The 57,671-nt window shown below is 52.2% G+C and carries 55 protein-coding genes and 2 tRNA genes (2 of these 57 cut by a window edge); 11 read left to right on the forward strand and 46 right to left on the reverse strand.

What is annotated here, in order from left to right; genetic code table 11:
• The 17 genes from ACI48K_RS10985 to ACI48K_RS11065 all read right to left on the reverse strand — a co-directional run.
• Nucleotides 1-225: the beginning of an efflux RND transporter permease subunit gene (locus tag ACI48K_RS10985; RefSeq protein ID WP_475027643.1), read on the reverse strand. It extends 2,241 nt beyond the left edge of the window; 225 of the gene's 2,466 nt are visible here — the first part of the coding sequence; it begins with the start codon at nt 223-225; the stop codon falls past the left edge of the window.
• A 71-nt stretch (nt 226-296) separates the two neighbouring features.
• Nucleotides 297-1,337, reverse strand: a complete 1,041-nt coding sequence (locus tag ACI48K_RS10990; RefSeq protein WP_475027644.1) for a putative ABC transporter permease — start codon at nt 1,335-1,337, stop codon at nt 297-299.
• A gap of 88 nt (nt 1,338-1,425) precedes the next feature.
• On the reverse strand, nt 1,426-1,968 hold the full coding sequence (locus ACI48K_RS10995; RefSeq protein WP_475027645.1) for a hypothetical protein: 543 nt from the start codon (nt 1,966-1,968) through the stop codon (nt 1,426-1,428).
• Between the two features lie 20 nt (nt 1,969-1,988).
• Nucleotides 1,989-3,050, reverse strand: a complete 1,062-nt coding sequence (locus tag ACI48K_RS11000; protein ID WP_475027646.1) for an ABC1 kinase family protein — start codon at nt 3,048-3,050, stop codon at nt 1,989-1,991.
• A gap of 16 nt (nt 3,051-3,066) precedes the next feature.
• On the reverse strand, nt 3,067-3,369 hold the full coding sequence (locus ACI48K_RS11005) for a phasin family protein (RefSeq protein WP_475027647.1): 303 nt from the start codon (nt 3,367-3,369) through the stop codon (nt 3,067-3,069).
• 124 nt (nt 3,370-3,493) lie between these two features.
• Nucleotides 3,494-4,171, reverse strand: coding sequence for an Lrp/AsnC family transcriptional regulator (locus tag ACI48K_RS11010; RefSeq protein WP_475027648.1), 678 nt, complete (start codon nt 4,169-4,171; stop codon nt 3,494-3,496).
• 495 nt (nt 4,172-4,666) lie between these two features.
• Nucleotides 4,667-5,563: a nickel transporter permease gene (gene nikC / locus ACI48K_RS11015; protein ID WP_475027649.1), complete on the reverse strand. Its 897-nt coding sequence runs from the start codon at nt 5,561-5,563 to the stop codon at nt 4,667-4,669.
• Between the two features lie 11 nt (nt 5,564-5,574).
• A complete protein-coding gene (locus ACI48K_RS11020) occupies nt 5,575-6,579 on the reverse strand; it encodes an ABC transporter permease (RefSeq protein WP_475027650.1) in 1,005 nt (334 codons plus the stop codon).
• Between the two features lie 40 nt (nt 6,580-6,619).
• The gene (locus ACI48K_RS11025; RefSeq protein WP_475027651.1) at nt 6,620-8,275 is read right to left on the reverse strand and encodes an ABC transporter substrate-binding protein; all 1,656 of its coding nucleotides are present in this window, start codon (nt 8,273-8,275) and stop codon (nt 6,620-6,622) included.
• Between the two features lie 90 nt (nt 8,276-8,365).
• The gene (locus tag ACI48K_RS11030; RefSeq protein WP_475027652.1) at nt 8,366-9,361 is read right to left on the reverse strand and encodes an ABC transporter ATP-binding protein; all 996 of its coding nucleotides are present in this window, start codon (nt 9,359-9,361) and stop codon (nt 8,366-8,368) included.
• Nucleotides 9,358-10,347 carry an ABC transporter ATP-binding protein gene (locus tag ACI48K_RS11035; RefSeq protein ID WP_475027653.1) on the reverse strand — a complete coding sequence of 330 codons (990 nt, stop codon included), beginning with the start codon at nt 10,345-10,347 and terminating at the stop codon, nt 9,358-9,360. The genes ACI48K_RS11030 and ACI48K_RS11035 overlap by 4 nt, the downstream gene beginning before the upstream one ends.
• A gap of 491 nt (nt 10,348-10,838) precedes the next feature.
• The gene (gene pstA / locus ACI48K_RS11040) at nt 10,839-11,720 is read right to left on the reverse strand and encodes a phosphate ABC transporter permease PstA (RefSeq protein ID WP_475027654.1); all 882 of its coding nucleotides are present in this window, start codon (nt 11,718-11,720) and stop codon (nt 10,839-10,841) included.
• Complete coding sequence (pstC, locus tag ACI48K_RS11045) at nt 11,717-12,601, reverse strand: phosphate ABC transporter permease subunit PstC (RefSeq protein ID WP_475027776.1); 885 nt, start codon at nt 12,599-12,601, stop codon at nt 11,717-11,719. Before pstC ends, pstA begins: the two co-directional genes overlap by 4 nt.
• A 143-nt stretch (nt 12,602-12,744) precedes the next feature.
• Complete coding sequence (locus ACI48K_RS11050) at nt 12,745-13,605, reverse strand: phosphate ABC transporter substrate-binding protein (protein ID WP_475027655.1); 861 nt, start codon at nt 13,603-13,605, stop codon at nt 12,745-12,747.
• A gap of 29 nt (nt 13,606-13,634) precedes the next feature.
• Entirely contained in the window at nt 13,635-15,059 is a 1,425-nt protein-coding gene (locus ACI48K_RS11055) for a stalk domain-containing protein (protein WP_475027656.1), read from the reverse strand.
• Between the two features lie 149 nt (nt 15,060-15,208).
• Nucleotides 15,209-15,874 carry a hypothetical protein gene (locus ACI48K_RS11060; protein WP_475027657.1) on the reverse strand — a complete coding sequence of 222 codons (666 nt, stop codon included), beginning with the start codon at nt 15,872-15,874 and terminating at the stop codon, nt 15,209-15,211.
• Nucleotides 15,871-16,215, reverse strand: a complete 345-nt coding sequence (locus tag ACI48K_RS11065; RefSeq protein WP_475027658.1) for a PadR family transcriptional regulator — start codon at nt 16,213-16,215, stop codon at nt 15,871-15,873. Before ACI48K_RS11065 ends, ACI48K_RS11060 begins: the two co-directional genes overlap by 4 nt.
• 213 nt (nt 16,216-16,428) lie before the next feature.
• Here ACI48K_RS11065 and ACI48K_RS11070 point away from each other — a divergent pair, with 213 nt between their 5' ends.
• Complete coding sequence (locus ACI48K_RS11070) at nt 16,429-16,809, forward strand: PilZ domain-containing protein (RefSeq protein ID WP_475027659.1); 381 nt, start codon at nt 16,429-16,431, stop codon at nt 16,807-16,809.
• A gap of 148 nt (nt 16,810-16,957) precedes the next feature.
• Nucleotides 16,958-17,031: transfer RNA gene (locus ACI48K_RS11075), tRNA-Gly, on the forward strand.
• A 95-nt stretch (nt 17,032-17,126) separates the two neighbouring features.
• Here the strand turns inward: ACI48K_RS11075 and ACI48K_RS11080 are convergent.
• From ACI48K_RS11080 to ACI48K_RS11120, 9 genes are all read right to left on the reverse strand, one after another.
• Nucleotides 17,127-17,570, reverse strand: coding sequence for a hypothetical protein (locus ACI48K_RS11080; RefSeq protein ID WP_475027660.1), 444 nt, complete (start codon nt 17,568-17,570; stop codon nt 17,127-17,129).
• Between the two features lie 20 nt (nt 17,571-17,590).
• Entirely contained in the window at nt 17,591-18,565 is a 975-nt protein-coding gene (locus ACI48K_RS11085; RefSeq protein ID WP_475027661.1) for an ABC transporter ATP-binding protein, read from the reverse strand.
• The gene (locus ACI48K_RS11090) at nt 18,537-19,571 is read right to left on the reverse strand and encodes an ABC transporter ATP-binding protein (RefSeq protein WP_475027662.1); all 1,035 of its coding nucleotides are present in this window, start codon (nt 19,569-19,571) and stop codon (nt 18,537-18,539) included. Before ACI48K_RS11090 ends, ACI48K_RS11085 begins: the two co-directional genes overlap by 29 nt.
• Nucleotides 19,572-19,624: 53 nt before the next feature.
• Entirely contained in the window at nt 19,625-20,470 is an 846-nt protein-coding gene (locus tag ACI48K_RS11095) for an ABC transporter permease (RefSeq protein WP_475027663.1), read from the reverse strand.
• A gap of 6 nt (nt 20,471-20,476) precedes the next feature.
• Nucleotides 20,477-21,427, reverse strand: coding sequence for an ABC transporter permease (locus ACI48K_RS11100; RefSeq protein WP_475027664.1), 951 nt, complete (start codon nt 21,425-21,427; stop codon nt 20,477-20,479).
• Nucleotides 21,428-21,493: 66 nt separating this feature from the next.
• A complete protein-coding gene (locus tag ACI48K_RS11105; protein ID WP_475027665.1) occupies nt 21,494-23,125 on the reverse strand; it encodes an ABC transporter substrate-binding protein in 1,632 nt (543 codons plus the stop codon).
• 195 nt (nt 23,126-23,320) lie between these two features.
• Nucleotides 23,321-23,394 (reverse strand) — tRNA-Arg (locus tag ACI48K_RS11110).
• 97 nt (nt 23,395-23,491) lie between these two features.
• A complete protein-coding gene (locus ACI48K_RS11115) occupies nt 23,492-23,842 on the reverse strand; it encodes a hypothetical protein (RefSeq protein ID WP_475027666.1) in 351 nt (116 codons plus the stop codon).
• Nucleotides 23,843-23,870: 28 nt separating this feature from the next.
• Complete coding sequence (locus ACI48K_RS11120; protein WP_475027667.1) at nt 23,871-24,179, reverse strand: hypothetical protein; 309 nt, start codon at nt 24,177-24,179, stop codon at nt 23,871-23,873.
• 148 nt (nt 24,180-24,327) lie between these two features.
• On the opposite strand from ACI48K_RS11120, the gene asnB reads away from it, so the two are divergent.
• Nucleotides 24,328-26,172 carry an asparagine synthase (glutamine-hydrolyzing) gene (asnB, locus tag ACI48K_RS11125; protein WP_475027668.1) on the forward strand — a complete coding sequence of 615 codons (1,845 nt, stop codon included), beginning with the start codon at nt 24,328-24,330 and terminating at the stop codon, nt 26,170-26,172.
• Nucleotides 26,173-26,275: 103 nt separating this feature from the next.
• On the opposite strand, the gene ACI48K_RS11130 is transcribed toward asnB, so the two are convergent.
• The 3 genes from ACI48K_RS11130 to ACI48K_RS11140 form a co-directional block, all read right to left on the reverse strand.
• Nucleotides 26,276-26,914: an XTP/dITP diphosphatase gene (locus ACI48K_RS11130; protein ID WP_475027669.1), complete on the reverse strand. Its 639-nt coding sequence runs from the start codon at nt 26,912-26,914 to the stop codon at nt 26,276-26,278.
• On the reverse strand, nt 26,911-27,666 hold the full coding sequence (rph, locus tag ACI48K_RS11135; RefSeq protein WP_475027670.1) for a ribonuclease PH: 756 nt from the start codon (nt 27,664-27,666) through the stop codon (nt 26,911-26,913). The genes ACI48K_RS11130 and rph overlap by 4 nt, the downstream gene beginning before the upstream one ends.
• A gap of 201 nt (nt 27,667-27,867) precedes the next feature.
• Entirely contained in the window at nt 27,868-28,929 is a 1,062-nt protein-coding gene (locus ACI48K_RS11140) for a GerMN domain-containing protein (RefSeq protein ID WP_475027671.1), read from the reverse strand.
• A gap of 150 nt (nt 28,930-29,079) precedes the next feature.
• On the opposite strand from ACI48K_RS11140, the gene ACI48K_RS11145 reads away from it, so the two are divergent.
• Nucleotides 29,080-29,646, forward strand: a complete 567-nt coding sequence (locus ACI48K_RS11145; RefSeq protein WP_475027672.1) for a phosphatidylglycerophosphatase A family protein — start codon at nt 29,080-29,082, stop codon at nt 29,644-29,646.
• Between the two features lie 306 nt (nt 29,647-29,952).
• On the opposite strand, the gene ACI48K_RS11150 is transcribed toward ACI48K_RS11145, so the two are convergent.
• From ACI48K_RS11150 to ACI48K_RS11160, 3 genes are all read right to left on the reverse strand, one after another.
• Nucleotides 29,953-30,936 carry an MBL fold metallo-hydrolase gene (locus ACI48K_RS11150; RefSeq protein ID WP_475027673.1) on the reverse strand — a complete coding sequence of 328 codons (984 nt, stop codon included), beginning with the start codon at nt 30,934-30,936 and terminating at the stop codon, nt 29,953-29,955.
• A complete protein-coding gene (locus ACI48K_RS11155; RefSeq protein WP_475027674.1) occupies nt 30,933-31,685 on the reverse strand; it encodes a class I SAM-dependent methyltransferase in 753 nt (250 codons plus the stop codon). Before ACI48K_RS11155 ends, ACI48K_RS11150 begins: the two co-directional genes overlap by 4 nt.
• A 196-nt stretch (nt 31,686-31,881) precedes the next feature.
• Nucleotides 31,882-33,060 (reverse strand): peptidyl-prolyl cis-trans isomerase, encoded by a 1,179-nt coding sequence (locus ACI48K_RS11160; protein ID WP_475027675.1) that lies wholly within the window; start codon nt 33,058-33,060, stop codon nt 31,882-31,884.
• A 220-nt stretch (nt 33,061-33,280) separates the two neighbouring features.
• On the opposite strand from ACI48K_RS11160, the gene ACI48K_RS11165 reads away from it, so the two are divergent.
• The gene (locus ACI48K_RS11165; RefSeq protein ID WP_475027676.1) at nt 33,281-34,636 is read left to right on the forward strand and encodes a dipeptidase; all 1,356 of its coding nucleotides are present in this window, start codon (nt 33,281-33,283) and stop codon (nt 34,634-34,636) included.
• Nucleotides 34,637-34,724: 88 nt separating this feature from the next.
• Here the strand turns inward: ACI48K_RS11165 and ACI48K_RS11170 are convergent, their stop codons facing one another.
• From ACI48K_RS11170 to glpK, 5 genes are all read right to left on the reverse strand, one after another.
• On the reverse strand, nt 34,725-35,120 hold the full coding sequence (locus ACI48K_RS11170; RefSeq protein ID WP_475027677.1) for a hypothetical protein: 396 nt from the start codon (nt 35,118-35,120) through the stop codon (nt 34,725-34,727).
• 148 nt (nt 35,121-35,268) lie between these two features.
• Nucleotides 35,269-35,970, reverse strand: coding sequence for a response regulator (locus ACI48K_RS11175; protein ID WP_475027678.1), 702 nt, complete (start codon nt 35,968-35,970; stop codon nt 35,269-35,271).
• Nucleotides 35,971-35,975: 5 nt separating this feature from the next.
• Entirely contained in the window at nt 35,976-37,547 is a 1,572-nt protein-coding gene (locus tag ACI48K_RS11180; protein ID WP_475027679.1) for an ATP-binding protein, read from the reverse strand.
• A gap of 186 nt (nt 37,548-37,733) precedes the next feature.
• Complete coding sequence (locus ACI48K_RS11185; protein WP_068620025.1) at nt 37,734-37,958, reverse strand: helix-turn-helix domain-containing protein; 225 nt, start codon at nt 37,956-37,958, stop codon at nt 37,734-37,736.
• 119 nt (nt 37,959-38,077) lie between these two features.
• A complete protein-coding gene (glpK, locus tag ACI48K_RS11190; protein WP_475027680.1) occupies nt 38,078-39,568 on the reverse strand; it encodes a glycerol kinase GlpK in 1,491 nt (496 codons plus the stop codon).
• A 427-nt stretch (nt 39,569-39,995) separates the two neighbouring features.
• Between glpK and efeO the strand changes: the two genes are divergently transcribed.
• The 3 genes from efeO to ACI48K_RS11205 are packed head-to-tail and all read left to right on the forward strand — an operon-like array spanning nt 39,996 to nt 44,085.
• Nucleotides 39,996-40,904, forward strand: coding sequence for an iron uptake system protein EfeO (gene efeO / locus ACI48K_RS11195; RefSeq protein WP_475027681.1), 909 nt, complete (start codon nt 39,996-39,998; stop codon nt 40,902-40,904).
• Nucleotides 40,905-40,908: 4 nt separating this feature from the next.
• Nucleotides 40,909-42,258, forward strand: coding sequence for an iron uptake transporter deferrochelatase/peroxidase subunit (gene efeB / locus ACI48K_RS11200; protein ID WP_475027682.1), 1,350 nt, complete (start codon nt 40,909-40,911; stop codon nt 42,256-42,258).
• A gap of 21 nt (nt 42,259-42,279) precedes the next feature.
• Nucleotides 42,280-44,085, forward strand: coding sequence for an FTR1 family iron permease (locus ACI48K_RS11205; RefSeq protein ID WP_475027683.1), 1,806 nt, complete (start codon nt 42,280-42,282; stop codon nt 44,083-44,085).
• A gap of 534 nt (nt 44,086-44,619) precedes the next feature.
• On the opposite strand, the gene ACI48K_RS11210 is transcribed toward ACI48K_RS11205, so the two are convergent.
• A complete protein-coding gene (locus ACI48K_RS11210; protein WP_475027684.1) occupies nt 44,620-45,054 on the reverse strand; it encodes a MarR family winged helix-turn-helix transcriptional regulator in 435 nt (144 codons plus the stop codon).
• A gap of 227 nt (nt 45,055-45,281) precedes the next feature.
• Between ACI48K_RS11210 and ACI48K_RS11215 the strand changes: the two genes are divergently transcribed.
• From ACI48K_RS11215 to nagA, 3 genes are read left to right on the forward strand one after another with little or no spacing between them, the layout of a single operon-like run.
• On the forward strand, nt 45,282-46,157 hold the full coding sequence (locus ACI48K_RS11215; protein ID WP_475027685.1) for a MurR/RpiR family transcriptional regulator: 876 nt from the start codon (nt 45,282-45,284) through the stop codon (nt 46,155-46,157).
• Entirely contained in the window at nt 46,157-46,885 is a 729-nt protein-coding gene (gene nagB / locus ACI48K_RS11220; protein WP_475027686.1) for a glucosamine-6-phosphate deaminase, read from the forward strand. Before ACI48K_RS11215 ends, nagB begins: the two co-directional genes overlap by 1 nt.
• A complete protein-coding gene (gene nagA / locus ACI48K_RS11225) occupies nt 46,885-48,063 on the forward strand; it encodes an N-acetylglucosamine-6-phosphate deacetylase (protein ID WP_475027687.1) in 1,179 nt (392 codons plus the stop codon). Before nagB ends, nagA begins: the two co-directional genes overlap by 1 nt.
• 80 nt (nt 48,064-48,143) lie before the next feature.
• On the opposite strand, the gene ACI48K_RS11230 is transcribed toward nagA, so the two are convergent.
• From ACI48K_RS11230 to ACI48K_RS11265, 8 genes are all read right to left on the reverse strand, one after another.
• Nucleotides 48,144-49,190, reverse strand: a complete 1,047-nt coding sequence (locus ACI48K_RS11230; protein ID WP_475027688.1) for a YhcN/YlaJ family sporulation lipoprotein — start codon at nt 49,188-49,190, stop codon at nt 48,144-48,146.
• 154 nt (nt 49,191-49,344) lie between these two features.
• The gene (locus tag ACI48K_RS11235) at nt 49,345-50,409 is read right to left on the reverse strand and encodes a glycosyltransferase family 4 protein (protein ID WP_475027689.1); all 1,065 of its coding nucleotides are present in this window, start codon (nt 50,407-50,409) and stop codon (nt 49,345-49,347) included.
• A 36-nt stretch (nt 50,410-50,445) separates the two neighbouring features.
• Nucleotides 50,446-50,721, reverse strand: a complete 276-nt coding sequence (locus ACI48K_RS11240; protein WP_475027690.1) for a hypothetical protein — start codon at nt 50,719-50,721, stop codon at nt 50,446-50,448.
• Nucleotides 50,718-53,222 (reverse strand): glycosyltransferase, encoded by a 2,505-nt coding sequence (locus tag ACI48K_RS11245; RefSeq protein WP_475027691.1) that lies wholly within the window; start codon nt 53,220-53,222, stop codon nt 50,718-50,720. Before ACI48K_RS11245 ends, ACI48K_RS11240 begins: the two co-directional genes overlap by 4 nt.
• Before the next feature lie 14 nt (nt 53,223-53,236).
• Nucleotides 53,237-54,796: a glycosyltransferase gene (locus ACI48K_RS11250; RefSeq protein WP_475027692.1), complete on the reverse strand. Its 1,560-nt coding sequence runs from the start codon at nt 54,794-54,796 to the stop codon at nt 53,237-53,239.
• A 105-nt stretch (nt 54,797-54,901) separates the two neighbouring features.
• Nucleotides 54,902-55,414 carry a hypothetical protein gene (locus tag ACI48K_RS11255; protein WP_475027693.1) on the reverse strand — a complete coding sequence of 171 codons (513 nt, stop codon included), beginning with the start codon at nt 55,412-55,414 and terminating at the stop codon, nt 54,902-54,904.
• A gap of 166 nt (nt 55,415-55,580) precedes the next feature.
• Nucleotides 55,581-56,462, reverse strand: coding sequence for a hypothetical protein (locus tag ACI48K_RS11260; protein ID WP_475027694.1), 882 nt, complete (start codon nt 56,460-56,462; stop codon nt 55,581-55,583).
• A 15-nt stretch (nt 56,463-56,477) separates the two neighbouring features.
• On the reverse strand, nt 56,478-57,671 hold the 3' portion of the coding sequence (locus ACI48K_RS11265; RefSeq protein WP_475027695.1) for a glycosyltransferase family 4 protein. The gene runs 21 nt beyond the window's last position; 1,194 of the gene's 1,215 nt are visible here — the last part of the coding sequence; its start codon lies beyond the right edge, outside the window; it ends in the stop codon at nt 56,478-56,480.

Raw genomic sequence — 57,671 nt, forward strand, 5'->3', positions numbered from 1 at the left:
CAACAGAAGCACTAAGCTCTCTCCTCCAAACTGCTTCTGAAACCGCGCATTATGAACCGAAACCGGATCATCCTGAGAGAGCAGCATATCTACACTTGTCTTCACCTCAATTCGGGTCAATCCGTAAGCCATTCCCGCAGTAATCACAGCAATAATGACGAGCAAGGGAACCGCTCGTTTGGATATCAGCCTGCCGGCTTCTAACATAACCTTTTTCAAATGCATTCTCTCACTCCATTTCATTATCATTACACAAAAGACCCAAAAACTCGATGTGGTTCCGCACTGTTCCTCCATCAACCAAGAAGCGTAGGATGATCACCTCCTTTCATAAATCGTTTTACCACCAACCCTTCTATGAATTCGCGGCAAGTTACCATCTTATCGGCCAGACATACGATCCAGGATTCCCCAAAGCGAGGTGGAACCGGAGTTAACGGCCACATATGCTTAACGATGATATCCCGCTCGATTCTGTTAAGAAGGAAGATCTCCTCCGCATTGCGCAGGGCAATTTGGGGATGGGTGAATCCATGCCATTTTCCTCTCCCTGCCGTGTTATGCCAATCATATAAAAACAGATCATGAAGCAGTGCGCCTCTAGCCGCCGAGCGATAGTCAAGCTTCAATTTCCGGCATAATATATAGCTTAGAAACGAAACGGATTTGGAATGTTCCAAGCAGGTTGTTTGCCCATGCTGCAAGAACGTATCCATCCGCTGCACCGATTCATGCGCAAGCAAATCCGTAACGCAAGCCAGATAATCTCGTGTATCTGTGTATCCGGATGTGGAGCGGGCGGGAGATTGCCGGCGAACCCATTCCACGCTTGCGGATATTCCGGCATCCAAAATAAAATACAACCCGGCCAGCCACGCGACAGTCATAACGACCTTCGGAGGAATCCATGAAACCGCCTGCGATACGGACGGATGCAGAAATTCTCCCAGCAAGACGGCAATCACTCCCCACAGCAGAGAATATTCCGCACAAACATATCCGCCGATATTCAATCGTTTCCCGCTATAGTCCCACCATTTTCGCCGAAACACCTTATCCAAAATCAGGCCGGCCAGATACTCCAGCCACGAAACCAACACGGCGGAAATACAAAATAGAGACAGGACACGGACAAACGGCTCATCGACTCTTGCCCAATCCGAAACATGGATAATAAGCAAAGCCCCGAAACCGTATATCGGGCAAAAGCAGCCAAATAAAAATCCTCTATTTACGAAACGCCGCTGCCTTACACTGGCGAAAACCGTTTCCATGACCCAGCCACCCCAGGCATAAATGAAAAAAAACAAAATTTCTTCGGCAAGTTCCTTGTTCATTCGGCACACCTCAGATTTTCAATTTACACAAAAGACCCAAAAACTCCGCATGAAATAAGGCTCTCATGCCCCGAAACCAATCTCCCGATCAAAATCGGCCCGAGCGAAATATAGCATAGAGCAGCCAGATCATCATCAGCAGCGAAACCACAGCCCCAATCTCCAGCATGGGCAACTTCCAGAGAATCGTTTGCGCGCCGCTTAGGGATGCGCCGACAATCAAGCCCAGCAACACCAGGCTGAGCGCCAGAAACACAATACTGAAGGACATCTGATTGCTTATCCGGTCCATTTTTTTAAGCAATTGGTCAAGCTGCGGCGAATCTACTTCGACCTGCACTTTTCCCTTGTCCAGTCTCTTTGCCAGGCGTCCCAGAGTTTCGGGCAGCTCGCCGGCCATCAGCAAATATTCCGGGAGATCCTCCAGCGTATTTTTCAGAAAGCTCCAAGGATTCAACCGCTCCAAATACAATCTTCTTCCAATCGGTTCCGCAACATCAAACACGCTGAAATCGGGAGCAAGTTCTGCAACGATTCCTTCCGTGGTAAGAATGGACTTTCCAACCAGAGCCAATTCGGAAGGAATGCGAATCCGGTGTTGTAAAGCCACGCCGAACAGATCCCCGATCATTTCTCCTAAACGGACCTCTTTTAAAGGGGTATCCTGTACAGCTTGCCGCGATCAACCTCTTCGGGAACCATGCCCAGCCGCTCGATGGCGCGCATCACTCCCTTTGAGCTTCTGTTCCGCAAAGCGACGATAAAGGACCCAAAATGTTTTTGCGTATGTGCGGACAAGCGGCCCACCATTCCAAAATCGAGAAGCGCAATCTCTTCGCCGGGTAAAACCAGAATATTGCCCGGGTGAGGATCGGCGTGAAATACGCCGTCAACCAGAATTTGCCGAAATATCGTACCTGCCAAACGTTCAGCCACCACATGCTTCCGGACTCCCTGTTCCTTCAGCCGTGCGGTGTCGGACAGGCGAATTCCCGGGATATATTCCATGGTTAATACCCTTTCGCCGGAATAAGCGCGGTATACGGCAGGGATGCGCACATGTTTCCAATCGCGCGCTGCGCGGGCAAATCGCTCCAGATTGGAAGCTTCTACTCGGTAATCCAACTCATCAAGCAAACTTGGGACCAGTTCCTCCACCACCTCGGTCAGCCTCCAACTGGCCGACCAGCCGCCATACCGGTCGGCCAGCCGAGCCAAATCGGCCAATATGTCCAAATCCGTTTCAACAAGTTGAGAAATTTGCGGCCGCTGAACTTTGACGGCCACTTCCATACCGTTGGCCAGAATGGCACGATGAACCTGCCCAATGGAAGCTGCGGCTAAAGGCTGCGGCTCAAAAAATTGAAAAAGCTGCGAGATGGGAGCCCCCAATTCTTGTTCCAGAATGATGCAGACGTCAGCGTATGAAAACGGAGGAACATTATCCTGAAGCTTGGCCAACTCGTCCAAAATAGGCTGAGGAAGCAAATCGGGCCGAGTGCTTGCGAGCTGCCCCAGTTTGATAAACGCGGTCCCCAATTCCTCCAGGAGCAGCCGGATATGTTTGCCTGCGGTTTGTAAATCCAGCGGACCGTTTAAGAAGTCCTCCGCTTCTCCCTGGCCTCTATCGAGAATAAATCCAAAACCGCTGCGGACCAAAGCGGAACAGATGGTCCGATAACGCTGAACCCGGCTGATACTCGTATACACCACCGGTCCCGCACCCCCGTTAGTTTTTCAAGTCTGCTTTTTGTTCAAGAGCATGGATACGAAGTTTTAACTGCTCGAGTTCATCGCCACCCGGCTGCTCTGGTTTCGGGAAAACCGACCGAATCCGCTCGCGAATCCGTTCCTCCGCATGCCGCTGCGCTTCCTCGCCGCGAGAGATCAGTTCGTCAACCCGGGAACGAACGTCCATGCCGCCGTTCTCCCCCTTTTTGATCAGCGCTTCTACCGATGCTTCAATATGCTCTTTGCCCACCGCGGCCAGACCGATCCCGAGCATCATCGCTTTTTCCAATTTCGTTTTCATTCGTGTGCAGCTCCTTTCCTATATACCCCATTACAGGGATAAACCCGATTCAAAAATAAACGTCTATAATCCACAAGATACCCAAAAACTAAAGACAAGCCAGCTAACGAGAACCGAAGTTCCGTCAAGCCAATGCTTCGTGCAACAGAGTCGACAGCATCCGCTGCTCCTGGTTGGACATTTGATCCATCATGCCAAGAAAATCAGACACAATTTCCGCAAATTCCGTGCCCAACTCATCATTGATGGTTTGAATAATGGTGCCGAGAACCGTTCCCACAAACATCAGGGTGCCGTTTTCCAGATTAGGCGTTTTGCTGACCACCAAACGGATTAACGTTTCCGTCTTGCCCCCGAGCTTTTTGACATAGACCAGCATCAGACCAAGGATATAGCCGCAAAACTCAATACTGGAGGCCTTGGACGGAATCTCGCTCATTACCTTTCGGATCAACTCGTTTATGTTGCCGCCTTTTACGTCTTGCAGCAGCTTGCGAATAGAAGCAACCGTCTGCTCCCAATCCGGCGGGTTATAGGAATCGCTCCGTTTTTGCTTGAATAGATCGGTCGCCTTGTTGGTCGGTGAAAAGACCACCTGAGAACGGCCCGTTTCTTTGGTATTCAATTCATAGTCGCGAGTCACAAACCCAAGCTTTTCAATTTCCTTCAGCATGTCGTAAGCGGTCCATTTGCTGATCCCGAGTGAACGGGCCAACGTCTCATAATGAATGGGCAAGCGCGTTCGCTGATAAAGCTCCACCAAGTGTCCCAGCAGCTGCAGTCTGCGTTTCGTGAGCGGCATGGATATTCACCTCAAAAAGTTCGTTTTTTGGTTTTTTGGTTTTTTGTGTTTTTATGTTACCATTCCATTTATCGATAGTCAAGATATGAGATTGTACTTATCAAAAAACACCGGTTCCGGCCTTGCGTTAGCCTTCCTTCGCCCGCTTTTAGATGAAAGACTGAAATCAGTGAGTCGATCAATGCGGACATGACATGAGGTGAACTCATGAACAAGCAGAAGAACTCACTTGGACGGATCACGGAAATACCTGCGAATATACAGTCATTTTACATTTTTCGGCACTGACGAAAGGAAAACGCGAGAAATTATTGCATTATTGCAGGAAAGCTGCAAGCTGCCCCTAAAGCTCACGGATCTCTTTCCAGAAAAAAAGAGAACCCCCGTCTTGTCTCCAAGACGGGGGTTACTCGACAATCTGGCTGCCGCGATATTCTCGGCTGTCTCGACAACCTGACTGCCGGAAACATCTCCGGCAGCTTTCTACTATTGAAATCAGCTTTTCATTCTTGGATCCAAAGCATCGCGCAAGCCATCGCCCATCAGATTGAATGCCAGTACGGTCAACATAATTGATATCCCCGGAAAAATAACCGTCCATGGCGCCGTGGCGATAAACTGCCGCGAGTCCGATAACATCTTACCCCATTCCGGCGCCGGAGGCTGAGCCCCCAGGCCAAGAAAACCAAGCGCGGCCGCTTCGATAATGGCCGTCGCGATGCCCAGCGTCCCTTGTACGATAATCGGCGTTAAGCTGTTCGGCAAAATATGCCGCACCAAAATGCCGCTGTTCTTCATCCCGATCGCCCTAGCCGCCGTGATATATTCCTCCGATTTCAGGCTGAGCACCTTCGCCCGGACTAATCGGCCGTACGTCGGAATGTTCACGATAGCGATCGCGTACAACGCATTTTGCAGCGATGGCCCCAGAATCGCCACGATGGCGATGGCGAGAAGGATGCTTGGGAAAGCGAGCAAAATATCAAACAGACGCGAAATGATCATGTCTACCCATTTGCCGTAGAAGCCGGCCAGAATGCCAAGCAAGGTTCCCAAAACGATGGAACCGAGCACCGAAAACGTACCCACCCAAAGCGAGATTCGAGCCCCGTACAATACCCGGGTGAACAAATCCCGGCCGAGGTCATCCGTTCCGAACCAATGCTGGGAGGACGGAGCCTTCAGGCGGTCGGCCAGCACCTGCGCCTTGTAATCGTACGGTGCGATAACGGGAGCCAGCAAGGCGATGACGATAAAAATCGCAATCATCACAAGACCCGCCATCGCGATTTTGTTCTTGCGGAATGCCTTCCACGCATCGCGCCAAGGTCCGGAAACCTTTTCCGCCGAAACGGCGGACTTGCTTGCTGCGGTTGCTGTAACTTGAGCCATGGTTTCCCTCCTTACCGATAGCGGATGCGCGGATCGACTGCCGCATAAAGCAGATCCACGATCAAATTGATAACAACGAATATAAAGGCGATAATCAGGATTCCGGATTGAATGACCGGATAATCCCGCGAGCTGATCGCTTCATAAATGTAGCGGCCCACGCCCGGCCAAGCGAAAATCGTCTCGGTCAAAACCGCTCCGCCAAGCAGGGCGCCGGTTTGCAGACCGATGACCGTCAGCACGGGAATAGACGCATTTTTGAGCGCATGCTTGTAAACGACGAGAAATTGCGACAAGCCCTTGGCTTTGGCCGTGCGGATAAAATCCGAATTCATGACTTCCAGCATGCTGGAACGGGTCATGCGGGCGATGACCGCCATCGGAATCGTGCCGAGCGCAATGCTCGGAAGAATCAGATGTTTGACGACCGTCCAGAATTGATCCCAGCGGCCCGCCAAAATGCTGTCCAGCAGGTATAAATTGGTGATGGACTCGACCGGATCGCGCTGATTCATACGGCCGATCGAAGGGAGCCAGTGCAGCTTCAGCGAGAAGATCCACTGCTCCATAAGACCGAGCCAGAAAATCGGCATCGAAACCCCGATGAGCGCGATCAGCATACAGACGTAGTCAAACCATGAGTTTTGCCTCCAGGCGCTGATGATACCGGCATTGACCCCAACAAATACCGCGAACAGCATCGCCGCGAAGGTAAGCTCGGCGGTTGCCGCCAGATAAGGAGTGATCTCCTGGGTAATCGGCACTTTCGTGCGGATCGATTGACCCAGATCTCCTTTTACCAAATCTCCCAAATAGGAGAAGTATTGTTCATACCACGGATTGTTCAAACCCAGCTGTTCCCGCAGCGCTTCCTTGGACTGCTCTGTTGCTTTTTGGCCCAGGATTGTTTCTGCCGGGTCGCCAGGAATCGCATGAATAATGGAAAACACGATAATCGTCATTCCAATTAGGACGGGAACCATGATCAGTATTCGTTTTAAAATATAGGACTTCAAGTTAAGGTTCACCTACCAATGGCGTTAGATTACCGCCAAGTTATTCAAAATAGATGTTGCTGTAATACTCGGTGCCCGTCGGAGCCGGAACATAACCCTTCAGGTTGGCTTTGGCCGCCAGCAGAGGCGTCGTATTCACAAGGGGAATCCATGGCGCGTCTACTTTAATGATTTCTTGAGCTTGTTTGTACAGGTCGGCCCGTTTGGTTTGATCCGTTTCCTTTTGCGCCTGGACTAAAATTTCATGAAGCTGATCATTGGAATAATAGCTGTAGTTGTTGGAGCCGATGGCATCTTTATCAAGCAGCGTGTAAAGGAAGTTGTCCGGGTCTCCGTTGTCGCCCGTCCAGCCGAGCATGTACAGATCGTCTTTTTCGCCGGCTTTCGCATCGTCCAGGTAGGTCGCCCATTCCGGAGATTCGATCTTCACTTTTACGCCGATTTTTTCAAAATCCGCTTGAATGACTTCGGCTACTTTTTTGCCGTCAGGCATGTACGGACGCGCTACAGGCATTGCGTAGAACGTATACTCGCCAGGCAACCCGTTCGGATATCCCGCTTCGGCCAGCAATTGCTTGGCTTCATCCAAGTTGTAATCGTAGTCTTTGATGCTGTCGTTGTAGCCCCAGAGCGAAGGCGGCATCGGGTTGACGGCCGGTGTAGCCTGACCTGCGAAGAAGGCGTCGATAATGCCCTGCTTGTCGACGGCGTGGTTCAGCGCTTGTCTAACCTTGACATCGTCAAACGGTTTTTTCTTCAGGTTGAAGCCGAGGTAACCCACGTTATTGGACGGACGTTCGATCTGCTGCAGATCCGGATTGCTTTGCAGCGTTGCCAAATCGTCCGGGTTCAAGTCTTCCATCAAATCGATTTCGCCGCTTTGCAGCGCGTTAAACCGTGCGGAGTTGTCCGGAATGGAACGTACGATAACTTTGTTCAGCTTCGGAAGACCCTGCTTCCAGTAGTTTGCGTTTTTCTCCAGCGTGATCGAGTCGTTGCGTTTCCATTCTTTGAACACGAACGGTCCCGTACCTACCGGCTCGTTTTTGAAGTTTTCCTTTTTCTCTTGAATGGCCGTCGGGCTGGCGATACCAAAGGAAGTCATGGCCAGGTTTTGCAGGAACGGCGCTTGCGGCTGATTCAGCGTAAATTCAACCGTATTCGGATCAACGGCTTTCACTTCCTTGATGACGCGATGACCGTCCGGTCCAAACATCGAATCGTAATAGTCGAAAGAGTCTCCTTCGAACTTAAATTCGCTCTTCGGATCGCTCCAGCGGTTGAAGTTGAATACAACAGCATCGGCGTTGAAGTCCGTTCCGTCATGGAACTTGACGCCTTGGCGAAGTTTGAACGTGTAAGTCAAACCGTCATCGGAAACCGTCCAGCTTTCGGCCAGCGATGGTTCCACTTCGGTGGTACCCTCTTTGTACTCCAGCAAAGAATCATACACTTGGTGAGCGATCTTCAACGACTCGCCATCGGTTACGATCGAAGCGTCCAGCGAAGCCGAGTCTCCTCCGCGACCTACGATCAAAGTATCCTGCGAGGACTGGGAAGTCGTTTCTGTGTTACCCCCCGTGTTCGTGCCGGCTGCTGCACCATTGTTGTTCTTGCCGCCGCCGCATCCGCTGAGAGCGAGTGCCGAGCTAATCATTAAAATCAATGCGACGCTACCCCATCTTTTCACCTTCATTTTGTGACTCCCTTCCTTCGCTTAAGTTTTATTTGTGTTTGTTTATATAAAGCCGGGCCTTGGCCGGGCTATAAACCATGTTCCTTACGTCTAGACGGCGGTTTCCGATGAAACCTCGGAATCAAATAAATGACAAGCGGTTTGGTGGCCTGACTCCGTTTGCGCGAGCTCCGGACGTTTCAAGCGGCAGATTTCCATCGCCTTCGGACAACGCGTATGAAACGCGCAGCCCACCGGAGCGTTAGCCGGGCTTGGAACCTCGCCCTGCAAAATAATCCGTTCCGGCTTAAAATCCGGATCCGGTTCCGGCACCGCGGAGAGAAGAGCCTGCGTGTACGGATGCTGCGGTTTGGAATACAACGTATCTTTATCCGCAATCTCCACGATTCTGCCCAAATACATCACCGCCACGCGGTCGCAGATATGTTTCACGACGCTGAGATCATGAGCGATAAAAATGTAGGTGAGCCCAAACTCTGCCTGCAGGTCCTGCAGCAGATTCACGACCTGCGACTGGATCGATACGTCCAGGGCGGATACGGGCTCGTCGGCAACGATCAGCTTAGGCTGCAGCGCAAGCGCCCGAGCAATACCGACACGCTGGCGTTGGCCTCCGGAGAATTGATGCGGATAACGCTGCAAATGGCTTGGCGTCAGGCCTACGACATCGATTAACCGGTCAATGATCTGCTGCCGCTCCTTGCCGTTGCCGACGCCGTGCACGATCAGCGGCTCTTCAAGAATGCGCTGCACCGTGTGCCTAGGATCGAGAGATGAATAAGGATCTTGAAACACAATCTGCATATCTTTTCGTTTCTTCCGCAGCTGCTCGTCGGATAACGCGGTAATTTCCTGACCGTCAAAGATGATTTTTCCGCCGCTTGGTTCGATCAATCGGAGCAAAGAGCGTCCGGTTGTCGATTTGCCGCATCCGCTCTCTCCAACGAGACCGAAGGTCTCGCCTTTGCGAACGGTAAACGAGATGTCGTCCACCGCTTTGACGAATTGCTGTGCTTTTCCGAAAAAGCCTTGGGCGATCGGATAGTATTTTTTCAAATGTTCGACTTGAAGCAATGGTTCGCTCATACGACTTCCTCCTGTGCCGTTTCATGCAGCCAGCATCGGCAGCTATGGGCCGATTCGTACTCTTTAAGCTCCGGCAATTGTTCCAGGCATCGCTGCGTGGTGTGCGGACAACGCTCTGCAAACCGGCAGCCTTTCATTTCCGTGTTCAGAATCGGGACGTTGCCGGGAATGGAGTAGAGCCGGCTTCTCTGCTCGTTCATCCGTGGAACCGATTTGATCAATCCTTGCGTGTAGGGATGCAGCGGATTTTTAAAAATATCGTGGACACTGCCTTCTTCCACAACCTTTCCCGCGTACATAACCGCTACCCTATGGCACATTTCGGCAACGACGCCCAGATCGTGGGTAATCATCATCACCGCGGTGCCGTTCTCTTGGTTCAACCGCCGGATCAGATCGAGGATTTGCGCCTGAATCGTTACGTCAAGCGCCGTCGTAGGCTCATCCGCGATCAACAGTTCGGGGCTGCAGGAGATCGCCATCGCAATCATAACCCGCTGCCGCATGCCCCCCGAGAGCTGATGAGGATGCTCGTCGATGATAGCCTCCGGCCTTGGTATGCCAACCTTGGTCAGCATTTCGATCGTTTGCGCCCGGGCTTCCTTCTTCGTCAGCCCCCGATGCATTCGGATCGCTTCCCCGATTTGGTTCCCCACCGTAAACAACGGATTCAGCGAGGTCATCGGCTCCTGGAATATCATCGAGATCGAATTGCCGCGAATGGCCCGCATCTCCCGTTCCTTGAGCGGAACGATATCCTGCCCTTTGAAATAAATCGAGCCGCCGACAATTTTACCCGGAGGGTTCGGCACAAGCTTAAGAACGGATAGGGAGGTAACACTTTTGCCGCAGCCCGATTCGCCGACCACGCCAAGCACTTCTCCAGGATTCACGTACAGATTAACGCCATCCACCGCAGGGACTTCTCCACGATCGGTAAAAAAATGTGTGCGTAAATCCTTGATCTGCAAAATGGGTTGAATCATGTTACAGCCTCTTTTCGTCAAGATAGTGGATGCAGCAACGAGACATTTATTTAAACTTTTATTTGGTGTCCCTATGAAATAGACATATGTTCATTCTCTCTATCTCGCTGCAATACGATGAAGTCCCGGGGTATGAAAAAACAAACCCCGTTAATGAACAATCGCTAGTTTTGTCTCTCTGATAAAGACAAATGTAAATTTACGCTTCTTCGCTGTGTTTCAATAAAGTCCTGGGGTATACAAATTTCCTTATCCTTGTCAATCAGAGACTTCTCGTAAAAGTCATCATTTTCGACAGTTTGTGACAAAAAATCGAACTACGGTCAATTGAGATGTTAGCATTACTTACATGAATGCAAAACGGTATATTTGATATGTTACTTTACAGCATTTTGAGAGGATAGACAATAGCATTTTTTTAACAAACGCTTTCATTTTACTGGAGAATGATATTAAAAAACGCCGAAGAGAATCTCTTCGGCGTTTCAAGCCTATTTTTTCAGTTTTCGATTATTGAACCAAAGCGGCACACGGAACACGAGATTGATCATCAGCACGATGAACACAAGCACCGCCGCCGATCTATCGGCAATTTGACGTGCATCCTCAACAATAGCCTCCGATTGGACGTACCACAAATGAACGGCCAGCGTTTCCCCCGGGGAAAGCAGGTTGAAATCCCACATCTCACCGGATGTGCTGAGCCCGGCCGTTAAAATGATGACGGCGGATTCACCAAACGCGCGTCCTGCCACGAGACATACGCCGGTGACGATCGCCTGCATCGCAACGGGGATGACCGCGGAACGGATTGTTTGGAATTTGGTTGAGCCAAGCGCGTAGGAAGCATTGCGCAAATCATCCGGAACAGCGCGCACCGCTTCTTCGGTAACTCTGGCAAGCATCGGTAGATTGAGGAACGCAAGGCTCACCGCCCCGCCAAGAATCGTCAATCCAATGCCAAAGTATTCGGCGAAAATGGCTAGGCCCAGCAGACCAAACACGATGGATGGCACGGAGGACAGCGACTCTACGCAAATTCGCAAAGCTTCGGTGAATTTGTTTTTCGGTGCGTATTCGGCCATATAAATTCCCGCGCCAAGTCCGATCGGAATCGAAATAATAAGCGAGAGGATGAGGACATAAAACGAGTTGAACAGCATCGGACCGATGCCGCCGCCGGGATCGATTTCCTCCGGCAGCTTGACCAGAAATTGCCATGAGATACTTGGAAGGCCTTTGCTGAGAATCGTAAACAGGAGCCAGAAAATAAACAGCATGATGATGCCGCCAAGCCCGTAGAAGCAAGCAGTTGCCGTCCGGTCCCAAAATACGGAACGAACGTTTTTGGGGGACGCTTTAAATCCTGTCATGACTCTGCCCCTCCTTTGCGTCCAATGAAGCGGATGAGCAAAATCAGCAGGAACGAGATAACCAGAAGCAGGAAGGCCATCATGTGCAAAGCATAGTTCCAGGTCGAATCGAACTCAACGTTGGAAATCTGCATAACGATATTACTGGTCAACACCGACGCCGGCGTAAACAGTGTTTTGGCCAACTGCGGCGTGTTGCCGATGACCATAACGACGGCCATCGTCTCGCCGATCGCCCGGGTCATCCCCAGAATGATCGCCGCAATTATACCGCGCCCTGCGGCCGGTAAAATGACTTTGAAAATGACCTGCAAACGCGTTGAACCCAAAGCATAGGCCGCATCACGGTATTTCTTCGGCACGGCGGTAATCGCATCGTCGCTGATACGGCTGATTGTCGGCAAGATCATGATCGTTAAGACCAAAGCAGCGGCAAGAACACCGTCGCCAAGCCCCTCTCCGCTTAGATTCCGAAGAAACGGAAGCAGCACGGTTAGGCCAAGATAGCCATATACAATGGAGGGGATTCCCACCAGCAAATCGAGGATCGGCCGAGTGAAATTTTTCATCCATTTCGGAGCGATTTCCGCAATCAGTATGGCCATTCCCACGGAGATCGGCACAGCGATTACCATAGTCAGCACGGTTAAGGACAACGTGTTCAAAATAAATAAGGCGGCGCCAAATTTATCTTCTTCCGGTGTCCAGTTGAGCGACAGAAAGAACTCGGCGGGTGAAACATCACGAAACGTTAAAACTGCCGTTTTACCGATGAAAAAGACGACCATCGCCAGAACGAGGCAAAGCGCCAGAATACTGAACAGAAAATAGTTTTTGAAAAAATTGTTTATAAAATAAGTTTTTGAGAATTTCTTGGTCAGACTTCGTCCGGATAACGAATTCAGCGCCGTTCCAGCGGATGGCTCGGCATTTTGCGCAGGCGTGTTCACCTAAGTTCCTCCCATACAGCAACCAGCCCTAATGTATAGGGCTGGCCGGTTTATTCAATCGAGATGAAGTTGGATTATTTCATGGCCCCGATCGGGATAAATTTCAACTTCTTCAGCGAACTTTCTTGGAACTTCTTGCCTTGAACATATTCGATGAAGGCTTTGGTTGCACCGGTAGGTTGCCCTTTAGTCATGTAGTAGCCATAAGACCAAATCTTGTACGTTCCGTTGATCACGTTAGTTGTCGAAGCGGCAACTCCGTTAAATTTAACGGCTTTGATGTCGCCACCGCTGATGTAAGTCAAGTCGATGAAACCGATCGAGTTTGGCGTCGTTGCAACGGCTGTTTTCATATCGCCGCTGGAACCAACCTCTTTATAGTTCTTCTCTTTTTTCACGATGTCGCCGCCGCCAAGCGCTTTTGCCTGGTAGTTAACGCGAGTGCCGGAACCAAAGGCACGAGTGATAACTACGATGTCTTTGTTGTCGCCGCCAACATCTTTCCAGTTGGTGATTTTTCCGGAGAAGATCCCTTTAAGTTGATCCATAGTCAAGTTATCCACATTTACGTTTTTGTTGACGATGGTTGCAAATGGGATCACGGCTACTTTGTTAGCCACTTGGCCTGCGAATGCGCTGAATCCAGGCACATTCGTGCTTGCATCCCAGTCGCAAGCGCCGATTTGGGCGATCCCTTTCTTAACGGCTTGCGGTCCGGTTACGGAACCTTTACCCGAAGCGGCGATTTTCACGCCAGGGTGCAGCTTTTGGAATTCTTTCGCAGCTTGCAGCGTCAGCGGCAGCAGCGCGGTCGAACCGTTAATCGTAATTTTACCCTTCAAATCGTCTTTGGCCCAGGCAGCGCCCGTTACCGCAGTGGTTAACAGGACCGCAGACGCGATCGTAACTAAAGAAAGTTTTTTAAACCATTTCATGGTTGTAAAGCTCCTTTCGAATCCCTATTTTATTTTGTTAATTCGGTGCCTTGGCCGGCTTGCACCAGAACGACTTTACCGTCCGTGATCAACGCGATCGTTCCGTTAGAGGAGACGTTCCAATCGGTTACTGTTGCAGTGGTGCTGTATAGTTCGGTTTTCTGGCCGGAAGCGGAAACCTCATAAAGTTTGCTGCTGCCGTCTGCCGCATCGGCGAGAACAACCAGTTTGCCCGACACAACTCCGCTGGAAACAACATTTTCGTCGGAGACCAAAGTGTCGATTTTGGATCCGTCTGCGGAAATCGCTTTAAGCGTATTGTTGGCCGCACCGTCAGGATCTCCGCTGATATAGGATACTCGTCCGTCAGCGAGAATGGACAGCGAAGTTTTGTTATCAAATTCTTTAGTCAGTTTGACAGGCTTAGCACCTTTCGTAGCAAGGTCAAGCGAGTATGCTTGGAAGCCGGCGCTGGAGAAGTCGATCGTAAGGGAGTCTTCGGTTCCGGCCGCATCTTGTTGCGCGTTGCCTGTAACGATGACGAAATAAGCGATTTTGCTTCCGTCCGCGGATACTTGAAGCTCGGCTTTATTTTCCACTTTGTCGGCAACGACTTCGGTAATTTTACCGGTGTCTACGCTTATGTAAGAAATCTTCTCTTGTTTGTCGCCTTGTACAAAGTAGATCTTTGTGCCGTCGCCCGACCATGCCAGGTCTGTTTTCACGGTAGAATCCGAGCTAAGCTGCTTGATGCTGCCGGTAGCCGTATTGATAAGGAACAGTCCGCCGTTACCGTCTGTGAATGCGCCTTTGGTTTGGTCCGGGGATACGGCAATCTCAACAGCGTATTCGTTATCGGAGAACACTTCATATTGTCCGTTTGCGTTCAATTTAACCAGTTGTGGAGTTTCGCTGTCGTCTTTGCTGACGATCACGTTTCCGTTAGCATCAAAGAAAGGAGCGGAGAATTCGCCGGTGAGACGAGCTGTGCTGCGAAGTTCGCTGCTGGAGATCACTTCGCCGCCCAATGCTTTTACAAGCAAACCCGCTTCTACAAATACGGAGCCGGATACGGATTGGGGAGCGACCGTAAATTGTGCGTCTTGGCCGTCAAGCTGATACGTTTTGGAGCCAACTTTCAATGTAACTGCGTGTAATCCCGAGCCATCCGAAACTACCAGACTGGATCCGCTTTGTTTAATAGAAGCGCCGATTCCGCCCGCGAGATCGCGAAGAGAGTAAAGAGTCACTTTGTTCACGACTGCCGATTTCAGCGTTACCGAACTGCCGTCGATCGTAAAGCTTTTGGTACCTACTTGAATGGTGGCTGTTTTGACAGCGGCTGTCTTCAATTCTGGTTTCTTGTCCGCTGCGGCCCCTGCAGTACCCACCGCTGCGGCGGAAGTCAGCAAGGCAGAAGCGATGAACATACTCATCACTTTACTATTTTTCATTCATTTCACCCTTTTCATTGGCTTATGTAACTACTATTGATTGTCGTATAGAATTGTTAATGCAATTCTCGCAAATTGTAATGTTATGTAAAAAGAATAGAAAAAAATCCCGTCACAGGTCTGTAACGGGATCGCCATTTTACATTTATTTACGAATTTAATATACGCTTGGCCATCTGCTTGATGATCTGCCAGGTAGGATTGCCTGAAACCGAGACATCATGAATGAATTTGCCGTATACCGCATCCCCGATTGCCGCTTGCCCAACAGCCGCACCTCCGAGCGCAAACACGCCGATAGCGACTCCGCCGACGGCCAGCGCCCCAATAGCCACCCCGCCGCATCCCAGCAACAATCCGAGAGCGATTCCGCCAAAAGACAGCAGCCCCGCGGACACGGCTCCGAGACTCAAGACACCCAGCGCCACCCCGCCAATTGCAACGCCGCCCAGAGCGACATCGCCGATGGCGATAATCCCCTTGGCAATGCCCGGTCTATTGGCCCAGTAACCTCTACCTACATTGATATGGACCAGAGGCAGGCCGAACAGGGTGGTTTTGGAGCGATATTCCCAATTTCCCGCATAATGCGGAATGGCCCGAAAAGTTCCTTCTCCTTCATATAAATTGTCCATATACTCCGCTGCCATTTCGGCAGGCGATCCAAGCCCCGCTATGACCCGATCCTCGTCTCCCGCAAAAGCCAGCCGGTCGCTCAGCGAAGCCTCCAGATCGTCCCGGATTCTCTGCTTAACCGAACCTTTGGCTTGGATATGAGCCAGCACTTCGTTTACATAATGATCGATCTTGCTCATTCGATATCCTCTCCCAGCACCATTTTAATGGAACCAAAAAACAACGAAAGCTCTTGCCGCATTTCGCCAGCTTTGGAGCGGCCGGGCTCCGTGATCCGGTAGTATTTCCTCCTGACGCCGCGTTTGCCGTTATCCTGCTCCCAATAGCTGGAAACAAGCCCGGAGTCCTCCAAACGGTATAATACAGGGTATAATGTGCCTTCCTTCATTTTGAAAAAGCCACGACTCCGTTCATCCAATTGGCTGATCAAATCGTAGCCGTATAAATCTGAACGGCTCAGCAGGTGGAGTACCAGAATTTCCAAGACACCTTTCTTTAATTGGCTGGCCGTATCGCCCATATTTCTCACCGTCCTGATTTTGCTTAATATTTAGCATTACTAAGTATATAATGCGGCTAAATAGATCGATTGTCAATAACTTCCTGATTAAATAGGCATGTGCGATCTTGAAAATATCGAAAAATGGCGAAAAATGGGACGAACGATTCATGTCGAATGGCCCGATTTTCCGTTATAATCAAAATTACTTTACCAGATACAGGGAGGACATCCATGCTGACAAGCCAAAGAACCGAACCGTTTCGCTATTCCATGAAACCGCCGCTGGACTGTTGGATCGAAATCAAGGAAATCAACAACATTCCGTTCACAAGCAAGCTTGCTCAAGCGGAAATTGTTGATATCAGCCGCTCGGGATGCCGGATTCGAACAAAACTGGATCTGCACGTTTCGAAACATTTGATCAATCTGGCCGTTCATCTGAAGCTGGAAGACGAAGTGCATGTGTTTCCGGGGCAAGTCCGCTGGCAGAAGGAGATACGCCCTTCTCTGTTTCACTATGGCATCTCCCTTCGCCTGACGGCCGAACAACGGGAATTAATCAACGCGGATCTTCGCGTCCTGGCCGGGTCACACCGAATTATCGCCTTATAGTAAGCTTTTAAACGAACATAAGATTGTTGGATTTGATTTTACATAGAGATTACACAAGAACCTCGCACGACTTGATCTCCATAGGTTTAGGGTTTATAATAAATATCAGCGCGTGTAAAAAGCGTGGTTTTGCGCAGAGGTTTCTTTTGCGGGTGTAGTTCAATGGTAGAATGCCAGCTTCCCAAGCTTGAGGCGAGGGTTCGATTCCCTTCACCCGCTCCATATGATGATGCCAAACCCTTTGAGTCTAAAGGGTTTTTATATTTTTCGCATTAAAAAAGCTCCCCCGCAAAAAAGGAGAGCTTTTTTGATATGAATTAAGCCAAGGCTTTAAGGCTCAGCGTTATTTCTTTGCCGCTTGGAATGTCTTCTTCCGTGAGGACAACCCAGTTGACGGCCAGAGTTTTCTTCAGCCGATCCAGCTCGGCTTCCGTAAGCCGAAGGCCTTCGATCCGGCCGTCCCCCACCTTGAAATCGGTCCCCGAATTTAAGCGAAACGCTTCTTCCAGCCAAATTTTCAGCCCGTTCCGAGTGTTGAACGTAATCCGGTATCCTTCGAGGAATGCTTGCTCCAGCTGTTCTCCGTGTTCATCCGCGTATTCAAAAAAATCCGCATACTCGTAATCCTCCGCTTCCGCCGCATGAAAGGCCTGAACGTCGCGGGAAATAATAGCTTGCAGCAGCCGATCCCGGCCTAGGCCTGCCTTTTGGGCGTGCTCCAGCAGGATGGCGGTATGTTGGGATAACTTGATCTGGCTCATATGAAGTTTAATATCCTCCCTTAATGGTTATTGGAGTGAAGATGGCAAGCAACGTAATGCTCTGGACCAATCTTGGTCCACTGCGGTTCCTCTTGCTTGCATCGTTCGGTTGCAAAAGGACATCTGGAAGCGAACTTGCAGCCGCCCGAATCGGTTGGCGAGCTCAAAGTCTCCGCCTGCGCGGTGATCGCCGTCAGATTGCGCACTTTAGGATCGGGAACGGGGATGGCAGCGAGCAGTGCCTGTGTATAAGGATGGGACGGGTGTTCATAAAGCTCGTCGCTGGGCGCAATTTCCGCCATTTTCCCAAGGTACATAACGCCGATACGATCGGAAATATGCCGGACCATCGACAGATCATGGGCGATGAACAAATAGGTCAATCCATATTCCGCCTGCAAATCCTCCAGCATATTGACAACCTGCGCCTGGACGGAAACATCGAGCGCTGAAATCGGTTCGTCGCAGACGATGAATTCCGGCTTGACCGCCAGCGCTCTGGCAATGCTGATCCGTTGACGCTGACCTCCGCTAAATTCATGGGGGTAGCGGTCGGCGTGCTCCGGTTTCATTCCCACTTTACCAAGCAGTTCAAGAACGGTTTCCCGATTTTCTTTTTTGTTCCTGAAGCCGTGAATACCAAGCGGCTCGCTGATCAATTGGGTAACGTTCAGGCCGGGATTGAGCGACGAATACGGGTCTTGAAAAATCGTCTGCATTCTTTTCCGGTAAGGCCGCATCTGCCGCTCGTTCATTTTCGCCAAATCCTGGCCATCGAACAGAATCGAACCTTCCGTTACATCATACAACCTGGCAATGCTGCGCCCGGTGGTCGATTTTCCGCAACCCGATTCCCCTACGAGACCAAAGGTCTCGCCCTTATGGATGTGAAAGCTCACATCGTCCACGGCTTTCAGCATGCTTTTCGTACCGCCGGAAGAACCGGAAAAATACTTTTTGAGCCCTTTAACCTCCAACAACGGCTGAGCGTCCATCGGAATCCCCCTTCCTCATCGGCTTGGTGTCATTGCCTTCCGCGTCCTGACCTATCCAGCAAAGAGAACGGTGTCCCATATCCTCATAATGATAAGCCGGCAATTTGGAACAAATGCTTCCCGCATAAGGGCAGCGTTCTTGAAAAGGGCAGCCGGCAGGCGGAGTCAGCATATCGGGCGGAGTACCTTCAATGGCCTCCAGGCGTTCCCGGGTCCCGGCGGACGATTTCGGTATGGAGTTCAACAGGCCTTGCGTATAAGGATGAAGCGGGCGCTCAAAAATATCTTCAACCGTCCCCTCCTCCATAATAAGCCCGCCGTACATCACGATGACTTTGGTACAGACTTGAGCAACCACGCCCAGGTCATGAGTGATGAGCATAATCGCCGTGTTCGTTTGTTCTTTGAGCTGCTGCATCAGCTTCAAAATTTGCGCCTGAATGGTAACGTCCAGGGCGGTGGTCGGCTCGTCGGCGATCAGCAGCTCCGGTTTGCACGAAAGCGCCATGGCAATCATCACTCTCTGCCGCATTCCGCCGCTGAATTCATGCGGATACTGATCGATCCGCTGCTCGGGAGAGGGAATCCCCACGTCGTGGAGCAGCCCGATCGCCAGCTTGCGGGCCTCGCTTTTGCTCACCTTTTGGTGCCGCAAAATCACCTCCGTTAGCTGTTTTCCCACTCGGATGACAGGGTTCAAGGAGGTCATGGGATCCTGAAAAATCATGGATATCCGGTTGCCGCGGATTTTCCGCAATTCTTTTTCGGGCATGCTCAAAAGATCGGTCCCAAAGAACAAAGCCTTCCCGTCCTTAATCCGTCCGGGTGGCCGAATAAGACCCATAATGGATTTGGCGGTGACGCTTTTTCCGCTTCCGGACTCCCCGACAAGGCCAAGCACTTCGCCCTGGTTTAGGGTAAAGTCCACTCCCCGTACGGATTGAACTTCGCCTTGTTGTGTCGCATAAGAGGTTTTCAGGTTTTGTACGGATAATAGGTTGGTCATGGTTTCACCCCGGTTTCATTCAAAGTTCCGTATTGATCCAATTTATCGAAATATTAACGTTTGCTCGCTTTCGGCTCAAAGGCCGTCCGGAAAATATCGCCGAGAAAATTAAACGACAGGACGGTCAACAGGATAAACAATCCCGGAAAAACGGCCATATACGGCGCATCGCTGATAAAACCCTGGGCATCGTTCAACATGCTTCCCCACGAGGAATTCGGCTGCTTGACGCCGAGTCCCAAAAAGCTCAGCGAGGACTCCATCAAAATCGCCGAAGCAATATTCATCGTGGCCGAGACGATGATGGTGGGCATAATGCTCGGAATAATGTGCTTCACGATGATGCCAAACGTGCTTTGCCCGGATACCTTGGCATAAAGTACGTATTCGCGCTGCTTCACGGATAAGGTTTCGGCCCTGACGATTCTGGAAATGCTCATCCAGCTCAATACGCCGATAATGAAAACGATGGTTCCGATTCCGGGTCTGAGATAGGCATTTAAGATCAACATCAGAAAAAATGAAGGAATGGACATCAGGACATCCACCAGCCGCATAAGCAAATTGTCGATTTTCCCGCCGAAGTAACCGCTGATCGTACCTACGGCGGTTCCCAGCGTAACGGATATTATCATGGAAAGAAACCCGACGCTAAGGGAAACTCTCCCGCCATATAGCGCTCTGGCGAAATAATCCCGCCCGTAATCGTCGGTCCCGAACCAATGGGCGGCACTTGGCCCCTTCAGTCTGTCCATAACCACGAGTTTATTGGGGTCATTGGGCGCCAAAAAAGCAAATACGGCCGCCAAAATAAAGACGGTCAAAATAAACAGGGCGGCTAACCCAGTCTTTTGCTGTTTGAACTGCGCCACGATGGCCCGCCATCGCAAATGATTCATCTTTGTTCACCCCGCCGTCTTGATGCGCGGATCCACCACGCCGTAAAGTATGTCAGCCGTTAAATTGCCGATGACCAGCATAACGGACGTAAGCATCGTAATTCCCATGATCACGGGATAATCCAAACCGGTTACGGAAGTGATGCCGAGCGACCCCATTCCCGGCCAGCTAAACACCGACTCGGTAATAAACGCGCCGGCAATGAGTTCGGGAAGTGACATGCCCAGGATCGTAATGACCGGCAGCAATACGTTTCGGAACACATGCCGCCACAGGATCGTATTGCGGGTCGACCCGTAAGCGTATTGGATTTGCACGTAATCTTCTTCCAATTCGGAGATCGTACTGGATCGGATATAGCGCATATACATCGATATATTAATGAAACTGAGCACAAGGACAGGGAGGATCCCGTGCTTGATCATGTCGGCGGCCGAACTCACGCCAACCGTTCGCATGCCCATGCTGGGCAGCCAGTGCATCTTAAAGGAAAACCAAAAGATCAGCAGTATGCCGAACCAGAAGCTTGGTATGGAGATACCTACGTAAGAAAACAAACTAAGGATTCTGTCGATCAAGCGGTCCTTGCGCGAACCGGCATATAGGCTCAGAGGCACCGCGACGACCAAAGACAATATAAGCGCCGCCCCCATTAATCCGACGGTAGCCGGGATCCGTTCCGCAATCAGAGTCAGCACCGGGCGATGATTGACCAGCGAATAACCAAAGTCTCCCGTGAACATGTTTTTCAGCCAGATGAAATATTGCAGATACATCGGCTTCGTGAGTCCCAGACTATGACGGATACGATCCACGTCCTCAGGGCTCATATTGGGCGTAACAAAAGATAGCACCGGGTCTCCGGGAGCCAGCTTGATCAGGATAAAGGAAACGATCGAAATAAAAAACAGCAGCGGAACAGCTTGCAGAATCCGCCGCAGGACATAGCTTTTCAAGAAGTATCCCTCCCAAACCAACGCCGGCCTTAATAGGCCGGCGTTCGGAATGCTTATTGGCTGTTCTTATTTTTTGTAAATCTTGGACAAATCCTCAAGCATAACAACCGGTTTTGGCACAGCCTCCTCGATGCCGCCATAGCTGTTGTCAATAGCGACAACCGCTTTGGTATAAGCAATCGGATAGACGGTCATTTCATTGGCTACCGTTTGCTGAATTTGTTTGTACAGATCCGCTCTCTTCGTTTCATCGGTTTCCACGGCGGCCTTGTTCCAAAGCTCGTCGAATTTAGGATCTTTGTAGTGGGAATAGTTGTATGCTTCATTGCTTAAATACAGCGATTTATAGGCGTCCGGCTCATACCCCATGATATAACCGCCAAAGTTAAGATCAAAATCCTTGTTGTTCATATCGAGCGTTTTATTGCCAAACGCCGTGATATCCATAGGAAGAAGCTCGACTTCGATGCCCGCATCCTTCAGTTTTTGCTGAACGTACAGTGCTTGGCTTTCCTGAGGCTTATTGGTATTGGCATAAGCAAGCCGCAGCTTCAGATTGCTAACGCCCGCTTCCGAAAGCAACTGTTTCGCTTTGTCGAGGTTGTAGTCGTATTTTTCCAAATCAGAAGTCTGATAGAGCGTATCCGGCGTGAGAATCGAAGGCGCGGGCTCTGCAAACTCCGAAGAGGAATAAGAAGCCGTAATCATTTCATTTTTGTCGAGCGCGTATGCGATAGCCTGACGAACTTTGACGTCCTGCAGGGCCGGAATATTCAAATTGAATACCATGTATTGCAGCCGGCCTTCAGGATACACAAGCAGATTAAATTTTCCGGAATCCTTCAGCTTCTGATAATCCTGAGTATCGACCATCCGCATTTGAATTTCGCCGTTTTGCAGCGCCAGATTGGCGGCGTTCGGGTCTTTCGCGATCCGGTAGGTTACCGAATCCAAATGAGCTTTTCCCGCAAAGTAATCATCAAAGCGCTCCAAAGTCACGTATTCGCCAGGTCGATATTCCTTGAATTTGAACGGCCCCGAACCAACCGGATTGCTGTTTTTGGCGCTCTTCTCGATGTCCGCTTCTCCCTTGAAGATATGCTCCGGAATCGGGAACAACTGGACAAGCGCGCCGTCAAACGCTGCGGAAACCTCCGGCAGCACGATATTCACCGTCAAATCGTCTACCTTGCTCACTGTAACCGGTTTGCCGTTAAAAACGTACATGCTGCGGAAAGGGTTGTGCTGCTTTTCATCCAAAATGCTGTTGATGGAGAACAGCAGGTCGTCCGCCGTGATAGGTTGTCCGTCATGCCATTTCAGCCCGCTGCGAAGTTTGATCGTATAGGTCAGATGGTCGTCCGATACCGTCTCGCTTTCGGCAAGGACAAACGTCTTCTTTCCATTGTCGATATTAAATAACGGTGCGTAAAGCGCCTGATTGATCGTCAATGTCACCCGGTCCCCGGCATAAAGCGGGTTAAGCTCTTTCGGGTCGTCAGTAACGGCGATAATGAGCGATCCGCCGTCTTTCGGTTGGCCGCTGTCGGCTGGCGCCGAGCTGTCATTGCTCGCCGGAGGCGTCGAATTCGCATTCGAATTCGCGGCCGAATTGTTTCCATTGCCGCCTCCACATGCGCTGAGAACCGTAATGATTGAAATAAGCAGCGCAAAAAGCGATAAATACTTGCGTCTCATAAAATGATGTACCCCCTATATGATGAATGTACGATTTAGTATAATCACGGAAAATGAGAATTGCAATCATTTTTTCTGACTTTTTCTATCGGAATTAAATGACATTTATAGAATTTAGACAGGCACCCAATAAATGGATTGCTTTATGAAGAAAAGAACGAAGAAAGCTCTCCCGAAGGAGAGCTTCTGATGTGACGTCCCAGACACGATTCGAACGCGTGACCGACGGCTTAGAAGGCCGTTGCTCTATCCAGCTGAGCTACTGGGACATAACGAAAAAAAGGATGCGTCAATTATTATAGCGCATCCATTCTTATTTTTCAAAGCCAATTTTGCTTGAATTTCTCCATCGGGGGGCGAAAAAGCTCAGTGCGGAAGCTCCCGTTCCAGCCTTGAAGAGATTTCCGGATATGCCAGCAGTCTCTCCTTGAATTCCCTCCGCTGCCTTGCGGGATCAGGCCAACCGGTGTCTCCGAATTGCTGCTCGGACACCTTGGCGAAAGCCTGATGTTCACTGTTGTTGAACCAGTCGATTTCAAGATCGGCGTGGCTTCGAATCATGTTGACGATCTCGTACCCGTCCCCTTCTTGCGCGCGCGAGACGTAAACGAACAGATCGGGGTCGCCCACCGCTCCGGGTCTGGCTTGAATCACCGCGCAAGTGCGTCCGGCGAATTCTTCGGTTCTTAAATACTTCGCATCCTTGATGTAATACACGCTGCCACCACCTCCTTGGTTTCGCCCCTTATCCGCCGTATCCCGAGCTCCGCAGTTGTTCCCTCGTTTCCGCAGTACCGAGCCGGTAAATTTCCCCAAACACCTTATCCATATGACTTTGGTAGCTTGCATTCACGCCGGCTTCCGGCGTATCCGGCCAAGGATAGGTGAAAGAGAGGAACCCGCTCTCCTCCTTCTCGCCGATCCGCTCCAGCATCGCTTTCAAGTCATCCGCTTCCTCCCGCGTGGCCTTGATCGCCCACTCGTAGGACGCCGCCTCGGGATTTTCCAGCAATGAGCGTCCCTGGACGGATACGTAATACCGCTTTTTCTCCAACCTCGTTTCCTCCTATTCTCAAGCCTTGTAACACATAGTTTTCCATTGTGGACAGACATTTTATGCCCTTGTTCGGCATAATTTGTTAATACTTTTCACCCGGCCCGCAGCGGGGGCGTAAAGCAAATCCAGAGAGGAGAAACCTAACATGTGCGGAATAACCGGCTTTATCGAATGGAACCGGGACTTGACCAGAGAATCCGAACTCGTGCTATCGATGACGTCTTGCCTGGAGCATCGGGGACCGGATGCGGAAGGCACTTGGATATCGGGCCCCTGCGCCTTCGGACATCGGCGGCTGAGCGTTATGGATCCCGAAAACGGAGCCCAGCCGATGGTGATCCATGAAGAGGACGCGGTGTTTACGATTGTATATAACGGAGAAATCTATAATGCTCCGGAATTAAAGGCCGAACTTCAGCGCAGAGGGCGCAAGTTCAATACCAATTGCGATACGGAGGTGCTCTTGCAATCGTATATCGAATGGGGTCCGGACAGCGTGTACCGTTTGAACGGAATTTTCGCGTTTGCGATTTGGGATAGCGTGCGGCAGCATGTTTTTTTTGCGCGTGACCGTCTGGGGGTTAAACCGCTGTTTTACAGCGAAATCGACGGCAGCCTGATTTTCGGATCCGAACCGAAATCCCTCTTGCGCCATCCCAAGGTCGAAGCGGTTGTCGACCCGGAAGGACTGGCGGAAATCTTCGTTGTAGGCCCGGCAAGAACGCCAGGCCACGGCGTATATAAGAACATGAAGGAGCTGCGGCCAGGCCATGCAATGATCTTCAGCAGAGCGGGCCTAAAAAAATATGCCTACTGGAAGCTCGAAGCCGAGCCACATTCCGACAGTGCCTTGGAGACTGCGGCTACGATCCGCGATTTGCTGCGGGACACGATGGACCGCCAATTGATCTCCGACGTTCCGGTGTGCACTCTGCTCTCGGGCGGGCTGGATTCCAGCGCGTTAACCGCGCTTGCGGTCGATTATTACAAGCGCACCGGCCAAGGCAAAGTGCATACTTACTCGATCGATTACGTCGATAACGACAAGTACTTCAAAGCGCATAGCTTTCAGCCCGACGCCGACGGACCATGGATCCGGCGCATGGTGGAGGAACTGGAAACCGAGCATCACTGGGTCACGTTTGATACGCCGGAACTGGCCGGAGCTCTGCCGGACTCCACGAACGCCCGGGATCTCCCGGGAATGGCGGATGTCGACGCCTCGCTGCTGCTGTTCTGCCGGGAGATCAAAAAAGGGGCCACCGTTGCCATTTCCGGCGAGGCCGCGGATGAAGTTTTTGGCGGATACCCTTGGTTTCATCGCGAAGAGCTGCTGAATGCCGGAACCTTTCCCTGGTCCGTCGCCACAGGCCTGCGCGCAGGATTACTGTCGCCGGAAATCCGGGAATGGATCAAGCCGGAGCAATACATCGCGGACCGCTACAGCGAAGCGGTTCATGAAACGCCCGCCCTGGAAGGGGAAACCGGCGAGCAGGCGCGCATGAGAGTGATGTCTTACCTGAACATTACCCGGTTTATGCCGACGCTGCTCGACCGTAAGGACCGGATGAGCATGGCGGCCGGGCTCGAAGTCCGCGTTCCATACTGCGACCACCGGCTTGTGCAATACGTTTGGAACATCCCTTGGGAAATCAAAACGTTTGGAAACCGCGAGAAGGGCATTCTGCGCAAAGCGCTCGAAGGGATTCTGCCGGACGACGTTTTGTATCGCAAAAAAAGCCCCTATCCCAAAACCCATAATCCGAATTATTTGACCGCCGTCCGCAGCCAGATGCTGTCGATCCTCGACGATCCGACTTCGCCGATTTTGCCGCTCATTGACGCGAACAAAATCCGGGAAATCGCCGCCTCGGAGGAATCGTCCTCCCATCTGCCTTGGTTTGGCCAATTGATGTCCGGTCCGCAGCTGTTCGCCTATCTGACTCAGGTTAACCACTGGTTGAAAAACTACAACGTAACGTTCCGCTAAACACCAAGGCGGGTTTTCATCACGCAATACCTTACCCAAACCAGAAAAAGCCTTGGTCTTCTCCATATGGGAGGACCCAGGCTTTCAAACGTATATCTTATCTTTACTTGACGGAGGGCCGGCTCAGCTTCTCGGCAAGAGCTCGCAGCGCGGCTCCGCGATGGCTGACGGCTTGCTTCTCCTCGAGGCTTAGCTCGGCCATCGTTTTCTCATAGGCCGGCAAATAAAAGAGCGGATCATAGCCAAACCCGCCGCTGCCGGCGGGATTCGAAGTGATCCAGCCTTCCACCGTTCCGGAGGCTTCCTCGAATTCTCCAGAGGCCGGATCGTAGAGCGCCAGATGGCACACGAACCTTGCCGTACTGAGCAGCGGCTGCTCCGTGTCTTCACCCTGCATCTTTCTTTCGAGCTCGGAAAGCAGTTTGCGGTTGTTGTCTTCATCCGAAGCGCTCTCTCCCGCATATCGGGCCGAATATACGCCAGGTTCACCGTCCAGTTGATCCACGATCAATCCGGAATCGTCCGCAAGAACAGGTTGTCCCAGCAGGTCGCCTGCGGTTTTGGCCTTTTTGCGCGCGTTTTCGGCAAATGTCCGGCCATCCTCGACGACTTCGGGAACATCCGGAAAGTCATACATGCTTTGCACCGGCTTATTCAGAAATTGCAAGGCATGCGCAAACTCCCGAACCTTGCCTTGATTGCGCGTCGCCACAATGATCACGGACCCGGTTAGTCCGTTCATACCTTTGTCCCTGGCTCGCCGCCGATTTTCATGGCGATCGGTCCCAGCGCCTCACGCTGCTGTTCGATCATCCCGCGGATTCCGCTTTCTGCGAGCTCCAGCATTTTATCAAGCTCCTGGCGGGAGAACGGATTCTCTTCTCCGGTGCCCTGCACCTCCACGAATTGTCCTCGTCCGGTCATCACGACATTCATATCCACTTTCGCTTTGGAATCCTCTTCATAATTTAAATCCAGAAGCGTCTCCTGTCCTACGATCCCTACGCTAACCGAAGCCAGATAATCGGTAATCGGAAAAACGGGCAATGAGTGCTTCTGAACGATCTTGTTCATAGCCAGCACCAGCGCCACAAACGCGCCTGTTATGGAAGTCGTGCGGGTACCGCCGTCCGCCTGCAGCACATCGCAGTCGATGGTGACGGAGCGTTCCCCCAGAGCGTGCAAATCCACAACCGAACGCAAAGAGCGTCCGATCAAACGCTGGATTTCCATCGTCCGGCCGCTGAGCTTCCCGCGCGCCGACTCCCGCTGGTTGCGCGTTTGGGTTGCCCGGGGAAGCATGGCGTATTCCGCCGTAACCCAGCCTTTGCCTTGTCCTTTCATAAATACCGGCACTTTTTCTTCCACAGTTGCCGTACACAGCACTTTCGTATCGCCGACTTCAATATACACCGAGCCTTCGGCATATTTATTCGTATTCACGGTCAAAATCATCGGCCGCCGTTCGTCGGCGCCGCGCCCGTTCGTTCTCATGTTTTTCATTGCCTCCTACATTTTCATGCTGTCTGTATGCTTTCCCTATTCTACCAAAGTGTGGGCATAAAAGCACCTTTCCATTCCTCTCTTTTCAGTCACACCGACGTTAATGGCGCAATGGACAAAAGACCTGCTGGCGGGCAGGTCTTTTGCTGCTTTGCTTGTGTTTGCCCGCTATCCGCTTAAATGAGCGGCAGTCTACAGAGGCAATTCATTGATCGTTTCCGGCCGAATCACGGGCTCGCTGTATTTCTGATCATCCATGCCAACGACATCCTTTTGCCCGTTCAGCCAAATGCGAACCTTGGCGTTTTTGGCATTCTCCGTCACCGTCAACACGACCGATCGCAGCATTTGGGCCGGCGGCTTATCCCCGGCTTCGAACATGTCGTCCTTAAGCGATACCGTGACGATCCCGTCTTTGGAAACCTGAATGCCGTCCAGTGAAGAATTGTCGGTCAGCACTCTCTCCAGTCCATCCCCCTGCATCGGGCCCTTGATGAGCTCGCCAAGCGCCGATCTCACCGGATCCGAACCCGAGGGCACAAAACGCGTTACCGGCACATAATACTGCACGCCGTCCGGCGTAGAGGCCGAGAAATAAACGATAACCGGGCTCGTTTGCGACAACACCGCACCTTCGCCGATCTCCAGGTTAATACCCAAGGTCCGGTCAAGCGGACGATCGAGCGGAGTTCCGTTGACCGGCATTTCATCAAGCTTCTCGCCCTCGACCCACAGCTGGACGTTTTTCACCTCGGGATCTCCGGTCAGTGTCCATGCGATAGACTCAAGAACTTTCCGTTCGTCCTTGGCCTCGTAGCTGCCGAACGGCTTGCTGAACTCCACCACCGCCAGCTTTTCGTCCTTTTTGACCGTGACCGCTTTGATTTCGGTTCCCTCCGGAATAACGCCGGTAAACCCGGCAGGAATCACGGCGGAATAAGGACCTCCTTTGACCAGCGTTTCCAGCATCAGGTTCAGCTTTTGGGAAGCGTCGCCTTGGGGCAAATGCAGCGCGACCGGAGCCAGCAGACCTACCTCGTTTTCGAGATAAACCGTCGTGAGCGTTTCGTCGGTCTTGAAGCTTGTCTGCTTTACGTTATCGGCGGACTGCAGCATCTGCGCCTCCACGTCCGGAGGCGGCGGATCAATCTGGGCGGACGTGTGAAATCCGAACAAGCTGCATCCCGAAAGCAGCAGCGGAACGGCTAACAGACCGGTGGCCGCCGCACCGCGAAATCGGCGATTCCATTTCATAGGCTTTTGTTATCCTCCTAACATTTTTCTAGGGTTTGTATTACTATATATACGAGCCCTTTTTTGAAAAATAACTATATTTTTCCGGGAAGTGGACAGACTGCTTCATATCCGATGCGGACACGACAAAATAGCGGGGAGTTTTGATCTATGGGGATGGAACATCCGAAAGCTAAAGCGCCTTACAGCCTGAACAGCAAAAAAGTGGCCGACGCCACCAGGGAATGGCTGCATAAACGCGGAGTCACGTTGGAGCAAATCGCGGAGCTGGTGATGCTGCTTCAGCAAAAATATTATCCCAATTTGACGATGGAAGAGTGCGTGCACAACGTGGAGCAGGTCCTGCAAAAACGGGAGGTGCAGAACGCGGTTCTTACCGGTATCCAGCTCGACATTTTGGCGGAGCAAGGGCTGCTGATCCCCGAGCTTCAAGAGATGATTTCCAATGACGAGAGCTTGTACGGCGTGGACGAAATTCTGGCTTTTTCCATTGTAAACGTATACGGGAGTATCGGATTTACGAATTATGGCTATATCGACAAGCTCAAGCCGGGGATTCTGGAGCAGCTCAACGACAAAACGTTAGGGCCCTGCAACACGTTTCTCGACGATATTGTCGGCGCGGTCGCCGCTTCGGCGAGCAGCCGGATCGCCCATCGCAAGCAAGCGGAACGCGAAAAGGAACACGGGGAAGAAACGCTCGAGCCTGAGTTGTAAATCAAAGCACATTATACTGCTTCCTAGCGAAAAAACGGGCAAGGGAAATTCCCTTGCCCGTTCTATTTTCAAAATAGCGGTATAATTGGACCTTATTTAGGTAATTTTGCTTCCGTTTGGGTTAATAACGACACAAAATGGCTCTATTTTCATAAACCATGTGAAAAAGAGCGGAATTAGACCAGCTCTTTTGAAAATAAAGCCATAAATGGCCGCTATTTAAGTCAACTTTCCTTATTCGAAGGAAATAACGCCCTTTTGTACCGTTATTCCTCGGTTACCGGCTCGACTCAGAGCTTCCCTCCGCTATACATGAAAGGTAACAGCACTCCCGCCGCCATCCTCCTGAAGTATCCTGCCTTGAGCAGTCAGATGGACCAGATGGGCAAGCGCTTCCGACATGGCAAAGCGCATTTGATGAATGCCAAGCTCCTTTCCAAACAACGCGGCGCATACCTCAAAACCCGTTTGCGGCCGCTCCCGCAGCATGTCCTCGATTCGGGACAAGCGCTCATCATGATGGCGGAGCAGCATCCGGGTCCGTTCCCCGAAATGGGTGAACGGATTACGATGGCCGGGATATGCAGTCTCCACCTCATGTGCCCCCAGCTTCGCCAGAGAGTCCAAGAAGGACTGCAGCGGCTGCGGATCGCTGTCCGGCAGGTAGCCGATATTCGGCGAGATCTGCGGAAGAACCGCGTCCCCGCATAACATCAGCCGCCGCTCCGCGTCATAAAAGGACAGATGTCCCGGGGCATGTCCGGCGGTTTCGATCGGCTTCCAATATCGTCCACCCATCAACACTTCATCCGGCTCACTCAAAAACGTGACCTCCGGGTCCGGCGCGACCTGAGGCATAAAACCATTCAAGTGGTCCGGCAGTTGCTCGCTCCATTCGTCCGGCATTCCATGCCGCCGGAACAATTGCGGCAGAGCCTCGTGCATGATGCTGCCTTCCCCCCACATCAACCGTGTTTCCCGGTAAGCGCGCTCGGACATAAGCACCGGCGCTCCCGTCAAAGATTGCAGGTATCCGGCAAGTCCGTAATGATCGGGATGATGGTGCGTGACCACAATCGAAACGATATCCCGCAGCGACATCCCAAGCTGCCGGAAGATCTCCTTCCATTCCGTTTCCGAAGTCTCCGACCGGGGGCCGGGATCCACGATTGTAACCCCCTCATCCCCGCGTAAAATATAGCTGTTTACCCACCGCAGCGGCGGAGCCATGGATATTTGCGCACGAACGATCTCGTCTTTTTCCCAAATGTGCAAGTTCGACAGTTTCATTTCCGGCTTCCTACCATAATCATTCTTGGAGAGGTTTCGGAATCGTAGGCGTCTTCGTCATAACTCCCATGCACCTTTTCCAGCGATAATCCGGCCGTCTCCAACATTTTCGCAAAGTCCTCCCGCGAATAAAGCTTAATCCGCTCCAAATACTCCCGGGAAGCCGAATCCTGAGTGAAGACCTCTTCTCCCGCTTTCGTGATGGAAATCCGTTTTTTCACATAACCGTTTTCGATGCAGCGGTTTTCATCTATCCGTTGCCCTTCATCCACCCGCTCCGAATGCGGTACCAAATGGGACACCGTGTAGGAAGGATTCAGGAAATCAATGATAAACTTGCCCCCCGGCCTCAGCATTCTGGTGATTTCTTTAAGGACCTTGACATGCTCCGCGTCTTCTTCAAAGTAGCCAAATGAGGAAAACAAATTGACCACCGCGTCAAAGCCGCCATTCAGCGGAAGCAGGCGCATATCGGCCTTGTACCATTTGACCCGTTCCTCCGGATCGTTTTTCCTAGCCTCACGCAGCAGGACGTCCGACAAATCCACCCCGGTGACCTCATAGCCCGCTTCGGCGAGCGCCATTGAGTGGCGTCCCATGCCGCAGCAAAGATCCAGCACCTTTGCCCCCGGAGGCAGCTTAAGCCAGGAGATCATCCTGTGGACTTCCTGTTTCGCCCCCTGCACGTCCCGATGTTTATACACCAGCAAATAGTCCTCACCGAAGCTTCGTTCGTACCATTCGGCCATGGTTGTACCTCCTCGTTTACAAGCCATCCTATCGATTTGCCATCGCAAAATAATTGTCTATTATTGTACCGCCTACCCTGAACAAACTCAAAGAAAAAAGGATGACATAAATGAAAAACGCGAGCCGTAGGGGGACAAGCCCCCCCATACTCGCGCTTTTCGCGTCGCATCATGCAACTAACTTTAGAAGCTTATATTATTGAGCGTTCGTTCCTGCAGCCGGCTCGGTACCCGCATCGTCCGCCAGCGTATTGGTGATTTTCGCCTTGCTGCGGACATCGTCCAGCCAACCTTGCGACATATCCGATACCTGTTGGGACACCAGGCCTTTTTTGATTTCATCCTTCTTCTCGTCCAGCGTAGCCGTATGCGCATCCTTGTGATCGGTCAGCTTAATGATTTCATACCCATCGCCCGTTTTTACCGGAGCGCTGATTTCGCCTTTGGACAGCTTGAAGGCTGCATCTTCAATGGCCTTGTCCTTAACTCCGCGAGCGAAGAAATCGGTGTCTCCGCCCAGATCCTTCGTTTCGGGATCAAGCGATTTCTCCTTCGCGATAGCGGCAAAGTCGCCTCCGTCGTTCAACTGCTTGATGATATCCTTGGCTTCCTGCTCGGTTTTCACGAGAATGACGGAAGCCCGCACCTGTTCCGGAGTATTGAAGCTTTCTTTATTTTGGTCAAAAGCCTGTTTGATTTGATCGTCCGTAACCTTGATTTGCGGTTCAAGCAGCTTGGTCAATTTCAAGTTCATACCTGCCTGCTCACGCAGATCATCCATGGTCATGCCGTATTGAGCCAGCGCTTGATTAAGAGCGTCCTCGGATCCGAATTGGGTTTTATAGGTTTCGATTTCCTTATCGATATCCGCATCCGTAATCGAAATATTTTTCTTCTGGGCTTCCTGATTCACCAATTCCTGATTGATCAGGTTGGTCAGAGCCTGTTCCCCGCTGCCGGAGCCCGCCAGTTCGTCAAACAAAGTATCCTTCGAAATTTCCACGCCGTTGACCGAAGCGACAACTTCCGGTTTTTGCGATGCAAACGGCGGTTTGATCAGCACAACCACCAGCAGAATCGCCAGCACCAATGAAACGATCGGCCACAGTTTGGAAGATCGCGACGCCTGAGGCGGGCTAGACGGATCCCACGGATTTGAAGCAGCGACGATTGGTGCGGCTTCCTCAGCGGAATCGTCTTCAAAGAATTCGCTTTCAGCGGATTCGCCGCCGGTCCCTTCTTCCGTACCGGTTCCTTCTTCCGTACCGAAGTAGCCTTCGCGATACTCAAAGTTGGGTTCTTCCGCCTTCGTTTCCGGCTGATCGCCGTCCTCCTTCACAACGGGTTCAAATTCGTTCTTATCTTTGTCTTCCATGCGTGTGACTCCCTTCCTCTATTAACTCGTACTTTTTGACTTTAACAGAAAAACACGGGACAAACCTTAATTTATCCTAAAAAAATGGGAACGATTTTTAATGAAACATTAAGATTCGGAAAGTCTCCGGGATCTAAAGGCCAAATGATTCGTGTTCTCAGTCAAAAAGGTGTAGAATATACTGGTAAAACGGTAAAACACGTCCGGGAGGATATCAGAGATGGATTATCAAACTTATTTTCAAAATCACAGAGACGAGCATTTGAAAGAACTGAGCGAGCTTTTGACCATTCCAAGCATTTCCGCTCTATCCGAGCATAAAGGCGATGTCCGGAAGGCAGCCGAATGGATTGCGGAGGCACTGAAGCGTGCGGGCATGGAAAACGTTGAAGTTCACCCTACCGCAGGTCACCCGATCGTCTATGCCGAGCATTTGCATGCTCCCGGAAAACCAACGGTTCTCGTCTACGGACATTACGACGTACAGCCTGTCGATCCGCTGAACCTTTGGGAAACGCCGCCTTTCGAGCCGTCGATTCGCGACAACAAGCTCTATGCCCGCGGCGCCACCGACGATAAAGGACAAGTCTTCCTGCATATCAAAGCGGTTGAAGCGATTTTACAGCAGGAAAAAGAACTGCCGGTCAACATCAAATTCTGCATTGAAGGCGAAGAGGAAGTAACCAGTCCGAACCTGCCTTCTTTTCTGGAAACGCATAAAGAAAAAGTGTCAGCCGATGTCGTTCTCATCTCGGATACGGCATTGTTCGAACCGGGAAGACCCGCAATTTGCGCAGGGCTGCGCGGCTTGTGTTCGCTGGAGGTATCCGTGTTCACCGCAAATACGGATCTTCACTCGGGAACGTTTGGCGGCGGCGTTCCGAACGCTTTGCATGCCATCGTATCGCTGCTTGCGTCGCTTCATGACGATAAGGGCCGTATCGCGGTGGAAGGTTTCTACAAGGGCGTGCCCGAACTGACCTCAATGCTGCGTGAAGAATTTGCCAAGCAGCAGTTTGACGAAGAGAAGATGAGAAAAGATCTTGGCCTTACCGCACTTTACGGCGAAGAAGGATATACCTTCCTGGAAAGAAACGGAGCTCGTCCCACCCTGGAACTCAACGGAGTATGGGGCGGATTCCAGGGCGAAGGCTCCAAAACGGTCATTCCGAAGGAAGCGCATGCCAAAATCACCTGCCGTCTGGTCGGTGAGCAAGATCCTCAGGATATGCTCGACAAGATCGAGCGCCATCTTCATGCACATCTGCAGGAAGGCGCTACCTTGAAAGTTCAGCAGCTTGAAAAAGCCCGCGCCTTCTCGATCGATCCGTCCGACCCGATGCTGCAAAAAGCGGCTGACGCCTATGAACGCATCTACGGCACCCGTGCCTTGTTCACGCAAGACGGCGCCTCCATTCCGATCGTCGAGACGTTGTCCCGCGTTCTGACCGCTCCGGTCGCGATGATGGGCTTTGGCTTATCCGACGAAAACCTGCATGCCCCTAACGAGCATTTCCACCTGGAGAATTTCGATAAAGGGCTGTTGACGATCGTAGAGTATTTGAAATCGCTGTAATCGCCGCAACTAAAGAACCTCCCATTCGCGTTATGAAACGTGAATGGGAGGTTCTTTGATAACTCGTGATGACGCTCATGAATTGTGATTATGAATGTGATTTTTTGATGAGCCGGCCGATGTTGTTGCCGTCAAACACCAAGGTGTACCGAGAGACTTCCTCCGCTTCATTCTTGTCCCCGTAATCGATGTTCTTCGGATTCAAGCTGTATGAAAAGGAAGTGATTCTGTCCAAGTTTCGGCTGGCCGGTTTATAGGCCGGATCAAGCGCATAGGCCGCCCGATAGTGTTTGCCCGCCAATCTCAGGTCTCCGGAAAGCTCGGCAAGAATTCCTAGCAGATTATGCGTTTCGGGAGCGTGGCAGTTTTGGGTCATTGCCCGGTTGATAAGCTCCTGGGCTTCGCGGTACCGAGCGAACTGAATAGCCTCTGCGGCTTGCCCGATCAAAATATTAAAAGAAACGGATTGAACCCCGTACGGCATTATAGGTCACCTCGAAAAGGAGAATTGTGCGTGTTTCTCGGCGGCAGGAGAGCCACCGGATCCACATCGACAATACTAACAGAAAACGGATGAAATCCGTGTTAAGAATCCTTTCCGCGGCGTAAAGATGCTGTTAAGATATTCGTGTTCATTCATCTGCAAGGCGGTATCCAACCCCCACCTCGGTCAAGATATATCTGGGCTGGGCCGGATCCGCTTCGATTTTTCGGCGGATGTTCGCCATAAATACCCGAAGCGACTGCGTGTCGTCCCCGGAGAAGGTCCCCCATACCTCCTTCAGAATATAATTATGCGTCAGCACTTTTCCGGCATGTCTCGCCAGCAGCGCCATTAGTTTGAATTCCATCGGCGTTAGATGGACCTCCCCGTCCGCAACAAAGAGACGCCGTTTGTCAAAGTCCATTCGCAGCTCTCCAACGGAAAATTCTGCCGCCTCTTCATTCGGAAAAGCGCCACGCTGCAGGGAATGCCTCATTGCCACACGGACGCGGGCCATCAACTCGGCCACGCTGAACGGCTTGGTCAAATAATCGTCCGCCCCGCTGTCCAAAGCCTCCACCTTTTCCCTCTCGCGCCCGCGCGCCGAAACCACGATGATTGCGGCGTTCGTGGCCGGCCTGATGGCGGTGATAACGTCTATGCCGTCCATATCCGGCAGTCCCAAATCAATGATAATGACGTCGGGGTTATGAGAATATACCATGGATACCGCCGTTGTTCCGTTGTCCGTATCGATGCCCCGGTAGCCCTGCGCTTTCAGGGAAATACCGATAAAATTCCGAATCGGCGGGTCGTCCTCAACGACTAGAATCAGAGGCTTGTCCTCCAAGTCCATCACTCCTTTACCGGTAAGCTGAATCGAAATGTTGCGCCGCCAAAAGCATTATTATGAGCACTGATGTCTCCGCCGTGCGCCTTGACGATCGATTTGCAAATCGCGAGCCCCAGACCCGTTCCGCGTCTTTCCGTCCGGGCTTGACCCGTCATAACAAAACGTTCGAAAATAGAAGGCAAGTATTTCTCCGGAATGCCGTTTCCGCGATCCGATACTTCGAATATCACCTGATTCCCGTCGCCTTCGTTCCATACTTTGACTTCGATTTCGGTGCCTTGCGGCGTATATTTAATCGCGTTGTCCAACAGGTTGATAAGCACTTGTTCGATGAGTATCCCATCCATCGGCAGCATGATCAAATCGTTCGGGATATCGATCTTGATGCCGCGTCCGCCCCGGATCTTTTTCACCCGCGATACCGCTTCAGCCACGACTTCCTCCACCGCCTCCATATTTTTGCGAAGCTCCATTTTACCCTCGTCGATGCGGGTGATACTCAGGATATTTTCAATGGAGTGAACCAACCAGCCGGCATCCTCGTAAATGCTTTGCAGTAAATTTATCTTTTCCGTTCGTTCCAGCACATCTTCATGTTCGAGGAGTGCGGCGGTGGAGCCCATAATGGTGGTCAGCGGTGTACGCAAATCATGCGATATGGCTCGCAGCAAGTTCCCGCGAAGCTGCTCTCTCTCGATTTCCATACGGGAGGTTTGCTGAATCTCCAGCAAATTCTCCCGTTCAATGGCAAGCGCGATTTGGGTCGCGACGGCCTCCAGCATTTTTTTCTGCTCCTCCGATAAATAGCGCTGATCGAAGCAGGAAATTCCTACAACGCCAAACGTTCCGCCTTGCCCTCTGATCGGCAGATAGTAGGCTTGACTCTCGGGGTAATCCACCGTTCCGGCGCCCACCTGGCGCCCTGACCTAAACGCCTCGTTCATGACTTGACGCTCCATATTCGATTTGAACGCAATCGTTCGTTCATCGTTAAGTGAGCAAATGAAAGGCTCCTTAAGCTCGCCGTCGGGGCCGGCTAGGGAAATCATGACTCCACGGACATAAAGCCTGGCGATATCCTGAACGCTGGCCTCCGCGATATCCTGAACGCTCCGCGCCTGCAGCAAGCTGCGGCTGACCCGGTAAAGAATTTGCGTTCTCTGCTCGCGATGACGGGAAATGGCGGCTGCCCTTTTCGCTTTGGCGGTTAAAGCGCCCGCAGTCAGCGCCACGACGAGCATAACCCCAAAAGTAACCGGATAATCCGGCCGGTATGCCTGCAACGAGTAATAGGGCTCCGTGAAGAAAAAATTAAAGGCCAGGACCCCAACCACGGACGCCATGATGCCGTACAAATACCCTTCGGTTTGCGTCGCGACAAAAAGAACGCCCAAAATGTAAGACATAATGAAGTTGGCTTCGTGCAGACCGGCAGCTCTGAAAACGACAGAAAGAAGCGTGGCCAGACACATGATCGCCAAAGTCACCGTCAAATTTTTTGCGATCGCAGCGGCTTTTTGGGCTTCCTGCTTCGCCGGCTGCAGCGAAAAGAGTTCGGTTTTATTTATTTTCATGACATTCGCTCTTTTCCGGGCAATATGTGATTCCGCTATTTATCATATATCATTTTCGATCTTGGGAAAACGATTCGGCCAGCGGGCCGGAGCTTGAGCCGGAAGCAAACAAAAAACCTCCTTTCTCCCCCGTTTGCACGGTTTGAAAAAGAAGGCTTACGGTCTCCCCGGGTAAACCGGTCACCGTCAGATTTTCAGCTCCCCAAGCTTGATCAGCTCGACTACCGCCTGCGCACGACCTTTGACGTTCAGTTTCTGCATCACATTCGAGATATGATTCCGTACGGTTTTCTCGCTGATAAACAGCTGCCCCGCAATGTCGCGCGTCGTTTTATCCTGCACGAGGAGTTCGAAAACTTCCCGTTCACGATGAGTTAACAGAAATTTGCTGTTACGATCGCTGCCCTTCAAAATGCGTCACCCCTCCTTGCTCGGGTTTTGTGGTTTAACAAGGTTAAGGGATACAGTCAACACATCTTATGATTGAAGGAAAGCAATGGTGCGATTGCCATGGTAAAATGGGCGCCTTGTTATTTGAAAGCCATCGCGGCGTGAACCGCTTTAAGCCAGCCTTGATACAATGCTGCCCGAGTTTCATCTTCCATGAGGGGATCAAAACGGCGTTCCAGCCTTTCACCCCGGCAGATTTCCTCACGGTCGCACCAATAGCCGACCGCCAGACCCGCCAAAAAAGCCGCCCCAAGCGCCGTCGTTTCCCGCACGACCGGACATTCTACCGGCACGCCGAGGATGTCACTCTGAAACTGCATCAGAAAACCGTTGGAAACCGCGCCTCCGTCTACCCGCATCATATTCAGCTTGAAGCCCGAATCCTTTTCCATGGCCCCAACGATGTCTTTGGTTTGGTATGCCAGCGACTCCAGCGTCGCGCGGACGAAATGCTCCTTCGTCGTGCCGCGGGTAAGACCGAATATGGCGCCGCGAACCTCGCTGTCCCAATATGGACTTCCCAGACCGACAAAAGCCGGCACGACATAAACCCCGCCCGTCGAGGAAACGCGGGAAGCATAGATTTCGCTGTCCTTCGCCTCACGGAACATGCGGAGTCCGTCCCGCAGCCACTGAATCGCCGACCCCGATACGAAAATACTGCCCTCAAGCGCATATTCCACCTCCCCGTTTAATCCCCAGGCAATCGAGGTGATCAATCCGTGCTTAGAAACCACCGGCTTATCGCCGGTATTCATCAGCATGAAGCAGCCGGTGCCGTAAGTGGTTTTCACCATGCCGGGCTCGAAGCAGGCCTGCCCGAACAGCGCGGCCTGCTGATCTCCCGCAGCCCCCGCGATCGGCACTTCTTCCCCGAAAAAGTGATATGGAATCGTGGCGCCGTACACCTCCGAGGAGGAACGGACCTCCGGCAGCATCGCCTTCGGAACCGATAGCAGCTCCAGCAATTCGTCATCCCAGGCCAGCTCATGAATATTGAACATCAGTGTGCGCGAAGCGTTGGAATAGTCCGTCACATGCAGCCGTCCGCCGGACAGTTTCCAGATCAACCACGTATCGATTGTGCCGAAGAGCAGCTCCCCTCTTATCGCACGTTCCCGCGCGCCTTCCACATGGTCGAGGATCCATTTCACTTTGGTGCCTGAAAAATAAGGGTCCAGCAGCAGTCCCGTTTTGGCCCGAAACATATCGTCGTAACCCGCCGCTTTCAACTCTTCGCAAATGTAAGCCGTTTGCCGGGACTGCCAGACTATGGCGTTATGGATCGGATTCCCGCTTTCTTTTTCCCATACGACGGTGGTTTCCCGCTGGTTTGTAATGCCGATGCCGGCGATCTGCTTCGGTTTGACTCCCGAATCGGACAGGCAGGAAGCAATGACGGCAAGAATGGAGCCCCAGATTTCGTTGGGATTTTGCTCCACCCAGCCGGGCTCCGGAAAATATTGCGGAAACTCCCGCTGCGCCAAATGCACGACATTGCCTTCTTTATTGAATAAAATCGCCCGCGAACTCGTCGTTCCCTGGTCCAGGGCAAGAATGTATTTTTCCACCGATATCCCCCGATTCTCCGATTAATAACGCTTACAAAATTTGATTTTATCATAACCTTCCCGAAAAATATGCGCCATAAGCTGAAGCAAAGATTGAATACGTATAACGGCCTGCCGTGTGAAATATTCTTTCGATCGCTGTTGTTCCCGGATTTCTTGGATTGTATAAGTTCAGATGGAGTAGAAATCCGGTCACAAAGGCGAACGCTTTGCTTCTGCCAGAACATTTCACACTCTTGCCAAGCTACTTTTCATTGGTTCAACTTATATTGTAAGATCACTCGATCCTTTTCCAGATTTATCTTCATTTTGTATTGACGACCGAAGTCGCTCCGCTTATGATGTTAAATGACAGTGATAATCATTATCACTTAAATTATTCATTTTCAATTTTTTATTATATTGATATGAGGGGTGTACATAATCGATGAAATTTCGTTATTCCGTTCCAACCGCCGTTTTAACGTTGGCTCTTGTGTTATCCGCATGCAATTCCGGTGATACGTCAAGCAACGAAGGCGCCGCACCGGCTTCCGCAAACGGCGGTGACGCCGCCACGGCTGCGAATGCCGGTAATTCGGGAACCGAGCCTGCCGCCGATGCGGGATCCGGGGATTTCCAACAAGCCGTTGACCAATACCGCGAGTATGTCATTCAAGAGTGCGACGCATTTGTCACCGAAACGAGCAAATTCGTGGATGCCGTGAACCAAGGGGATCTGGAGACGGCTAAAACGCTGTACGCTCCGGCCCGCATGCATTATGAACGGATCGAGCCGATCGCCGAAGCGCTCGGCGACCTGGACCCGAATATCGACGCCCGGGACGGTGACGTAGATGCCGCGGAATGGCGCGGATTCCATCGGATCGAAAAAGCCTTGTGGGAAGATAAAACCACCGATGGGCAAAAAGACTTTGCCGAACGTCTTCTAAGCGACGCCAAGCTGCTGCGGGCCAAGGTCGAAACGGTCGATATTCAGGCTTCCCTGCTCGTCACGGGCGCGGTCGAGCTGCTGAACGAGGTCTCTACTTCCAAAGTCACCGGGGAAGAAGAACGTTACTCCCGCACCGATTTATACGACTTTGCCGCTAACGTGGAAGGCGCGAAAAAGATTTATGAATTGCTGTCGCCTCAGCTCGCTGAAAAGGATGCCGATCTCGACAAACAAATTTCGGACCGCTTTGCGGCGCTGGACCAAGAGCTCTCTCCCTTTAAGCAAGGCGATGGATACGTCACTTACGACAAGCTGAAGGAAGAAGACATCCGCATCTTGAGCCAAAACCTGGACGCGCTGGCGGAGCCTTTGTCCAATATGGGCAAGCTGCTGGGAGTATAACGCTATGAGCAGGACGGAACTGAACTCCCAAGAAGAACAGCCTGTGCAAAATTCCGAAACGTTGCATGGCGAGACAAACGAACACAAGCTGCTGGATAAAAAAATAAGCCGCCGCGATATCCTCAAAGCGGCCGGAGCCGGCGGGATCGGCCTGCTGTTTGGCGGCGGCGGGACCTACGGCGTGCTGGCGGCCACAGAGACATTATCGAAAACCGCAGGCAAAAGCGAAAGCTCCCGCCTTGCCGCTGGCAGCCGGGTGCCGTTTTACGGCGAGCATCAGGCCGGGATCATCACCCCGGCCCAAAACTTTATGTGCTTCGCCTCCTTCGATTTGACGACTCGTTCGCTTTCCGATGTCCGGAAGCTGTTCCGCTCCTGGACGGATGCGGCGGCGGTTATGACTGGAGGGCAAATGATCGGCGAAACGAACGACAATCCAAACCTGCCTCCTTCCGACACCGGCGAGGCGGCGGGGCTTTCCCCTTCCCGGCTGACGATCACTTTTGGCGCCGGACCGGCGTTTTTTGACGACCGGTTCGGGTTGTCCGGCAAGCGCCCGGCTTCCTTCGCCGATCTGCCGGCGTTCCGCGGGGACGCCCTGCAGCCGGAATGGTGCGGCGGCGATCTCGGCGTGCAGGTCTGCGCCGACGACCTGCAGGTCGCGTTCCACGCGGTGCGGAACCTCGCGCGCATCGCGCGCGGCACCGCCGTGCTGCGCTGGACGCAGGAAGGGTTCCAGCGCACAGGAACGGCGGATCCTGCCGGAGGCACGCCGCGCAACCTGATGGGATTCAAGGACGGAACCGGGAATCCCGATGTTGCGGATGCGGCCGCGATGAATGAGATCGTCTGGGCCGGCGCATCGGACGGCGCGGGATGGATGGACGGCGGCAGCTATATGGTCGCCCGGCGGATCCGGATGCGCATCGAAATCTGGGACCGCTCGAATCTGGCCGATCAGGAGCAAACCTTCGGGCGTTATCGGGACTCCGGAGCGCCGCTCGGCGAAACGGACGAATTCGCGCCGCTTAATCTTACCGCAAAGGACACAAAAGGCGAGTTCGTGCTTCCTGCGAATTCTCATTCGCGCCTCGCTCACATGGACGGAAAGCAGAAAATTTTGCGCCGCGCCTATTCTTACACGAGCGGAATGGATACCAAGACCGGCCAGCTTGACGCCGGATTGTTTTTTATCAGCTATCAAAGGGACCTGCAGAAGCAGTTCGTTCCGATGCAGCGGATGCTCGCCGCAAACGATAATTTGAACGAATATATCGTCCATATCGGCAGCGCCGTTTTCGCCTGCTTCCCCGGCACGCGGGAAGGCGGTTATATCGGAGAAACTTTATTTTAGGAAGGAGTTGCCCTAAAAACCATGGCTGCGATTCGCAAAATTCAAGGTACCGCGGGACGGGTAGCTCTCATCCTGGTTCTCCTGACCGCTTTTACCATCGGGATGCCGCAGGCACATGCGGCCGACGCCGCTCCCGGCGACGAACTCCTCCCTCTGGTCGGGGGCGCTCTGGTCGAAGCCGGTGCCGGGAACTGGGATAAAGCCGCTATGGAGCTGCAGCAATTCGAGCAGCTCTGGAAGCAGGTGTCGGCCTCGGAATCCGCCGCATCCGCCGAAACCGGAGCGGGCGTTTCCGATGCTCTTGCCGCAGCCGTAGACGCCGTTCGATCGCATGAAGCCGATGAAGCGAAGCAGCGGCTATCCGCGCTGGCGAAATCGGTTAACCGGTGGGCAGAAGCCGGCGAGGAACCTTCCGACGCCTCGGCGGCGGGCAAAGAGGCCGCAGGCCGGCTGCTCCAAATGGCGAAGCAAACGCAAGAGCCTTTGCAAAACGGCAACCTTAGCGAAGCAGTGGCCCGTTTTAAAGAGATTCTGGATGGATGGGGCAAAATGGAAGGTCCGATCCGCAGCGGGCATTTTGGCGTATACAGTCAAGCCGAAACGCAAATGAGCCTGATTCGCATCGCGCTGCAAGCCGAGCCGGCCAAAACGGAGCAAGCCCTCTCGGAATTAAACGCTTTAATAGATGTGCTGCAAAATTACGTGAATGGCGATCTCGATGCATCCGCAAGTGAAACCGCAGGCGAGTCCGGAAAAAAAAGCCTGTCCGACGCGCTGGTTCTGCTTCGGGAAGCCGAGCGTGCCGTTGGACGGCAAAACGCCTCCTCGGCTTCGGAACATATGCAAGCTTTCCTTGTCTTATGGCCATCCGTAGAAGGGGAAGTATCGATTTCTTCATCTTCGATTTATACCGCAACGGAGAACCAAATGACCGAGGCGCAAAGCTATCTCGAATCGAGTCCTCCCGATTTCGCCCGAGCCAAAACGGTTATTGCCCAAATGCTCGCCGATCTGGAGCCTTTGGCTAAACGCACCTCCTATAATGCCTGGGACGCGGCGCTGATTCTGCTGCGCGAAGGGCTGGAAGCTCTGCTCGTGCTCGCCGCCCTGCTCGCGTTCGTGAAACGGTCGAAGCAGACGACCGCCAGCAAATATATCTGGGGCGGTGCCGGAACCGGTCTGCTGTTATCCGCGATTTTGGCCGCCCTATTGACCTTTGCGATCTCTCAGGCCGTCTCCGGCGGAACCCGCGAGCTGCTTGAGGGCATCACGGGACTCGTCGCCGTCGTGATGATGCTGACGGTCGGACACTATTTGCATAGCAGATCAAGCGTTCAGGCCTGGAATCATTATTTGGAGACGCAAGTCGGGGGGGCGATCAAACGGGGAAGCATGTGGTCGCTGTTTGCCTTGTCTTTGCTGGCTATTTTGCGTGAAGGGGCCGAGACGGCCATCTTTTATATCGGCATGGCCCCGTCGATCGCTCCGGCGCAGCTATTCATCGGCATGGCGGGGGCCGTATGCGCGCTGGCCGTTTTGGGTTATCTCATGATCCGGTTCAGCGTAAAGCTGCCGATCCGTCCCTTCATGCTGACGGCCACCTTGCTGATCTACTACCTGGGCATTCGTTTCATTGGAGAGAGCGTTCATGCGCTGCAGGTTGCGGGTTATCTTCCCGTTCATAATGAAGCCTGGCTCCCTTCCGCCGGCTGGATCGGAGCGTATCCCTCCTGGGAAACGTTCGTGCCTCAGCTGATCCTGCTGCTCTTCATCGGCTGGAGACTTGCCGCCGTCGAACACCGCAAGGGTGAGCCTGTGTATTCATAGAGCGAGTTCAATATTGTAAATAAGGTTGAACCAAAAAAACTTGATCGTATAGAGCGAAATTACCTGGCCGGACTTTTGTTTTTTGAGCCTTGAAAAGAAAAGCCTGCGAAAGTGCAGTTATTTTAGCGTTAATTACTTATTGAGCAGGGCTAAAATTGACCGAAATAACTGTATTTTTGCAGTAATATGGTCAATCGCCATCAAGCCTCTCCCTTATCGCTACAAATCCAAACCAATCTTCTATTGACGAGTACGTTTAACAGTGCTATTGAGCAATACCATCAAGCTTCATCAGTCAGACTCGTCCGCCGACCAGTTCCGCCGACATTTTCTTAATTGCAGTAGAAATCCGGTCACAAAAGCGAGTGAAGCGTATGCTTCCGATGCAGCTTTCTTTCAGAAAGCTTTTAGCTTGTGCCAGAACATTTCATCCTCTTGCCGATCTGCTCTTCAAATGGTTCAGCATTAAAAACAGGGCGGCCTCGATTTAGCAAATCGGGGTCGCCCTGTTTTACCCATATGTAATCGCTTTCGTCAAACTCTGTCCACGTTGGCGAATTTCTCCATAATCCGCAGCAGCGTTTCGCGTTCGTTCTCATCCAATTTGGCCAGATACGATTTCAGCACCTCACGGGATTTCATCTTCGCTTCCTCCAGCACCTTGCCGCCCTGCTCCGTAACGGATAGCAGCACTGCCCGCCGGTCCAGTTCTCCATGCCGCCGCTCCACATAGCCGTGCTGAACCAGCCTGTCGATCATTACCGTAATCGCGCTGGGTTTGACCTCCAGCTTTTCGGCCAAATAAGTGACGTTGCAGGAACCCCTTTTGGCGATAATCCCCAGCATATGAAACTGGGCGGAGGTCAGCCCGAGCTCCTGATGACTCATCAATTCGTTTTTCATTTTCCGAAACGTATTGGACCAAGAGACCTCCAGCCGGTCCAAATATATATCAAGATTGGAATCCACCTTCAAATTGCTCCTCTCCAAGCTCTTGCACAACTTTACATCAAGTTTATTAAACTCCCGGCGAAAATACAAGAAATCTGTCACGAAATCGGTGAGTAAATCCCTTGCAAACCCCAAACGATTCATTTATGATGGAATCGAAATTATTTTCATATATTTATGAATAAAACAGAAAATTATTTTCGTATACTAATTCGTGTTAAGGGATGTTGTCCCAAAGAAGGTAGGTGAACGATATCGTTACCCCAATTCTTCACGCAGTTTCCAATCATTTGGACGATTTGTCGCCCCAGGAACGCAAGCTTGGGGAGTATATCCTCGAATCGCCGGCGGCAGTAATCCATCTGGGGATTACCGAGCTTGCGAACGCTTGCCGCATTAGCCCATCGACGGTAACGCGGTTTTGCAAAACGTTTCATTTCAAGGGTTATCCGGATTTTAAAATGAAGCTCGCCGGAGAAGTTGCTCACAAAACTTCGGAAAACCATTATCAGGATATTATCGCAGGCAACGACCTGCAGAAAATCGTCGAGGCGATGGAAGCCAATCACTTGGCCTCTATCACGGATACCACGCGTCTGCTGGATATGAACCAGCTTGGACGGGCCGTCGAAGCGCTGTGCCGAGCCAAGAGGATCGACCTTTACGGCGTAGCGACTTCATCGATCGTCGCTCAGGATTTTTATCAGAAGCTGATTCGGATCGGCAAAAATTGCACCGCCTTCGCGGATTCGCATATGCAGATTACTTCCGCTTCATCGCTGAGCGAAGGCGACGTTGCTCTGGCGGTATCCTATTCCGGCGAAACCCCGGAAACGATTGACGCTCTGCGGTGCGCCAAGGACAGCGGAGCGGTTACGCTCTCCCTGACGCAATACGGCAACAGCCGCCTCGCTTCCTTAGCGGACATATCGTTATTCTCCTCCTCTTTGGAGGAAGGTATGCGCCGCGGGGACATGGCCTCGCGGATCGCCCAACTGCATGTCATCGACATTTTGTTTACGGGCATGGTCAGCATGGAATTCAAGGACTTCATTCCCAAGCTGGAAAGCTCTTATCAAAACGTTCAAATTTACCGAAAATCACGAGGAGGACAACACTAATGCTAAACATCATCAAGGTCAACAGCGAACAGCAATTCAACGAAACCGGGGCGGGAATCATCGCCAGTCTGCTGCAATCCAATCCCCGCGCCATTTTGGGCCTTGCAACCGGCAGTACACCTGTAGGCGTCTACGGCAAGCTGATCGAGCTGTACAATGCGGGCACCATCAGCTTCAAGCAAGCCAGCAGCTATAATCTGGACGAATATATCGGATTGCCTGCCGATCATCCGGAAAGCTACCGCCGTTTTATGGACGAAAAGCTGTTCAATCATATCGATATTTTGCCTGAAAATACGCATGTTCCTTCCGGCAGCGGCGCTAACCCGGAAGCATCGGCTCTCGAATACAGCCGTCTTCTTGAAGAAGCGGGCCAAATCGACTTGCAATATCTCGGATTAGGCCATAACGGCCATATCGGCTTCAACGAGCCGGGCGAAGAACTCCAAGGGCCGCCGCATGTCGTTAAGCTGGAAGAACGAACCCGTATTGCCAACGCCCGCTTCTTCAATTCCATTGAAGAGGTTCCGACCCATGCTCTCACGATGGGGATCGGCTCTATTTTAAAGGCAAAACAAATCCTGCTCATGGCAAAGGGCGCCGACAAAGCCGAAATCATCGCTCAAGCGTTCCATGGTCCAATTACCACGAAATGTCCCGCTTCGCTTCTGCAAACCCACTATAATGTCGTGGTGGTTGTCGATCAGGAAGCCGGGAGATTGTTATAATGAGCGGGCGAAATTTCATAATCACGCATGCCAAAGTCGTTACTCCCCGCGGAACCTTCGAAGATGGTGCGGTTGCGGTTGAAAATGGAGTAATCGCTTATGTTGGCTCCGCATCCGGGGCTCCCGAAAACTTGCCCGCTGATTCCGAAGTTATCGATGCGGACGGAGATTATGTCCTGCCGGGTTTTATCGATGTGCATGTGCACGGCGGTATGCTGGAGGACTTCTCTTCCCCCAGCAAGGACGGTCTTGACGCCATTACCAAGCTGCACTTGAGCCAAGGGACAACCTCCATGCTGGCGACCACGATGACTCTGCCGAAGCCGGTTATCGAAGATGTCCTGGAAGAAGTCCATCGTTACATGAACAGCGACATGCCTTACGCACAGCTCGTCGGCGTTCATCTCGAGGGACCTTTCATCAGTCCGAAATGGCCCGGCGCGCAAAATCCGGCGCATATCGTTCCTCCTAACCGGGAGTGGGTCGAGGATTGGAACACCCGGTATCCCGGATTGATCAAACAAGTAACCTTCGCGCCGGAACGCGAAGGCAGCCACGAGTTGATCCGTTACTTGCGCAAGCACGGAATTGTAGCGGCGGCCGGACATACGGACGCCACTTACGAGGAAATTATGGCAGCAGCCGATGTTGGACTGCATCATGCCGTGCACATGTTCAATGCGATGACGCCGCTGCATCACCGCAAACCGGGCACGGTCGGCGCTCTGCTAAGCAACCCGGCAATCAGCACGGAAATTATCGCGGACGGCATTCATGTTCACAAAGCGGGCATTCAACTGCTGGCCAGCGTGAAAACGGCTAACAATCTTATTCTGATTACGGATGCGATGTCGGCCGCAGGGCTTGGTAACGGCGACTATATGCTTGGCGATCTGCCGGTTGTAGTTAAAGACAATGTATGTACGCTGAGGGAAAGCGAAGGAACGCTGGCCGGGAGCACACTAACCATGATTCGCGGATTCCGCCACCTCGTTCGCGAGATCGGGCTTTCCGTGGAACGCGCTTCCGAAGCCGCGAGCGGAAATCCGGCGAAGCTGATTCGCATGGACCATATCATCGGATCCGTTGAAACCGGAAAACAGGCCGATTTGCTTATGGTCGATCCGGAGCTTGAGCTGAAGCAGGTCTGGGTTAAAGGCCGCAAATTCGAAAACTAAAGAGAAATGATGCCGGCAAGCATGTCAAAAACCCTTCACGCAATACTTGGTGAAGGGTTTTTGACGTAACAGCTCTAAAATTAGCGGCCCATTCCGCCGGTATATGCGCCGGGAGTCGAACCGTTTCCGGTTCCGAAGGTTCCGTTTGGAGAGGTAGGCGTATAACCTCTAGGTCCCGTCATCGTCCCGGTGCGAGCCGGAAAAATGCTGCGGATCATCGCCTCAAAGTCGCTGATCGAGTTATTGAGAGTGGCTCCGCCGCGGGACTGAGTCGTATAGTTTCCTACACGCGTTACGAAGTCATTGTTCCCGGAAACGTAGACGTTCCGCACGTGAGGAGCCGATTGTTTCACGGCTGCCGAGATCCGGTCTTTAACGCTTTGCGGTACGTTATCCGTCACTGTTCCGGCGGTACCTGTACGACCGTTGATCGCCGTTCCGGTGCCCGTGCCGTAAATCGAAGTGGCTCCGGTACCGTAATTCATACCATTGACGCCCGGTGTGCCCGTTCCCCGGTTCAAGGTGTTAAGTCCCATTCCCGGATAGGATGTGTTGTTCGTCCAGTTCCCGTTTCCTTGACCATACAGATATCCATCACGCGTTCCGAAAAGTCCGCCGCGGCCGGTATCGAAAATACTGCCCGCCGTGCCGGTTCTGCCGGCGAACCCGTTGCCGAGTCCGTTATCCGCGGCGCCGCGGGTGCCGTAATCGAATCCGTACGGCCCGGCAACATTAGTTGTCCCTTGGTTCGTACCAATTCGGGAAGGGATGCCCGTCCCCATGGCCGATGGACGACCGGCCGCATTATTATGCAGCGTTACCGCTACATACGCGTCACGGTCCGTCAGCAGGACATGCGCGGTTTGCACATCTTTCAATTGTGCAACCTTATTGCTCAGCGCCGCGCTGTAACGCAGGGAACGAATCCGTTCGCCCGTAGCGACATTATCGGCGTTGCGGGTCATCTGCCGGCTGCCTTGCGGCAATACCGCCCGGTTAACATTATTTCGCAAGCTTTGCGTCCGCACCTGATTGTTATCGGTACGGGTGCCGCAGCCGACGATGCCGACCATACCGGCAATCAGCGCTGCAGATAAAGATAAGTTGACCACTTTGGCTGCTCGCATGTATAATCCTCCATCCGCATTTTTGATTGTTTATGATGTACACGAATAGATTGCGCCGCTCACCCTGTTCAAATACAGGTAAACGTAAGCCAAACTGGGAAAAAAGAACTGGCTCTTTCGCCGAAGGTCAAAGCAAAAGACCAGTTCTTTTCCATTAAGAAATAAGATGCAGCATACGGATGAATTCCCGGCAATACCGGTCCGCATTGAATTTGGTTTTTACGTGTTCAAGAGCGCCTTTTTGAATGCCCGCCCGAAGTTCGCGGTGGTTCATCAATTCCATGGCTTCCATAACGGCCTGCCCGATATCTCCCAAAAGGTATATTTTGCCGGTAGCATTATGCGTAATCAAAGAATTTGCCCCGTCCGAGGTACTGGCCAATATAGGACATCTGCAGCTCATCGCCTCTAGGAAGGACAAAGGAGAACCTTCCACCTTGGAGGTGGAGCACAGAAAACCGCCGGAATCGGCAATCATGGAATAATACATCATCATTTTTCGATTTGGCACATTCGAACGAAGCTTTACTCTTGACCTGAACCGGAACTGGTCCAAAAGCTTCATGAACTGAATCCGCTCGGAGACAATCGACAGATTGCTGTCTTCAAACATCCAGATTTGCAGATCCGGAACATAGAAAAGGATCGAATGGGCAATATATAAAAATTCCCGCCAATTCTTATTGTCTTCGATTCGACCAATCCAGGCGATAATGGGAGAAGCCGGCTTCGTTCCCTTTTTGTACGTAAAGCTCTCCGCATCAAAGCAATTGTTAAAATGGAATTGCGGAAGGTCGCTGTACAATTCTTGAAAAAGCGCGGTGGTATGCGGCGTGTTCGGATTCATCAGGGCGGAAGCGTAAGCGCGTATAACCGGAGCGGCTTCCGTCAATTGCTGACGGGCAATCTCCATGCCTCCGTATCCTTGAATCTCCAAAATAAATTTTCCCTTAAACCCCAATCCGCGAAATCGGGCAAAGCAGGTATGATCCGTGGTCGCAACAACAAAGTCATAGTTTTTCCATTGAAGCAATTCCCGGATCTTGTCGTCGTCATTCATGACATAAATCGGATAATCCGACTTGTTCTGCAGACCGGCTCCCCATTCGTAATATAGACATTCGGCTTCGATCCCGCAGCGCCGCAGAGCCTGGCAGCGCTGACGGTTCAATGTTTCTATTCCCCCGCTGGGAACATAAAATACAAACAGCACCTTCACCTATTCATCACCGCCAAGGGTAGGACTCTTTTTTCGTTATATCTCGAATTGGCGCCCGAGCATTGTAAGATCCGGAATGGCGTATTGCTTCGGAAGCCGGAGCTCCATCTCCCGCCAAAAATCCTCATCGCTATCCCAAAATCCGGGATGCAGCGAACCGATATCCATCATGTACTCCTGACAAAGCAAAAGCGGATCCATGGTCCTTAAAAAAGGCAAATCGGGAAAGCTGTAATCGGGCGGAAGCTTTTTTGCGAGTTCCTGCCAAAAAGCCGGATCCGGTTTTTCGTATTGATTAAACGCGAAGATCATACGCCCTTCACCTTCTGTAAAACCTGATCATAAACGACAAGCGTTCTTTCCAGCAGAGATTCCGGCGACCACTGTACCTTTGCCCAGGCTTTCGCTTTCGCCGCCAAAGACTCTCGCAGCTTCCGGTCCGCCATCATTCGGGAAATGTGCTCCGCCAATTGCCGGTCGTTCCCTACTTCAAACAACAGCCCTGTCCGTTCATGCTCGATCATTTCGGGAATCCCTCCGGCTGTCGAGGCCACAACCGGAATACCGGAAAGCTGGGACTCCATAATCGAAAACGGAAGGTTATCCTGCAAGGAAGGCAAAACCATCAAATCGGTCTGTTTAAGCAGGGCCGGCACATCTTTGCGGTCTCCCAGCAGCGTGACCCGTTCCGTTAATCCGGCTTCCCGTATCAGCTTCTCGATTTCGCCGCGCAATTGACCGTCTCCGAGAAGCAGGCAATGCCAACTCGGATTGCCTGCCAGACGCCGCAGCGCTTCGATCAATGTGCGATGCCCTTTGACGGGAACCAGGCGTGCCGGACAACTGATCATGAACTCGGCTTTGCGTTCAACCGGTTCCAAGAGAGGCTGCGCGGAACGTTGTTTGAACTCGGCCATGTCCATGCCGTAGGGGATGACGGTGAGCAATTCCGCAGGCACGGAAAACTTCGTCATTTCTTGCTGCAGCCAGCGAGTCGGTAGGATGGTCGCGTCCGCCGACACGCAGCCGTAATACTCCTCGTCGGCTACATATTTCCAAGCGAGGCTGTCCTCGCTTTGGATATTGCCGGCGATCACGTGCTCTTTGGCCAGCAGCCCGTGAATCGTGGCCACAAGCGCCGTCTTTGCCGGTTTCACCCGGGATAAGGCCCGAGTCGAAACGATATCCTGCGTATGAATGATATCGTATTGGTCCAAATCGAATAAGGCTCCTGCCATCTCAAAGCAATAACGCTCCACGTCACGGTACCGAACCCAAGGATCAATATGGGCCAAATAGCGCTGATAGAAACGGATGACCTTGTCGTAAACGATATTTTTAATCTTCCACTTGTTGATCATCTTGTCGCCGCCGACCAAATAATAATGGGCCATATCGGGATGGTGAGCGAGGACATCGACCTGGTGGCCCTGCTTTTCCAGTTCCTTTTTCAAAAGACGGACATAGACGTCTACACCCCCGACATGAGGCAAATACCAGTAGGTGGCAAGCAGAATTTTCTTGTGCGACTTGAAGGCGGATTCGGCCGGCGGGGCCGCAGGTTTCGCCGGAGCCGGAACGTCCCGCTGCACCTTCGCAGGCGAAACGGTGGAGATGAAATATACGCAGCCCGACATAAACCGGTTCTTGTTGGCAGCGGACACCGCTCCCACCGCGATCAAATCTTCCCCGTCCCCATGAAGCACCGACAGTGAGTGGCCAAAGACCTCGGACTCATCCCCGCCAAACTCATGCATCAGTTCTCCGTTCATGTCGAGCAAATAAGCAGCCCCTACTCTGGAGCCCGCCAAAAGAGCCGGGGATTTTCCCCTGGGGCGATAGGCGATTACATCCTTGCCCAGCTCTTGAAGCCCGAACCATCCTTCTTTTTCGAGAAGAAGCGCTCGCTTTGCTATAGAGTATACCTGAACGCAGCCGCCGCGGGAGAATTCTTCGCCGCCCGCCTTCGGCGAGCCGATGATTAAGTCGGGAATCCCGTCCTCGTCCATATCAAAAGCGGCCACTTTGGCGCCATGCTCGTCATAATTCTTTTTCCCTCGGGACTCATACAGAAATCCGTCCTTTTTTCCAGCCACCAGCACGCGCCCGTTTCGGATCATGCCCGGACCCGAGTATCGCGGAGCGCCGATGATCAGCTCGGGACATCCGTTGCCGTCCACGTCTCCGGCAGCAAGAGTCACACCAAGCCCCTCGCTGTTCGTCCCTTCAAATTTACCGATAACCAGTCGGTTTCTGCCCGAAAAAATCGTCACTTTGCCGTCCCGGTCGGCGCCGTTCGGATCCAGGGTGTGTGAGGATGCCGCAACGTCGGGAACGCCGTCCATATCCCAGTCCAGAACCGCAATCGCCGAGCCAAGCCGTGCATAATCTTCTTCGCCTCTCCACCGTTGAAGCAGCTCGCCGGTCCGCCCGGAGTAAACGGAAACTTCCCCGCACTCCAAATGAACGTCCGTGCCAGCGCGGGGCGCGCCGATGACGATTTCCATCACGCCGTCGCCGTCGAGATCCCCAAGCGCCAATGCGGACCCGAAACGGTCCCCGTAATGGCCTCCGCTTAGCGTGAACAACGGCTGCATGTCATGCGAATAAACGTAAACTTTGCCTTTATAGTAATGGGGCAGCGGGTTAACTCCGTCTTCATCTTCGATATAGGTTGCCGTGCTTGCCGAGATAATCCACTCATCCAGACCGTCGCCGTTTACGTCCCCGGTAATGATGACATCGCCAAAACGGTCATGCTCCCGCTCTCCTTCCAGCCGCCGCTGCAAATAAAAGAGTAACTGGTTGCTCAAAGTCTCTTCCCTCCTTATAACATGACTTCGATCTTTACCGGTTCACGGTCGCTTACGTTAACTCTGCGCGTATTCATTCCCAGCGACGCCGCGGTAAAGCCCATCTCGTAATTCCCGGGCTGCACTTCGTGAATTTCGAAGACGCCTTGGGAATCGCTGGTGGTGTGGCATAAAACGACGCCCGCCAAATCAAGCAGATGAATATGAGCGCCCGGAACGGGAAGACCCGAGTCCCGCCCGACTATGGTTCCTGTTAGCGTGTTCACGGGCGGCAGGACAATCTCGTCTTTTTTGCTGGGATCCCCGTAATTCTCAGTGAGCCGTGAAATAAAATCATGCTCCCAAAGGACAGTCTTGCTGCTAAGGTTTGCCGTTTCGTAGGCCTCGAGCGTTTTTTCCACCATCACGGCATCATTCCACACGGACAAAGCGTGCTTTCTGGCCGCCTCGGAAAACTGCTCCCGCAGCGAATCGTCCTCCACCAGCCTTAGAAGTTTGACGTATAAATCGTCGGCATTTCCGGGTTCGGTCAAAAATCCGTTGACCCCATCGTCCACCATCTCCACGATCCCCCCCGTTTTGGATGCAATCACGGGTTTTCCCAGGCTATGCGCTTCGATAATGGAAAAGGGCAGATTATCCTGCAGCGAAGGCAGAACCACGATATCCGCTTCGGACAACAGCTTGGCAACATCCTGGCGGTTGCCCCAGAGACGAACGTGATTTTCCAAATTCAGCTCTTTGATCTGCCGCTCAAGATCATGGCGCATCACCCCATCGCCGATCAGCCAGCAGACCACATTTTCCCGTTCGTCGATCAGCATCTTCATCGCTTTCAGCAGGTAGGTCTGCCCCTTGATCGCCACCAGCCTTGCGGGGCACGCAATGACCATTTTGTTTTTCTCCGTGGAGGATACGGAAATGAGAGGAACTTTAGACTGCTCCATCGTTTGCTGATAAGTCTTTTGATTTAACCCGTAAGGAATGACATAGGATCTCGGATGACGGATCTGAAAGGAGGATAAACTGCCGGAAAGCCAGCGGCTCGGCAATATCAGGCAGTCTGGCGACATGGAGCCGTAATACTCTTCCAAAGCCAGATAGTGGCGTTCAAACGGCGTACGAACCTGAATCTCGCGATTGGCCGTCCATTCGGTCGCGAGACAGCCGTGTATCGTCGCCACCAGAGGCGTACGGCTTGGTTTGGCTTTTCGAAAGACGAAAGTTGAATAAATATCCTGGGTATGAATCAAATCGTAGTCTTCCAAACGGATCTCTCGGCATGCCAGTTCAAAAGCGCGCTTTTCGCTTTCTCTCCATCGCATCCAAGAACTTAACGGAATGTTCCGACTTGCGAATTCCGCTCTCACCATATGGTTCGCCTGTTCAAGATAACGGCTCTTTTCTATTTTTTTCCCGTTGTTGATCAAATAGTAATGCAATAATTTCGGATGCTGCGCGAACAATTCCACGTCATGGCCATTTTCCTCCAAACGCCGGCGTAGAATCTCAAGATAGGTCGAGACGCCTCCAACATGCGGAAACGGCCAATAGGTGGCAAGTAAAATTTTCAAGCCAAACCTCCTCCTTTTTCTCTATGGCCTCTGGTAAACTGCGGTTTTAAAGAGAAAACCACTAGACCGAAGTCCGGTGGTTAAGAGATGGTTAAGTGATTCGCCTTATTTAAACTCTTCATCATTGAGCACATAGTCTACTCCGTCCTCAGGGGCAAGCTCGTCATCGTCGTCTATGACAGCTTCGTCTTCAATAGCCTCAAGCTCGCTGTCGACCTCTTCATCCACGTCCTCCCAAGGATCGTCAAGCCGGTTTTTTTGTTTTACTCGCGGGTCGGGCAACTCGTGGAAATACATATTGGATTCTTTCTTGGTTAAGGCATCCAATTGGCCAAAGGGCACGTATCTGGTAATGTCGTCGCCGAGCAAACCGGTTCCCGGACCCGTTCCGGGACCCGTTCCCGGGCCGGTGAATAGTCCCGATCCCTGAGATCTGTTCAGCCAGGTGAAAAACGGCCGGGTTTTGAAAATGCCGCGCTGCTCCTGCTCTTCAAGATAAGCTATCTTTTCTTCTGTCGACAGATCGGACGGGATCATGTCATGGTAAATAGGAGGAATTTTACTCAGCATAGATTTATAAATTTCATCTGTCGATCTCTCTCTTCCTTTCTTGAACATACTTTCAACTCCTTCGGATCATCATAATAGCTTGCTACGATAGACAGTATATTCGAATAAAAGAGATTGGTATGGACATCCGTTCGACTATTGCAAAATATTGCGATATCCGGCATATCACACGGCAAAAGCGGTCCCGCGATGAGGGACCGCTTCCCTATTTCGTTTATGCTCCGGGTTCGGACGGTTCGCTTGGCGGGACGACAGGCTCGGCGACCACCAAAGCGGGATCGGGAGGAGTGACCTCCTGCGCCAGCATGGAAATCGTATCCGGATGAAGCACGGCGCCTACGGATTCGTCCGCTTCCACCCGCCCCCATTCGGGACTGAGTTCGCTTGGCAATGCCCCCTGCGACAAAACGTTGATGAAAGCCGGATCGGGAATGATGTTCTCATCCGCTACGATGTTGAGTCCCGGCTGCTGCACGAACCCGGCGGGAACCTCCTGCGGAGGAAATGGAATCACCGGTGCCGGGAGCGGATTGACCACGGCCGCATGGATCTCCGGAAACGGCGCTCCGGGAACCGGTACGCCGGGGAAGCCTTCGGGCGGAGCTCCCGCCATAACATCCACCGGCTGCGGGTCGCCCGGCTGAAATCCTACCGCCGGAACAACGGGCATAGCCGGTTCCGATGGAGGTTGGATCGGCTGCGCCGGAACGGCAGGCGGGACAACTCGGCCGGACGGAAGCGGGATGATCGTTCTTGATACGGGACTTTTTGATACGGAAGTTCTTGGTGTAGAGGTGCCCGGCGTATGAGTCCCGCGAAGTTTGTGCCGCCGCACCACGCGACGGGATCTGCGAAGTTTTTTACCGTATCTCAGCGCACTGCGTCTTGATCTTCTCTTTCCAATATATACGGAGCTTCTTTTCATTCTCGTTTTGTTGACCTTGCGTTTCTTCGCTTTGAGCTTCTTTTTGACGCGGGCAATTCGGCCCAAATCCACGACTTCAAAGATTCTTGTTCTTCCCGAAGGCTTAGGCGCAAGCCTTCTTTCCGGTTCGACCCTCACTTGTTTATAATAGAGGGCTGCATTATTCACCATGCTTTCTTCCTCCCATTAAGTGAAATTCCGCGCAGTTACTCCGTCGTAAGCCTTAAGCGTTTGCTTCATCATCGTATTGATGGACCAGTGCTCATGAGCCCACCGCCGCGCCTGTTCGCCAAGCCTAAAACGCAGTTGATCCTGGTCAAGTATTTTGCGGAGATTGTAATACATCCGCTCGCTTCTGCCGGCCGGCGAGATCAGGCCGGTTTTGCCGTGTGCCACCATCTCGGGGATTCCTCCGGCGTCCGAAGCAACGACCGCCTTGCCCGCCACCTGCGCCTCCATGATCGAGAACGGCAGGTTATCCTGGAGACTCGGAAGCACCAAAACGTCCGCTTTGCCGAGCAGTTCCGGAACATCGGAGCGCGCTCCCATAAATAGAACGTGATCCTGCAGGCCAAGCGCGTAGGACTGCTGAATCAGATCGTCCCGCAGCAGTCCGTCTCCAAGCAGCCAACAAACCCAATCCGTGCGAACCTGCTTCAGCAGAGCCAATGCTTCAAGCAAATGTTTATGACCTTTAACGGGCACAAGTCTTGCGGGGCAGATCAGAATCTTTTTGCCGGGTTCCGTCTGTACGGCGGAATTCCCTTTCACCCGGCGATTGAATGCTTCGATATCCATCCCGTACGGAATGACTTGAACATGTTTCGCGGGAACAGCAAACTGGCTCGTGGAAAGAGTCTTCAGCCATTGGGTAGGCGTAATGGTGGCGTTGCTGGACGTCGCTCCGTAAAACTCCTCGGCGGCGGCATATTTCCAGCCCAGCGAGTCCTTGCCGTTAATCTCGCCGTTGAGAACAAATTCCTCGGCCAGACAGCCGTGAATCGTAGCGATCAGCGGCGTCGACTTGGGTTTTACCCGCCATAAAGCCCTTGTCGAGACGATGTCCTGCGTGTGGATCAAATCGTATTTTTGCAGGCCAAATGTGGAAGCGGCCGCTTCGAAACAATACCTCTCGATATCCCTCCATCTGATCCACGGATCAACGTAGCTCATTTGCTTCTGATAATAAGCGTAGACCTTTTCGTAAATGCGGTCTTTTACCTTCGATTTTTCCAAAGCGCGGCCATTATTGGGCATATAGTATTTCTGCATATCCGGGTGGTGGGCAAAAATATCGACCCGGTGTCCAAGCTTTTCCAGCTCCCGCTTCAGAATATCCACGTAAGTCGATACTCCGCCCACATGCGGCAAATAGAAATA

It is taken from the genome of Paenibacillus terrisolis, assembly GCF_056171975.1.

Excerpts from the sequence above, each read along its gene's own strand:
- ACI48K_RS11060 (WP_475027657.1), bottom strand. The coding sequence starts at position 15,874 with ATGAGCAAGATCGATCATTATGTAAACGAAGTGCTGGCTCATATCCAA.
- ACI48K_RS11205 (WP_475027683.1), top strand. The coding sequence starts at position 42,280 with ATGGCTGCGATTCGCAAAATTCAAGGTACCGCGGGACGGGTAGCTCTC.
- asnB (WP_475027668.1), top strand. The coding sequence starts at position 24,328 with ATGTGCGGAATAACCGGCTTTATCGAATGGAACCGGGACTTGACCAGA.
- ACI48K_RS11130 (WP_475027669.1), bottom strand. The coding sequence starts at position 26,914 with ATGAACGGACTAACCGGGTCCGTGATCATTGTGGCGACGCGCAATCAA.
- ACI48K_RS11165 (WP_475027676.1), top strand. The coding sequence starts at position 33,281 with ATGGATTATCAAACTTATTTTCAAAATCACAGAGACGAGCATTTGAAA.
- ACI48K_RS11065 (WP_475027658.1), bottom strand. The coding sequence starts at position 16,215 with ATGGGCGATACGGCCAGCCAATTAAAGAAAGGTGTCTTGGAAATTCTG.
- ACI48K_RS11005 (WP_475027647.1), bottom strand. The coding sequence starts at position 3,369 with ATGAAAACGAAATTGGAAAAAGCGATGATGCTCGGGATCGGTCTGGCC.
- ACI48K_RS11160 (WP_475027675.1), bottom strand. The coding sequence starts at position 33,060 with ATGGAAGACAAAGATAAGAACGAATTTGAACCCGTTGTGAAGGAGGAC.
- ACI48K_RS11260 (WP_475027694.1), bottom strand. The coding sequence starts at position 56,462 with ATGGTGAATAATGCAGCCCTCTATTATAAACAAGTGAGGGTCGAACCG.
- ACI48K_RS11030 (WP_475027652.1), bottom strand. The coding sequence starts at position 9,361 with ATGAGCGAACCATTGCTTCAAGTCGAACATTTGAAAAAATACTATCCG.
- ACI48K_RS11150 (WP_475027673.1), bottom strand. The coding sequence starts at position 30,936 with ATGAAACTGTCGAACTTGCACATTTGGGAAAAAGACGAGATCGTTCGT.
- ACI48K_RS11070 (WP_475027659.1), top strand. The coding sequence starts at position 16,429 with ATGCTGACAAGCCAAAGAACCGAACCGTTTCGCTATTCCATGAAACCG.
- ACI48K_RS11180 (WP_475027679.1), bottom strand. The coding sequence starts at position 37,547 with ATGAAAATAAATAAAACCGAACTCTTTTCGCTGCAGCCGGCGAAGCAG.
- ACI48K_RS11085 (WP_475027661.1), bottom strand. The coding sequence starts at position 18,565 with ATGGACGCTCAGCCGTTGTTGGAGGTTAAAGGGCTCAAAAAGTATTTT.
- ACI48K_RS11140 (WP_475027671.1), bottom strand. The coding sequence starts at position 28,929 with ATGAAATGGAATCGCCGATTTCGCGGTGCGGCGGCCACCGGTCTGTTA.
- ACI48K_RS11105 (WP_475027665.1), bottom strand. The coding sequence starts at position 23,125 with ATGAGACGCAAGTATTTATCGCTTTTTGCGCTGCTTATTTCAATCATT.
- ACI48K_RS11170 (WP_475027677.1), bottom strand. The coding sequence starts at position 35,120 with ATGCCGTACGGGGTTCAATCCGTTTCTTTTAATATTTTGATCGGGCAA.
- pstA (WP_475027654.1), bottom strand. The coding sequence starts at position 11,720 with ATGACAGGATTTAAAGCGTCCCCCAAAAACGTTCGTTCCGTATTTTGG.
- ACI48K_RS11090 (WP_475027662.1), bottom strand. The coding sequence starts at position 19,571 with ATGACCAACCTATTATCCGTACAAAACCTGAAAACCTCTTATGCGACA.
- nagB (WP_475027686.1), top strand. The coding sequence starts at position 46,157 with ATGCTAAACATCATCAAGGTCAACAGCGAACAGCAATTCAACGAAACC.
- ACI48K_RS11095 (WP_475027663.1), bottom strand. The coding sequence starts at position 20,470 with ATGAATCATTTGCGATGGCGGGCCATCGTGGCGCAGTTCAAACAGCAA.
- ACI48K_RS11035 (WP_475027653.1), bottom strand. The coding sequence starts at position 10,347 with ATGATTCAACCCATTTTGCAGATCAAGGATTTACGCACACATTTTTTT.
- ACI48K_RS11055 (WP_475027656.1), bottom strand. The coding sequence starts at position 15,059 with ATGAAAAATAGTAAAGTGATGAGTATGTTCATCGCTTCTGCCTTGCTG.
- ACI48K_RS11240 (WP_475027690.1), bottom strand. The coding sequence starts at position 50,721 with ATGATCTTCGCGTTTAATCAATACGAAAAACCGGATCCGGCTTTTTGG.
- nagA (WP_475027687.1), top strand. The coding sequence starts at position 46,885 with ATGAGCGGGCGAAATTTCATAATCACGCATGCCAAAGTCGTTACTCCC.
- efeB (WP_475027682.1), top strand. The coding sequence starts at position 40,909 with ATGAGCAGGACGGAACTGAACTCCCAAGAAGAACAGCCTGTGCAAAAT.
- ACI48K_RS11155 (WP_475027674.1), bottom strand. The coding sequence starts at position 31,685 with ATGGCCGAATGGTACGAACGAAGCTTCGGTGAGGACTATTTGCTGGTG.
- ACI48K_RS10995 (WP_475027645.1), bottom strand. The coding sequence starts at position 1,968 with ATGATCGGGGATCTGTTCGGCGTGGCTTTACAACACCGGATTCGCATT.
- efeO (WP_475027681.1), top strand. The coding sequence starts at position 39,996 with ATGAAATTTCGTTATTCCGTTCCAACCGCCGTTTTAACGTTGGCTCTT.
- ACI48K_RS11050 (WP_475027655.1), bottom strand. The coding sequence starts at position 13,605 with ATGAAATGGTTTAAAAAACTTTCTTTAGTTACGATCGCGTCTGCGGTC.
- ACI48K_RS11255 (WP_475027693.1), bottom strand. The coding sequence starts at position 55,414 with ATGTTCAAGAAAGGAAGAGAGAGATCGACAGATGAAATTTATAAATCT.
- ACI48K_RS11025 (WP_475027651.1), bottom strand. The coding sequence starts at position 8,275 with ATGAAGGTGAAAAGATGGGGTAGCGTCGCATTGATTTTAATGATTAGC.
- nikC (WP_475027649.1), bottom strand. The coding sequence starts at position 5,563 with ATGGCTCAAGTTACAGCAACCGCAGCAAGCAAGTCCGCCGTTTCGGCG.
- rph (WP_475027670.1), bottom strand. The coding sequence starts at position 27,666 with ATGAGAACGAACGGGCGCGGCGCCGACGAACGGCGGCCGATGATTTTG.
- ACI48K_RS11230 (WP_475027688.1), bottom strand. The coding sequence starts at position 49,190 with ATGCGAGCAGCCAAAGTGGTCAACTTATCTTTATCTGCAGCGCTGATT.
- ACI48K_RS11080 (WP_475027660.1), bottom strand. The coding sequence starts at position 17,570 with ATGAGCCAGATCAAGTTATCCCAACATACCGCCATCCTGCTGGAGCAC.
- ACI48K_RS10990 (WP_475027644.1), bottom strand. The coding sequence starts at position 1,337 with ATGAACAAGGAACTTGCCGAAGAAATTTTGTTTTTTTTCATTTATGCC.
- ACI48K_RS11145 (WP_475027672.1), top strand. The coding sequence starts at position 29,080 with ATGGGGATGGAACATCCGAAAGCTAAAGCGCCTTACAGCCTGAACAGC.
- ACI48K_RS11010 (WP_475027648.1), bottom strand. The coding sequence starts at position 4,171 with ATGCCGCTCACGAAACGCAGACTGCAGCTGCTGGGACACTTGGTGGAG.